We start from the raw sequence: 51,307 nt of genomic DNA, 5'->3' as shown, positions 1-51,307 counted from the left end.
TTCCAGTTCGACGGCGGCCCGATGCGCTCACTGCTCCGCCAGATGCAGCCCGACAACTTCGAGGACATCTCCGCCGTCTCGGCCCTCTACCGGCCGGGCCCGATGGGCATGAACTCCCACATCAACTACGCGGAGCGCAAGAACAAGCGCCAGGAGATCACCCCGATCCACCCCGAGCTGGAGGAGCCGCTCGAGGAGGTCCTGGCGGTCACCTACGGCCTGATCGTCTACCAGGAGCAGGTGCAGAAGGCCGCGCAGATCATCGCCGGCTACTCGCTCGGCGAGGCCGACATCCTGCGCCGCGTGATGGGCAAGAAGAAGCCCGACGAACTGGCGAAGAACTTCACCATCTTCCAGGCCGGCGCCCAGAAGAACGGCTACAGCCCCGAGGCGATCAAGGCGCTGTGGGACGTGCTGGTCCCGTTCGCCGGCTACGCGTTCAACAAGGCGCACTCCGCCGCGTACGGGCTGGTCTCCTACTGGACCGCCTACCTGAAGGCGAACTACCCCGCCGAGTACATGGCCGCGCTGCTCACCTCGGTCAAGGACGACAAGGACAAGTCGGCGATCTACCTCAACGAGTGCCGGCGCATGCGCATCAAGGTCCTCCCGCCGAACGTCAACGAGTCCGAGCAGAACTTCGCCGCGCAGGGCGACGACGTGATCCTCTTCGGCCTCTCGGCCGTCCGCAACGTCGGGACGAACGTGGTCGAGTCGATCATCCGCAGCCGCAAGGCCAAGGGGAAGTACGGCTCGTTCCCGGACTACCTCGACAAGGTCGAGGCGGTCGCCTGCAACAAGCGCACCACGGAATCCCTCATCAAGGCGGGCGCCTTCGACACGATGGGGCACACCCGCAAGGGCCTCACCGCGCACTTCGAGCCGATGATCGACAACGTGGTGCAGGTCAAGCGCAAGGAGGCCGAGGGCCAGTTCGACCTCTTCGGCGGCATGGGCGAGGAGGACAGCAGCGAGCCCGGCTTCGGACTCGACGTGGAGTTCACCACCGACGAGTGGGACAAGGCGTACCTGCTCGCCCAGGAGCGGGAGATGCTCGGCCTGTACGTGTCCGACCACCCGCTCTTCGGCCTGGAGCACGTGCTGTCCGACAAGGCCGACGCGGGCATCGCCCAGCTCACCGGCGGCGAGCACGGGGACGGCGCGGTCGTCACCATCGGCGGCATCATCTCCGGTCTCCAGCGCAAGATGACCAAGCAGGGCAACGCGTGGGCGATCGCCACCGTCGAGGACCTCGCCGGCTCCATCGAGTGCATGTTCTTCCCCGCGACCTACCAGCTGGTGTCGACGCAACTCGTCGAGGACGCCGTGGTGTTCGTCAAGGGCCGCCTCGACAAGCGCGAGGACGTCCCCCGTCTCGTCGCGATGGAGCTGCAGGTCCCGGACCTGTCGAACGCGGGCACCAACGCGCCCGTGATCCTCACCATCCCCGCCCTGAAGATCACCCCGCCCATGGTCAGCAGGCTCGGCGAGATCCTCAGCCACCACCGGGGCGAGAGCGAGGTGCGGATCAGGCTCCAGGGCCCGAGCAAGACCACGGTCCTGCGGCTCGACCGGCACCGGGTGAAACCGGATCCCGCGCTCTTCGGCGACCTGAAGGTACTGCTGGGCCCGGCCTGCCTGGCCACCACCGGCTGACGGCTTCCCGGAACTGCGGCTCCCAGGAACTGCGCCGGGCCGGACCGGCGCGAGGGGCGCACCCGTGCACGGGTGCGCCCCTCGGCGTATGCCTGGGCCCGAACGGCCCGTGCGCCCGGCTCAGTTGTGGCCGAAACGCTTCTGGTGCTTACGGGCGACATCGGCCGGGCTGCCCTGGATCTGCGACACCGGCGACTGCTGCGCCTGTGCCGAGGACCGCTCGGACTGCTCCTGCGCCCGCTCGGGCTGCGACGAACGCTCCTGTTCGCCGCCCTGCTTGCGGTTCCTGTTCTTGGCCATGGTGCTGCCTCCTAGGGGAGATTCGGGGCCAGGGCCGGACTCAGACTCACATAGGCTGAGGAGGTACGCATGTCGGAGAATTACCGTGTGTGACAAGGGCTGTGGGAGCGCCGTGACCCGATCCGCCACGCCGAAGATCGAGTTCCGGCCGTTAACCTCCGCGTGGTCGGGCAGACTCGAAGCAAGCCCGAAGCAAACCTCCCGGAAAGAGGGTGGATCGCGTGGACCGCTGCATCGTCCTGGTGGACGCCGGTTACCTGCTCGGGGCCGCTGCCAGTCTCCTCGCCGGGGAACCCTCGCGATCCCGGATCACCGTTGACCACGCCGCCCTCATCCAAGGGCTGCGCGAGCGCGCCGAGTCCGAGACGGAACGGCCCCTGCTGCGCATCTACTGGTTCGACGGGGCCCCCGACCGGGTACCGCAGCCGGAGCACCGCCGACTGCGCGTGATGCCCCGGGTCACGGTGCGCCTGGGCGCGCTGACCCGCAGCGACGGGCGGTGGGCGCAGAAGGGTGTGGACGCCGCCATGCACGCCGAGCTCACGGAACTGGCGCGCAACCGCGCCTGCTCCGACGTCGTGCTCGTCACCGGGGACGGGGACCTGCTGCCGGGCATGATGGCGGCGAAGGAACACGGGGTCGCCGTGCACCTGTGGGCCGTGCAGGCCGCGGACGGCGACTACAACCAGTCCGAGGACCTGGTGGCCGAGGCCGACGAGCGGCGCGTACTCGACCGCATCTGGATCACCAAGGCCGTCCGGGCCAAGGATCTCGGCGGGGTCTGCGCGCCGCCGCCCGTGCCGCGGCCCGAGATCGCCGCGATCCTCTCCGCGCCGCTGCCCGAGTCCGCGCTGAGCTCCGCGCTCGGCTCGACGGCGGAGCGGCCCGCGGAGGAGGCCGAGCACGCGCAGGCCGCGCCCGGTGAGAACGGCACGGAGGCGCGGGTGCCGGCCGCCGCGAAGGGCGTTCCCACGCCGAAGGATCTGGCCGCGCTGCGGGCGCCGGTGGCGCCCGGCGGGCCCGGGGCGCAGCCGGCGGCCCAGCATCCCGCCAACGCGACGCTCCGGTGGTCGTCCGACAAGGGCTGGGTCGACCGGGACCGGCCCGGCAGCGCCGCCGAGAGCGCGGAGGCGGCGCTGCTGCCGACGCTCGCGCAGCTCACCTCGGCGGAACAGCGGTGGGCCGACCGGGAGGAGGACATCACCACGGTGGGGGGTGACCCGTTCGAGGTCGGGCAGGTGTTCGCGCGGCGGTGGATGGGGCGGTTGTCCGACCAGACGCAGCTGCCCAAGCTGTCCATGATGTATCCGCGGGTGCCGCACCGGATCGACGGGGAGTTGCTGCGGTATGCGGCGCGGTTCGGGTTGCTCGCGCACAAGGACGACCAGATCGACGAGCATGACCGGTATGCGATTCGGGCGGGGTTCTGGCGGGAGATCGATGTGCGGACCTCGACGGAGCATGCGGCTGCGGGGGAGTAGGGGTTTGTCGGTTGTTTTTCGGCCGCGGGTCGGTGGGGGCTGGTCGCGCAGTTCCCCGCGCCCCTGAAAGATTGCGCCGTTCCTCGCGCCCCCAGAGGGTTGCGACGTTCCCCGTGCCCCTGGGTCCCTGCGTTCCTGGGGGCAGAGGAACGGGTGATATCGGGTGTATGCCCGCCCCGGGCGTTGTCCGGGGGGTGGGACCCCGTAGTCTCGGGTCTCGTGAGTACGCGCGCCGCACAGGGAGTCCGGGACGGGCACGGTGGGGATGTCGTGTGCGCGGTGCGGGATCTCACCAAGACCTATCCGGCGGTGCGCGGCCGGCGCGGGGCACCCGGTACGCCCGAGGTGCGGGCCACCGACGGGGTGCGGCTCGACATCCGGCGCGGCGAGATCTTCGGTCTGCTCGGGCCGAACGGCGCCGGCAAGACCACCCTCGTACGCCAGCTGACCGGGCTGATGCGCCCCGACCGCGGCAGCGTCGAGATCCTCGGGCACGACATCGTGCGCCATCCCGAGCGGGCGGCGCGGATCCTCGCGTACCTCGGTCAGGAGTCCACCGCGCTGGACGAGCTGACCGTGTCGCTCGCCGCGGAGACCACCGGACGGCTGCGCGGCCTGGACGTGCGCACCGCCCGGGCCGAGCGCGACGCGGTCCTGGAGGAGCTGGGACTCACCGCCCTCGCCTCGCGGCCCCTCAAGAAGCTCTCCGGCGGTCAGCGGCGGCTCGCCTGCTTCGCCACCGCCCTCGTCGGCGAGCGGCCCTTCCTGGTCCTCGACGAGCCGACCACCGGCATGGACCCCGTGGCGCGCCGCGCCGTCTGGGGCGCCGTCGACCGGCGCCGCGCCGAGCACGCCACGACGGTCCTCCTGGTCACCCACAACGTCATCGAGGCGGAGACGGTCCTCGACCGGGTCGCCGTGCTCGACAGGGGCCGCGTCATCGCCTGTGACACCCCCTCGGGGCTGAAGGAGCAGGTCGCCGGCGAGGTGCGCCTGGAACTGGTCTGGCGCGAGCGCGCCCCGCTCGACGTGCCCGAGGTCGCGGCCCTGCGCGACCGCGCCGTAGAGTCGGGCCGTCGCTGGTCGCTGCGGCTCTCCCCGGAGGAGGCCCGTGCCGCCGTCGCGGCGGTGACCGGCGGCGCCGCCTTCGCCGCCCTGGACGACTTCACGCTCGCCACTCCGAGCCTGGAGGACGTGTACCTGGCACTGGGCGGCAGTGCCGGAAGCGTACGGGGGTTGGTCAAGGCATGAGCACGACGGCCTTCGCAGCCGTACGGAACAGGTACAGGACGACAGCCGAAGCGAACAGGAGCCGCTCGACGTGAGTGTCGTACCCGCCGAGGTCCTGCCCGGCGCAGCCCGCGCGGACGGGAACCGGGTCGTGGACACCCTCGGCACCGAGGGCGGTGCCCGTGCCGTGGCCACGCTCGGTCCGCGCGCGCGGATGTGGCCGGCGCTGGCCGCCGTCTACCGCGCGCAGCTCTCCCGGGCCAGGGTGGCGCGGATCCCCCTGCTGTTCGTGGCGACCTTCCAGTCCGTCGGGATCATGGTCCTGATGCGCGGGGTCGTGGACGGCGGCGGCGAGGCGCGGGCCGTGGTCGCCGGTTCGTCGGTCCTCGTGGTCGCGTTCGTCGCGCTCAACCTGCTCGCCCAGTACTTCGGCCAGCTGCGCGCCAGTGGCGGTCTCGACCACTACGCGACGCTGCCCGTGCCGCCCGCCGCCGTCGTGCTCGGCGCGGCCGCCGCGTACGCCTCCTTCACCGTGCCGGGAACGCTGGTGACCGCCGTCGTCGGCAGCGTGCTCTTCCAGCTGCCGCTGACGCACCTGTGGATCCTGGTCGCCGTCATCCCGCTCGCGGGCGCGGCCCTCGCCGGACTCGGCGCGGCGCTCGGGCTGCTCGCGCCGCGTCCCGAGCTGGCCACGCTGCTCGGCCAGCTCGGCATGTCCGCCGCGCTGCTGCTCGGCGTGCTGCCGCCGGACCGGCTGCCGACGTACATCCAGTGGGCGCGTGACCTGCTGCCCTCCACCTACGGGGTGGAGGCACTCGCGCTGACCTTCGGGCCGGACCCGGACTGGGGGGTCGTCCTGCTCGACCTCGCCGTGTGCGCGGGCGTCGGCGTCGCCTCGCTGGCGGTCGCGACCTGGGCCTACCGCCGGGCGGCCGTCCGGTGACGCGGCCGACGGGCGGGCCTGGCACGATGTCGGTGTGACCGCACCGCTGACTCCGCCTCCGCCGCCGAACCACCAGCCGCAGCACGACGCCTGGCAGGCGCCGCCCGCCGGGTACGGGCTCGGCCATGAGGAGGACGGCCCGGGGATGAGGACAGAGCTGCGCGAGGCCGCGGTCGTCGCGGTCGCGATGGCGGTCGGCGGGGCGCTGCTCGGCTTCCTGTGGTGGTGGCTCGCCCCGCACGTGCCGCTCGTCTCGGACAGCACCACGGTCTACCTCAAGGACACGGAGGGCGAGCAGGCGGTCGCCGTGGACGGCACTTTCACCCTGCTGGCGCTCGCGTTCGGACTGGTCAGCGCGCTGGCTGTGTTCCTCCTGCGGCGCCGGGGCGGGATCGCGCTCGTCGTCGCGCTCACCGTCGGCGGCCTGCTCGGCTCCCTGCTCGCCTGGCGTCTCGGCATATGGCTCGGACCCAGCCAGGACGTGGTCGGGCGCGCCAAGGAGGCGGGCGTGGGCGTCACCTTCGACGCCCCTCTGGAGCTCGGCGCCAAGGGTGCCCTGCTCGCCTGGTCCGTCTCGGCCCTGCTGGCCCATCTGGGCCTGACGGCCCTCTTCGCCCCGAGGGACCCGGACCCCTTCCCGGACCCGTACCACCCGCAGGCCCCCAAGATGTGACAACCTCACCGGCCCGCGGGCGGCTCACCGATCCGGCGGAGCGTTCACGCGGGCCGGCGCCCGTGGTTCGCCCGCCCCTTACGGACCCGCCACTTCCGCTTGCGCGTCTTCTTCGACATGCCCTCGGTACTTAACCGAGAACCCCGCTCCCGTCGAGGGGTCACGCACGCCCGACGGGAGCAACCACCGCGTCCGTGAGCTTCACGAGGTCGTCCGGAGCCAGCTCGACTTCAAGCCCTCGCCGCCCCGCCGACACACAGATGGTCGTGTGCCCGCGCGCGGACTCGTCCAGCACCGTACGCAGCCGCTTGCGCTGCCCGAGCGGCGAGATGCCCCCGCGGACATAGCCCGTGGTGCGCTCCGCGGCCGCCGGATCGGCCATCGCGGCGCGTTTGCCGCCCACCGCCGCCGCCAGCGCCTTCAGGTCGAGGGAGCCCGCCACGGGGACGACGGCGACCGTCAGGTCCCCGTCGACGTCCGCGACCAGCGTCTTGAAGACCCGGTCGGGAGACACCCCCATCGCCTCGGCCGCCTCCTCGCCGTACGAGGGGTGCGCCGGGTCGTGCTCGTAGGCGTGCACCGTGAACGCGGTGCCCGCCGCGGTGAGCGCCACGGTCGCCGGCGTTCCGCCCGGCTGCTGCTTCTTCGGCTTCTTCGCCAAGGGGTCCTCCCCACCAAGGGACCTGCGGTCCGGGCTCGGGTCAGTTGAGGCTCGTCGGTCCGCGCGTCAGCTCGGAGGCGGGCAGCGACGGCAGGTTGCGGATGATCGCGGTCTCCGCCCGCAGCAGCGTCAGCTCCTCGCGCAGCCGGGACGCCGTGTCCGGTGCCTGGAGCAGCCGCTGCTTCGCCGGGACGTCGAGCATCGCCGCCGCCGCGACCAGGTACGAGACCACGGCCGGCTCGTCCGGCAGGTCGGCCCCGGTCGACAGGGACCGCTCCCGCGCCCCCGCCAGCCGTTTCTGGTACTGCCGGAAGGCCCGCAGCACCCCTTCGGCCAGCGCGCCCGCCTCCTCGCCGGGCTCCTCCGCCAGCTCCTCCAGCTCGGCCGTCAGATAGGGCCCGGAGGCGTCCACGGAGAGCAGCCGGACGCGGATCGTCCCGGTGGCCAGCACCTCGAAGCTGCCGTCGGCGCGTTCGCGGACGGTCGCGGCGTCGGCGATGCACCCCACCGCGTGGAACGCCTTCAGGGGCTCGTCGCCGAAGCCCGCCGAGGGGCCGCGCTGCAGCAGGGCCGTCTGGTCGGGCATGCCGGGCGAGGTGGCCGCGACCTCGTGGCCGTCGCGGATGGCGACGACGGCGAACCGGCGCGGTGCGTCCTCGGGGGTCTTCAGGAGATCGCGCATCATCGCGCGATAGCGCTCCTCGAAGATGTTCAGGGGGAGGACGAGCCCGGGGAACAGCACCGAGTTCAGGGGGAAGAGGGGAAGCCGGACGGTGGTCACGACGCGAAATCCTAGTGGTCACCCGAGGGTGCGGGGTCTGCGTGCTCACTCCGTGGATACGGGAGATCCCTGTTCCGTGTCCGCAGGGGCCTGTCCGCGGCCACCTGGAGCCGGATCCCGTCGCGCAGTTCGAGGAACTGGCCGAGCGGATCGTCACAGACGCGGTCCCAGGGGAAGGAGGTGGCGTACGGGCCGATCCGCCGCAGCTGTTCCAGCGCGTCCTCCCAGCGGCCGAGCCGGATCAGTACATAGGTGAGCAGGTTGCGGACCTCCGCGGGCCAGGGGTCGGCGTCCGCGTACCGGGCGGACAGGGCGATCGCCAGGTCGGCCGCCGAGTCGAGGCGCCGGCGGGGCACGGCGGCCTCGCCGTCCTGGAGCAGACAGGAGAAGGCGGCCCGCACGGGCAGCGCCTGGACGAGGGAGCCGGGCAGGGCGTCCTGCGCGGCCCGCTCGGCGAAGTCGAAGCATTCGCGGTGCGAGCCGTACCAGGCGGCGGACAGGTACTCCAGAGCGGCCACGTGGCAGCCGTAGTGGTGCGGGGAACGGCGTACGGCCTGCGCCCACAGCTGTTCGAACTCGGTGTGCGGGGCGTTCGTGCCCCGGGCGTGGTCCAGCGCGATCCGCCACGGCACCGGATCGCCGGGCTCGCCCTCTGCGGCGGCGGAGATCAGCGGCGCGACCTGCCGCAGCAGTTCGGCACGGGCCGGTGACCGCCAGCTCCGGCACACCGCGAGCTCGGCCCTGATCAGCGCCGCGTCCGGGTCGCGCGGAGCGGCGGAGCGCCAGTCGTCGAACCACTCGCCGCGGGAGAGGGCGAAGGCGGCGAGGCGGGTCGCGTACCGGTCCCGGTTCTCCCACTCGGCGGCCTCGCGGGTGGTGGACAGCAGTTTGCCCGCGGTGCCGTACTCCCCGCGGCCCGCCGCGACCAGGGCCGGACCGAGCCGCTCGTCCGGGGCGTCGAGCAGTACCTCGTCGTCGTCGGGCAGACCGGCGGCGAGACTCGAAGTGTTCCGCGCCATCCGGACCGTACGGAGGAGCGCTCGCAGCAGTGCCATGGTGCCGTCCATTGAATTCCGCAGGTCGGACGTGTGCCAGAGGGTGTGCGGTGACGCTTTCGTAACCGTGTTTCGGTTGCCCGGGCGAGGGTCAAGAGCGGGTAAAAGGTGACTGCCTCTCAGGTGCCGGGCGCCTGTCCGGCGGCCCCGCGAGGGCGGACCGCTCAGTTCCTGCGGAGCGTGCGGGTCGCGCCCGCCGCCACCGTCGTGGCCAGGATCCAGCCGAGCAGGATCACCGCCGCGGCCAGCCACTGCCAGCCGCCGCGCAGCTGCCAGAAGCCGACCTGGCCCAGGTCGATGACCGGCAGCAGCAGGTCCAGGGCGAACAGGGACGGGTTCCACGTCGGATGCTCACCGCGCTTGAGCGGCGGATGGTCGGCGTGCGCGAGGGCGATCGAGGTCGCCGCCCACAGCACGGCCATCCACACGGCCGCCCGCCCCGGCCGGTACCCGTAGGCGACCGTCCAGTCCTGCGCGTACCCCCACAGCTTGGCCGCGATCGGCAGGTTCTCGCGGCGGTGACGCTGCTTGGCGAGCAGCACCTCCCGCGCGTCCTCGTCCTCGCCGCCGTTGCGCAGCACCGTGGCGAGGCGCTCGTACGGCTCCGGGTTGTACTCCGGAGTGGCCGCGGCCACCCACTGCAGGCGCCCGGCCAGCGGGAACGGGCCGCGTGGCACCAGGTACTCGTACTGGAAGCCGGCCATCTGCAGCTGGCCGGCGCCCGGCCAGCTCGCCGCCTGGTCGATGAGGGTGACCACCCGGGCTCCGTTCAGCACGATCCGTCCGCGCTGCGGCCGGCGGCCGAGGAAGCGCAGCTCGGGCACCTGGACGCGGCGCAGCGAGATCTCCTGGTCGTCGCGGAGGGTGAGGCGGGCCTGCTCGAAGTCCACCGCGTCGCCGAACCGGCCGTCGTCGAGCCGGATCCCGCCCTCGCACTCGAAGTGCTGCACCCGGGTGCCGCGCGCCGGGGTCCGGCCGCTGGTCTGCACGGGGTCGAGGAGGCCCGCGGGGGTGAGGTACATGGTGCGCTCGACGGTCAGCTGGGGCGCGTTCAGTGCCCGGCGCCCGTAGGGATTGGTCAGCCGGCTGCCGCGCAGGCTGAGCGAGACGCCCACCTTCGCGCCGCGCAGGCTCAGCTCGCCGTGCGACTCCATCATCTCGGCCTGCAGGTCCTGTCCGACGGTCAGCCCGTCGCCGACCAGGGAGTTGCCGCGCCGGTCCCGGTCGATCACCGACTGGTTGAGCAGCAGGTCCGTGCCGATCTGCGCGTCGGTGAGGCGTATCCCGCGGTGGAAGCGGCAGCGCGGCAGGTGCAGATCGCCCTCGGTGTGCAGCCGGGCCGCCTCCAGCCGCGGTATCGCGCAGTCCACCAGCCGGACCGTCGTGAACCGGGACTCGGGCAGCAGGACCTCCCGGTCGAAGCGGCAGCCCTTCAGTTCGAGGTACGGCTCGACGGTGCCGCCCGCCAGGTCGAGGGCGTCGGCGATCCGCACCCCCGTCAGTTTGAGGGAGGCCACCCGGCCGTCGAGCGCGGGCGGCCCGTCCAGCAGCAGCCAGCACACGATCCGCGCCCGCACGGTGCGCTCGGGGCCCCAGGGGAGGCCGCCGTGCGGATCGTCCACCACGGCGTCCCCGGCTCGCAGGTCGTACACACTGCCGTTGCGGAACGCCTGCCACATGCCGGCCTCGGCACCGCTCAGGTCGTCGGGCAGCTCTCCGGCGCTGCGGCCGGCCCCGTCGGTCACGGTCTCCTCTTTCTCCCCTGCTACTCGCGGGTTTCGTACAGTCGTTCCTGTGATGCCCGCTGGGTGACCCGTTGAAAACTGAGAGTGACGATCGTCGCTCTGTGTGACCGTGAGCGGCGAAATCGGGCCATCCGCCGACCGGGGACCACGGCGCGTATCAGCGATTGATACAGCCGTCCGGGGCCCGGCGGCCGTCTGAGAGAATTGACCATGTGATCTCTCGAATCGATCTGCGCGGCGACGCCCTCCCCGAGGGTTCCGCCCTGCGCGACCTGCTGCCCCGAGCCGACTTCGACGTCTCGGCCGCCCTGGAGAAGGTGCGTCCGATCTGCGAGGCCGTGCATCATCGGGGCGACGCGGCGCTGATCGACTACGCGGAGCGCTTCGACGGCGTACGCCTCACGTCCGTACGGGTCCCCGCGCAGGCCCTCACCGACGCGCTCGACCAGCTCGACCCGGCTGTCCGCGCGGCTCTCGAGGAGTCCATCCGCCGCGCGCGCATCGTCCACCGCGAGCAGCGCCGCACCACGCACACCACCCAGGTCGTCCCCGGCGGCTCGGTCACCGAGAAGTGGGTGCCGGTCGGGCGCGTCGGGCTGTACGCACCCGGCGGCCGGTCCGTCTACCCCTCGTCCGTGATCATGAACGTGGTCCCGGCGCAGGAGGCCGGCGTCGGGTCGATCGCGCTCGCCTCGCCGGCTCAGTCCGACTTCGGCGGCCTGCCGCACCCGACGATCCTGGCCGCCTGCGCGCTGCTCGGGATCGACGAGGTGTACGCGGCCGGCGGCGCGACCGCCGTGGCGATGTTCGCGTACGGCACCGAGTCCTGCGCCTCCGCCGACATGGTCACCGGACCCGGCAACATCTGGGTCGCCGCCGCCAAGCGCTACTTCGCGGGCCGCATCGGCATCGACGCCGAGGCCGGTCCGACCGAGATCGCGATCCTCGCCGACGACACCGCCGACCCGGTGCACGTCGCCTCCGACCTGATCAGCCAGGCCGAGCACGACCCGCTCGCGGCCGCCGTCCTCGTCACCGACTCGGCCGCGCTCGCCGACGCCGTCGCCAAGGAGCTGGAGCCGCAGGTCGCCGCCACCAAGCACGTCGACGACCGGATCGTCCCGGCGCTGAACGGCAGGCAGTCCGCGATCGTGCTGGTCGACGGAGTGGAAGAGGGCCTGCGGGTCGTCGACGCGTACGGCGCCGAGCACCTGGAGATCCAGACCGCCGACGCGCCCGCGGTCGCCGACCGGGTCAGGAACGCCGGCGCGATCTTCGTCGGCCCCTGGGCGCCCGTCTCCCTCGGCGACTACGCGGCCGGCTCCAACCACGTGCTGCCAACCGGCGGCTGCGCGTGCCACTCCTCGGGTCTGTCGGTCCAGTCCTTCCTGCGCGGCATCCACATCGTGGACTACACGCGCGACGCGCTCGCCGAGGTCGCCCACCACGTGGTGACGCTCGCGGAGGCGGAGGACCTGCCCGCCCACGGGGCGGCGATCAAGGCCCGGTTCGGCTGGAAGGTGCCCGGCAAGTGAGCTCCTCCGCCGATGTCCCCGAGTCCCGCCGGGACGGCCTTCCCGTCCGTGACGAGCTGCGCGGGAAGTCCCCGTACGGCGCGCCCCAGCTCGACGTCCCCGTACGGCTCAACACCAACGAGAACCCGTACCCGCTGCCCGAACCGCTCGTCGAGCGGATCACCGAGCGGGTGCGCGAGGCCGCCCGCACCCTCAACCGCTACCCCGACCGGGACGCGGTCGAGCTGCGCACCGAACTGGCCGCCTATCTGACCAAGACGGGCAAGTACGTGCTCGGCGTTGAGAACGTCTGGGCGGCGAACGGCTCGAACGAAGTCATCCAGCAGCTGCTGCAGACCTTCGCCGGTCCCGGCCGCACCGCGATCGGCTTCGAACCCTCGTACTCGATGCACGGCCTGATCTCGCGCGGCACCGGCACGGGCTGGATCTCCGGACCCCGCAACGAGGACTTCACGATCGACCTCGCCGCCGCCGTCGAGGCGATCGCCGAGCACCGGCCCCACGTCGTGTTCGTCACGACCCCCAACAACCCCACGGGCAACGCGGTCCCGCCCGCCACGGTCCGCGCGCTGTACGAGGCGGCGCAGACGGCCAGGGCCGCGACGGGCGGGGCGATGGTCGTCGTCGACGAGGCGTACGTCGAGTTCAGCCATGGCGACTCACTGCTGCCGCTGCTCGAAGGCCGGCCGCACCTCGTCGTCTCGCGCACGATGTCCAAGGCGTTCGGCGCGGCCGGGCTGCGCCTCGGCTACCTCGCCGCCCACCCGGCGGTCGTCGACGCCGTCCAGCTCGTCCGGCTGCCGTACCACCTGTCGGCCGTCACCCAGGCCACCGCGCTGGCCGCCCTGGAACACACCGACACGCTGCTCGGCTATGTCGAACAGCTGAAGTCCGAGCGGGACCGGCTGGTCACCGAACTGCGCGCACTCGGCTTCGAGGTGACCGAGTCCGACGCCAACTTCGTCCAGTTCGGGCGCTTCGACGGCGCCGCTGGATCGCACGAGGCATGGCGGCGGATCCTCGACCGGGGCGTCCTGGTCCGGGACAACGGCGTACCGGGATGGCTGCGGGTCACCGCCGGCACCCCGGCCGAGAACGACGCGTTCCTCGACGCGGTCCGTGAGTTGCCGAAACCCCTGGCGGCCACCTCCACACCCCCGAAGGAGCAGAACGCATGAGCCGCACAGGCCGTGTCGAACGGAACACCAAGGAGACCTCCGTCGTCGTCGAGATCGACCTCGACGGCAGCGGGAAGGTCGATGTGTCGACAGGCGTCGGCTTCTACGACCACATGCTCGACCAGCTCGGCCGGCACGGTCTGTTCGACCTCACCGTGAAGACCGAGGGCGACCTGCACATCGACTCGCACCACACCATCGAGGACACCGCCCTCGCACTGGGCGGCGCCTTCAAGCAGGCGCTCGGCGACAAGGTCGGCATCTACCGCTTCGGCAACTGCACCGTCCCGCTGGACGAGTCGCTCGCCCAGGTCACCGTCGACCTCTCGGGGCGCCCCTACCTCGTGCACACCGAGCCCGAGAAGATGGCGCCGATGATCGGCGAGTACGACACGACGATGACCCGGCACATCCTGGAGTCCTTCGTCGCCCAGGCGCAGATCGCCCTGCACGTGCACGTGCCGTACGGGCGCAACGCCCACCACATCGTGGAGTGCCAGTTCAAGGCGCTCGCCCGGGCCCTGCGGTACGCCTCCGAGCGCGACCCGCGCGCGGCGGGCATCCTTCCCTCCACGAAGGGTGCGCTGTAAAGCCATGAGCGGCCTCTCCACCGTACTGATCGTCGTCGGGCTCTTCCTGCTCGGCGGGGTCTACTCCTTCGTCAAGCAACAGATGCCCAAGAGCCTGATCGTCCTGCTGTCGATCGGCGCGGCGATGTGTCTCGTGGCGGGCATCCTCCGACTGGAGGTGTGGAATTGAGTACGTCCTCCACCCCTTCGAAGCGCGTGGTCGTCTTCGACTACGGCTTCGGGAACGTCAGGTCCGCCGAACGCGCCCTCGCGCGCGCGGGCGCCGACGTCGAGATCACCCGCGACTTCGACCAGGCCATGAACGCGGACGGGCTGCTGGTGCCGGGCGTCGGCGCCTTCGCCGCCTGCATGGGCGGCCTCAGGGAGGCACGCGGCGACTGGATCGTGGGCCGCCGCCTCGCCGGCGGCCGCCCGGTCATGGGCATCTGCGTCGGCATGCAGATCCTCTTCGAGCGCGGCATCGAGCACGGTGTCGAGACCGAGGGCCTCGACGAGTGGCCCGGCTCGGTCGAGCCGCTCCAGGCCGACGTCGTGCCCCACATGGGCTGGAACACCGTCGAGGCACCGGCCGGCAGCGAGCTCTTCGCCGGCCTCGACGCGGACGCGCGCTTCTACTTCGTGCACTCCTACGCCGTCCACGACTGGGCCCTGGAGACCGCGAACCCCGCGATGCGCGCACCGCTCGTCACCTGGTCCACGCACGGCAAGCCCTTCGTGGCGGCCGTCGAGAACGGCGCCCTGTGGGCCACCCAGTTCCACCCCGAGAAGTCCGGCGACGCCGGAGCCCAGCTGCTCACCAACTGGATCGGAACCCTGTAGACCATGGCCAAGCTCGAACTCCTCCCCGCCGTCGACGTCCGTGACGGCCAGGCCGTCCGGCTCGTGCACGGCGAGTCCGGCACGGAGACCTCGTACGGTTCCCCGCTCGAAGCGGCCCTCGCGTGGCAGCGGTCGGGCGCCGAGTGGCTGCACCTGGTGGACCTGGACGCCGCGTTCGGCACGGGCGACAACCGCGCGCTGATCGCCGAGGTCGCCGGCGCCATGGACATCAAGGTGGAGCTGTCCGGCGGCATCCGCGACGACGACACCCTCGCCGCGGCCCTCGCCACCGGCTGCACCCGCGTCAACCTCGGCACCGCGGCCCTGGAGACCCCCGAGTGGGTCGCCGAGGTCATCGCCGAGCACGGCGACAAGATCGCGGTGGGCCTCGACGTACGCGGCACCACGCTGCGCGGCCGCGGCTGGACCCGCGACGGCGGCGACCTCTACGAGACGCTGGAGCGCCTCGACAAGGAGGGCTGCGCACGGTACGTCGTCACCGACATCGCCAAGGACGGCACCCTCCAGGGCCCGAACCTGGACCTCCTGAAGAACGTGTGCGCGGCGACGGACCGTCCCGTGGTCGCCTCCGGGGGCGTGTCCTCGCTGGACGACCTCCGCGCCATCGCCGAGCTCGTCCCCCTCGGTGTGGAGGGCTCGATCGTCGGAAAGGCCCTGTACGCCAAGGCGTTCACCCTGGAAGAGGCACTCGCGGCGGTGTCCGCATGAGCGCCGTACGACGCGTCACGACCGGCGCGCCCTGGGAGGAAGCCTTCGGCTACTCCCGCGCGGTGGAGCTGCCGAACGGGCTGGTGCTGGTCTCCGGCTGCACCTCCGTGGTGGACGGCCAGATCGCCGGCGGCGACCCGTACGAGCAGGCCGTCAACTCGTTCAACGTCGCGCTGGCCGCCCTGAAGCAGCTCGGCCTCGGCCGCGAGCACGTCGTCCGCACCCGGATGTACCTCACGCACGCCCGGGACGTGGAGGACATCGGCCGCGCCCACAAGGAGCTGTTCGACGAGGTCCGGCCCGCCTCGTCGCTGGTCATCGTCTCCGGTTTCGTGGACCCCGGTCTGGTGGTCGAGGTCGAGGTGGAGGCGTACCGGGAGGCTCCCGCGTCATGACCCTCGCCGTACGCGTCATCCCCTGCCTGGACGTCGACAACGGCCGGGTCGTCAAGGGCGTCAACTTCCAGAACCTGCGTGACGCGGGCGACCCCGTCGAGATGGCCAAGGTGTACGACGCCGAGGGCGCCGACGAGCTGACGTTCCTGGACATCACCGCGTCCTCCGGCAACCGCGAGACCACCTACGACGTGGTGCGCCGCACTGCCGAGCAGGTGTTCATCCCGCTCACCGTGGGCGGCGGTGTACGCACCGGCGAGGACGTGGACAAGCTGCTGCGGGCCGGCGCGGACAAGGTCGGTGTGAACACCGCCGCCATCGCCCGCCCCGACCTGATCCGGGAGATCGCGGAGCGGTTCGGACGGCAGGTGCTCGTCCTGTCGGTGGACGCCCGCCGGACGGACACCGGGTCCTTCGAGGTGACCACCCACGGCGGCCGCAAGGGCACCGGCATCGACGCCGTCGAGTGGGCGCACCGGGCGGCCGAACTGGGCGCGGGCGAGATCCTGCTCAACTCGATGGACGCCGACGGCACCAAGGACGGCTACGACCTGGAGATGATCCGGGCCGTACGCAAGCACGTCACGGTGCCGGTCATCGCGTCCGGCGGAGCGGGCAGCCTCGCCGACTTCCCACCGGCCGTCGACGCGGGGGCGGACGCCGTGCTGGCCGCGTCCGTCTTCCACTTCGGAGACCTGCGGATCGGCCAGGTGAAGCAGGGACTACGGGAGGCGGGCCATCCCGTGCGGTGACACGGTCCGGTACGGCAGAAAGGTGATCGAGAAAGAAAAGTTGCGCAGTTTTTATTGCGCAACTTTGGGCTTCGTCGAACCGCTGAATGGGCTGGGTACTGCCGGATTCGGGGCCGGTGCTGTCGTCGGGGATCGCGGGCGGGGCCGTCGCGATCGGGGCGCTCGCCCACGTGCCGACGGTCGCCGCCGCCGCCGTCGGGGTGGCAACCGCCGTCGGACTGCCTCGGGCTCGCCCCGCTCACGTTCCCGGTGACCGGTGCGGCCATCGCGCTGTGGGGCACCGGGCCCGTCTTCGTCGCGAGCGCGGCCGTGTGCGTGCTCGGCGGGCTGCTCGGCCTGGCCTCCCCGGCGCTGCGCCACGCGGAGCTTCCCGGCCAGGGCCGGGTGTGACCGCTCCGCGCACGACGGGGGGCGGGCCCGCCTTCAGGGGTGCGGGCCCGCGTGCGAGCAGGGTCCTAGAGACCCAGCTGCTTGCTCTCCTGGAGTTTGACGATCGCGTTCTTGTCGCCCTCCACCTCCACATCGGCCGCGCTCTGACGGCCATGGGCGAAGAGCACCAGCTCGGAGGGCTCGCCCGTCACCGTCACCACGGGAGTGCCCCGGTGTGCGACGGCCGTCTGCCCGTCCGGGCGCCGCAGGACCAGACCGGTGGGCGCGCCACGCCCCATCAGCCGGGCCGCGCGTTCGAGACGGGACCACAGGGCGTCCTGGAACACCGGGTCGAGCACGCGCGGGACCCAGTCGGGCCGGGCGCGGCGCACGTCCTCGGTGTGGACGTAGAACTCGACCGCGTTCGACGCCTCGTCCACCTGCTTGAGGGAGAACGGCGAGAACCGCGGCGGTCCCGTACGGATGAGCTGGATCAGCTCCTCGTACGGCTTCGCGGTGAACTCCGCCATCACCCGCTCCAGGCGCGGCGCGAGCTGTTTGATCAGGATGCCGCCGGCGGCGTCGGGGCGGCGCTCGCGCACCACGACGTGGGCGGCCAGATCACGGGTGTTCCAGCCCTCGCACAGAGTGGGGGCGTCCGGTCCCTCGGCCTCCAACAGATCGGCGAGGAGAAGTCGTTCACGCTTCGCATGGGTCGACATGTCTGCCAGCCTACGACCGCACCGGCCGTCCGCCCACTTCTCCCGGCCACCCATCTCGGTGCGGGCCCCGTCGCCCCTCTCGGCCGGTGGGCCCCGCCGCCTCTCTCAGCCAGTGGACGCCGTCCGGGTGCGGGCGGCCGGCGCGGCACAATGGTCGGCATGACCAGCACGCCCACGCCCGGCACACCCAGCGGCCTGGACCCCGAGATCGCCGCCCGCCTCAGGCGCGGCGCCGACGGGCTCGTACCCGCCATCGCCCAGCAGTACGACACCGGTGAGGTGCTGATGCTCGGCTGGATGGACGACGAGGCGCTGCACCGCACCCTGACGACCGGCCGGTGCACCTACTGGTCGCGCAGCCGCCAGGAGTACTGGGTCAAGGGCGACACCTCCGGCCACTTCCAGTGGGTCAGGTCCGTCGCCCTGGACTGCGACGCCGACACCGTGCTGGTCAAGGTCGACCAGGTCGGCGCAGCCTGCCACACCGGGGACCGCACCTGCTTCGACGCCGACGTGCTCCTGAAGGACGCCGGGGACGCGCGGGACACGGGGGGCGCCGGGGACGCGGGGGGCGCCGGTTCCGGCGTACCGGCCGTGGATCAGTAGGGTCAGCGGCCATGGACCTCGAGACCTTCCGCAAGCTGGCCACCGACCGGCGTGTCATCCCCGTCAGCCGCAAGCTCCTCGCGGACGGCGACACGCCCGTCGCGCTCTACCGCAAACTCGCCGCCGAGCGCCCCGGCACCTTCCTCCTGGAGTCCGCGGAGAACGGCCGCACCTGGTCGCGCTACTCCTTCGTGGGCGTCCGCTCGGCCGCCACCCTCACCGAGCGCGACGGCCGGGCGCACTGGCTGGGCACCCCGCCCGTCGGCGTCCCGGTCGACGGCGACCCCCTCGCGGCCCTGCGCGCCACCATCGAGGCCCTGCACACCCCGCACGACCTCACCCACGGCTCCGACGCGACCGCGTTCCCCCCGTTCACCGGCGGCATGGTCGGCTACCTCGGATACGACATCGTGCGCCGCCTGGAGAAGATCGGCCCCGGCGAGCGCGACGACCTGAAACTGCCCGAGCTCACCATGCTGCTCACCAGCGACCTCGCGGTCCTGGACCACTGGGACGGCTCGGTCCTGCTGATCGCCAACGCGATCAACCACAACGACCTCGACACGGGCGTCGACGAGGCTCACCACGACGCCGTGGCCCGCCTCGACGCCATGGAGGCGGACCTCTCGCGCTCCGTCTCGCAGCCGCCGGCCGCGCTCCCGCCCTCCGAACTCCCCGAGTTCACCGCGCTGTGGGGCGGCCCCGACTACCAGCTCGCCGTCGAGGACATCAAGGAACGCATCCGGGCCGGCGAGGCGTTCCAGGTCGTCCCCTCCCAGCGGTTCGAGACGCCGTGCACGGCGAGCGCGCTCGACGTCTACCGGGTCCTGCGGGCGACCAACCCCTCCCCGTACATGTACCTCTTCCGCTTCGACGGTTTCGACGTCGTCGGTTCCTCGCCGGAGGCCCTGGTCAAGGTCGAGGACGGGCAGGCGATGGTCCACCCCATCGCGGGCACCCGGCCGCGCGGCGCCACGGTCCAGGAGGACCAGGCCCTCGCCGACGAGCTGATCGGCGACCCCAAGGAGCGCGCCGAGCACCTGATGCTCGTCGACCTGGGCCGCAACGACCTGGGGCGGGTCTGCGAACCCGGCTCCGTGGAGGTCGTCGACTTCATGTCCATCGAGCGCTACTCGCACGTCATGCACATCGTGTCGACGGTCACCGGCAAGGTCGCGCAGGGGCGTACGGCCTTCGACGTACTCACCGCCTGCTTCCCCGCGGGCACCCTCTCCGGTGCCCCCAAGCCCCGCGCGATGCAGATCATCGACGAGCTGGAGCCCTCGCGGCGCGGCCTGTACGGCGGCTGCGTCGGCTACCTCGACTTCGCGGGCGACTCCGACACGGCCATCGCCATCCGTACGGCCCTGCTGCGCGACGGCACGGCGTACGTACAGGCGGGCGCCGGGGTCGTCGCCGACTCGGACCCCGTCGCCGAGGACACCGAGTGCCGCAACAAGGCCGCCGCGGTCCTGCGGGCCGTCCACACGGCCAACCGGCTCGGAAAGCAGGCCCGCCCGGACGCGCACCCGGACAGGTGACGATTCAGGGGGTGTAAACCGGGCATACCGGCCCGGTGCGACGTGGCTCACGTGCGTCCGGGTGACGGTTCGCCCGGAGTTCAGGCAATAGTGGGGTACGTGACTGCTGTTCCGCACCCCCGATCCGAAGCCTCCGGACCCGCCCGGGCCGGCCGTCGAAGCCTCGCCCTCGCCCTGCTGTCGGGAGCACTCGGCGCGGCCGTGGTGCTGCTCGCCACCCGGCGCGGCTGGTCGGACGGCACCGCGACCGTGGCCGGCGGCGACTTTCCGCTGAGCGCCACGGGCAGTGACGTCACGGGCGTCCCCGCCGCGCTGGCGATAGTGGGCCTCGCCTCGCTCGTCGCCGTCTTCGCCGTCAAGCGGGCCGGGCGGTGGATCGTCGCCGGGCTCCTCGCGCTCTCCGGCGCGGGCATCGTCGTCTCGGCGCTCCTCGGTGCCTCCGACAGCTCAGCGCTCGACGAGAAGGCCGCGGCGGCCACCGGTGACACGTCCGCGACGGTGGACGCCATGACGCACACCGCATGGCCGTACGTGGCCGCGGCCGGGGGTGCGCTGTTGCTGCTCGCCGGGCTGCTCGCGCTGCGGTACGGGAGGTCGTGGCCGACGATGTCGGGGCGGTACGAGCGGGAGGGGGCGCCGCGTCCTCGCCGGAGCCGGGCTCCGGTGGACCCCGAGCGGCCCGAGGAGATCTGGAAGGCCCTTGACCGGGGCGAGGATCCCACCAGCGCGTAGGCGTTCCACCGGGGGGCGGGTTGTCGGCCGCGGGCGGTTTCCCGGGTGCGGGCGGGCGAGGGCCGGCCGCGCCGTTCCCCGCGCCCCTTCGGGGGCACCCCGGGCCGGGGCACCGGTGGGGGTGCGGGACAATGGGAGTGAGCGTCCGGCTCATCCACACACAGCAACGAGGAGCAAGTCATGGCGGGCAGCAGCCACGGTCACACCCCGGCCGCCTGGACCGGTGTCACCATCGCCTTCATCGGTTTCTGCGTCTCCGGTGCCTTCATGGTGATGGCCAGCCCGCTGGGCTTCTGGGCCGGCATGGTCATCGTCGCCCTCGGTGGCGTGGTCGGCATGGCGATGCGCGCGGCGGGCCTCGGCCAGCCCAAGGGCACGCACCCGACCCACGACGTGGCGTCGGCCGAGAGCTGACCCAGGCCCGACCGGAGGCGGGCCAGGCTCTTCGAGCGCCGGGCCCGCCTCCGTCATGTGCGGCACAATGCGAGAGGTGAATGCCGACTCCCAGCGGGTGACGCCGGCCCCCGGCTCCGTGGCACGACGCCTCGCCGTGCCCGGCGGGCTCCTCGTGGCCGTCGCCGGCGCCTTCGCGTACGTGGGAACCGTCGACCCCAACGAACCGGGCCACTACCCCGCCTGCCCGCTGTTCCGGTACACGGGCCTGTACTGCCCGGGCTGCGGCGGACTCCGCAGCGCGTACGCCGTCGCGCACGGGGACCTCGGGACGGCGCTGGGAGCCAACGCGGTCGCCGTGTTCGGCTATCTGGTCCTCGCCGCCGTGTGGACCGTCTGGGTGGTCCGCTCGGTCCAGGGACGGCCGCTGCGCGTCGAACCTAGGCCGCCCCTGCTGTGGGCGCTGGGCGCGTTGCTGCTGGTCTTCACGGTTGTCCGGAACCTGCCGTTCGGTGGCTGGCTCCACCCTTGATCAATTGATGAACGTCCAGGTAGTGGGACCGGCGTCAACCGGATGTGAGGGCCGAGCCCTCCTGCGGATACCATCGCAGTGACCACTTGTCCCGTCCGGAGCGACGGAACCGGGGCACCCGAAGAACCGCTTCACCTCGGTACCGCTCCACCGCAGAACCGCTTCAACCGTTCACCGTCAGGGAAGGGGGCCGCTCGCGTGAGTGTGCTCGACGAGATCATCGACGGAGTCCGTGCCGACCTCGCGGAGCGGCAGGCGCGCGTCAGCCTCGACGAGCTCAAGGAGCGCGCCGCGAAGGCTCAGCCCGCCAAGGACGGTGTCGCGGCCCTGCGCGGCGACGGCGTCAAGGTCATCTGCGAGGTCAAGCGCTCCAGCCCGTCCAAGGGCGCCCTCGCCGCGATCGCCGACCCCGCCGCCCTCGCCGCGGACTACGAGGCGGGCGGTGCGGCCGTCATCTCCGTGCTCACCGAGCAGCGCCGCTTCGGCGGCTCGCTGGCCGACCTGGAGGCCGTCCGCGCCCGGGTCGACATCCCGGTGCTGCGCAAGGACTTCATCGTCACGTCGTACCAGCTGTGGGAGGCCCGCGCGTACGGCGCCGACCTCGCGCTGCTCATCGTGGCCGCCCTCGACCAGCCCGCCCTGGAGTCCCTCATCGAGCGCGCCGAGTCCATCGGGCTCACGCCGCTCGTCGAGGTGCACGACGAGGACGAGGTCGACCGGGCGGTGGACGCCGGCGCGAAGGTCATCGGCGTCAACGCACGCAACCTCAAGGACCTCAAGGTCGACCGCGGCACCTTCGAGCGCGTCGCCCCCGAGATCCCCGCGCACATCGTGAAGATCGCCGAGTCCGGGGTCCGCGGCCCGCACGACCTCATCGCCTACGCCAACGCCGGCGCCGACGCCGTCCTGGTCGGCGAGTCCCTGGTGACCGGCCGGGACCCCAGGACCGCCGTCTCCGACCTGGTCGCCGCGGGCGCACACCCCGCGCTGCGGCACGGACGGGGCTGACCCCAGCGATGCCCGCCGACCGCTGCGCCGCCGCGACCACCCGCCGGGGCTCCCGCCCCGACGGCGGTCCGGCGTGCGTGCGGTCCGCCGCCGAGAGCCCCTCGGCTGCCCGCGACCCCTACGCCGGGCTCGCCCGCGGCTGCCGTCCGCGCGGCTGCCGGGCGCCCGCGCGGCGCGTCCACGGGCGCCGCGTGCGGTACGTCATCGGGGACGAGCCCGGCCAGGTGAACGGCATGCGATGGCGCCGGCGCGTGTCACCTGCGGTGAGCTGAGCCGCGTCCGGGCGTTCCGCCGGATGCCCGTGGTGAACCCGCGGGCCGGTGGGGGCCTGTCGCGCCCCGCGGCGGAGCCGCGTACGTCACGGCCCCGCGCCCCTGAAGGGGCGCTGCCTCACCGAAGGTGACATGCGATCCACGTGATCCCATTCCTCCCCATCCCGAGGCCGACGCCCCTGCGAGGTAACCGTATGTCCAGCGAGTTCTTCATTCCCGACCCGGAGGGTCACGTCCCGAACGCCGAGGGGTACTTCGGCGCGTTCGGCGGCAAGTTCATCCCGGAGGCGCTGGTCGCCGCCGTGGACGAGGTCGCCGTCGAGTACGACAAGGCGAAGTCCGACCCGGAGTTCGCCCGCGAACTGGACGACCTGCTCGTCCACTACACCGGCCGGCCCAGCTCCCTCACCGAGGTCCCGCGCTTCGCCGAACACGCCGGGGGCGCCCGGGTGTTCCTGAAGCGGGAGGACCTCAACCACACCGGCTCCCACAAGATCAACAACGTGCTCGGCCAGGCGCTGCTCACCCGGCGCATGGGCAAGACGCGCGTCATCGCCGAGACCGGCGCGGGCCAGCACGGCGTCGCCACCGCCACCGCCTGCGCCCTGTTCGGCCTCGAATGCACCATCTACATGGGCGAGATCGACACCGAGCGCCAGGCCCTGAACGTGGCCCGGATGCGGATGCTCGGCGCCGAGGTCATCGCCGTGAAGTCCGGCAGCCGCACCCTCAAGGACGCCATCAACGAGGCGTTCCGCGACTGGGTCGCCAACGTCGACCGCACCCACTACCTGTTCGGCACGGTCGCCGGCCCGCACCCCTTCCCGGCGATGGTCCGCGACTTCCACCGCGTCATCGGCGTCGAGGCCCGCCGCCAGATCCTGGAGCGCGCGGGCCGCCTCCCCGACGCGGCCGTGGCCTGCGTCGGCGGCGGCTCGAACGCCATCGGCCTCTTCCACGCCTTCATCCCGGACGCGGACGTCCGCCTCATCGGCTGCGAGCCCGCCGGACACGGCATCGAGACCGGCGAGCACGCGGCGACCCTGACCGCGGGCGAGCCCGGCATCCTGCACGGCTCCCGCTCGTACGTCCTCCAGGACGACGAGGGCCAGATCACCGAGCCCTACTCGATCTCCGCCGGACTCGACTACCCGGGCATCGGCCCCGAGCACGCCCACCTCAAGGACAGCGGGCGCGGCGAGTACCGAGCCGTCACCGACGACGCGGCCATGCAGGCCCTGCGGCTGCTCTCCCGCACCGAGGGCATCATCCCGGCCATCGAGAGCGCCCACGCGCTCGCCGGCGCCCTGGAGGTCGGCAGGGAACTCGGCCCGGACGGGCTGATCGTCGTCAACCTCTCCGGCCGGGGGGACAAGGACATGGACACGGCCGCCCGCTACTTCGGCCTGTACGACACCGGGGCGGACGCCGTCGTCGAGGCGGACGCCGGCAGCGACACCGCCGAGATCGAGGGGGACGCCAAGTGAGCGGCAACGTACACCTGCTGAACGAGACGCTCGCCGGGGCGAAGGCCGAGGGGCGGTCCGCCCTGATCGCGTACCTTCCCGCGGGCTTCCCGACCGTCGACGGCGGGATCGCGGCCGTCAAGGCCGTCTTCGAGGGCGGCGCGGACGTCGTCGAGGTGGGGCTGCCGCACAGCGACCCCGTCCTCGACGGGCCGGTCATCCAGACCGCCGACGACATCGCCCTGCGCGGCGGCGTCCGGATCGCGGACGTGATGCGCACGGTCCGCGAGGCGTACGAGGCGACCGGCAAGCCCGTCCTCGTGATGACGTACTGGAACCCGATCGACCGCTACGGCGTCGAGCGCTTCACCGCCGAGCTGGCCGAGGCGGGCGGCGCCGGGTGCATCCTGCCGGACCTCCCCGTGCAGGAGTCCGCGCTGTGGCGCGAGCACGCCGAGAAGCACGGCCTCGCGACCGTCTTCGTCGTCGCGCCCAGCAGCAAGGACGCCCGGCTCGCCGACATCACCGCGGCGGGCTCCGGCTTCGTCTACGCGGCCTCGCTGATGGGCGTCACCGGCACCCGCGAGTCCGTGGGCAACCAGGCGCAGGACCTCGTCCGGCGCACCAAGGCCACCACCGACCTCCCGGTCTGCGTCGGCCTCGGCGTCTCGAACGCCGGACAGGCGCGCGAGGTCGCCGGCTTCGCCGACGGCGTCATCGTCGGTTCGGCCTTCGTGAAGCTGATGCTGGACGCCCCCGACGAGGCCGCCGGCCTGGACGCCGTACGCGCACTCGCCGCCGACCTCGCCAAGGGCGTGCGCGACACGGTGTGACGGACGGTTCGCTCACTCGAACGGGTGGACCTGGGGCCGGGGAGGCGCGGTGCGCCTCCCCGGTTCGTTCTGCGGGATGTGAGCGAGAAGAACCGTGAGGGAAAGCGCACCGCCCGCGAGCGGCTGGCGGAAGAGCGAGACAGACAGAAGACGTCGGACAGGCGCCGCCGGGTGCTGGTCGTGAGCGGGGCGGTCGTCGGCGTGCTGGCCCTGGCCGCCGTGATCGGCGTCCTGGCCGCGAACTCGGGCGACGACAAGGGGGACACCGCGGGCCCGCTGACGGCACCCTCGGGAGCAGGCGGCGAGGACAGCCTCGCCATCCCCGTCGGCAAGGAGAGCGCGAAGTCGACCCTCACCGTGTGGGAGGACTTCCGCTGCCCGGCCTGCAAGAGCTTCGAGGACGGCTACCGCGCGACGATCCACGAACTGACGGACGCCGGACAGCTGAAGGTCGAGTACCACCTCGCGACCCTGATCGACGGGAACATGGGAGGCAGCGGCTCCCTGCGCGCCGCCAACGCCGCCGCGTGCGCCCAGGACGCCGGGAAGTTCCCCGCGTACCACGACGTGCTGTTCCAGAACCAGCCCGCCGAGACGGACGACGCGTACGCGAAGAACAGCAAGCTGATCGAGCTCGCCGGCAAGGTCGACGGACTCACCACCGCCGCCTTCGAGAAGTGCGTCGGCGACGGGACGCACGACAGCTGGGTCGCCAAGTCCCACAAGGCGTTCCAGGGCGGCGGCTTCAGCGGCACCCCGACGGTCCTGCTGAACGGCAAGAACATCTACGAGGACCGCACGATGACCCCGGCCAAGCTGAAGCAGATGGTGCAGCGGGCCGCCGAGGCGTGAGAGACGGGCCCGCCGGGTGCGGGTGCGGTGCCGACGGTGAATGCGGGGTGTCACGGGGGTCGCTCGTGACACCCCGGTGGTTCCGCCGGTCTCGTTATGGACCCGTAGCCCGAGCGGGTTGCCGTACGTGCCGCCCGGCAGGGTAGCGTCGACTCCGCCATGGAACTTGCCTATATCCCCAGCCCCTCGCGCGGTGTGCTGCACCTCGGCCCCATTCCGCTGCGTGGCTACGCGTTCTGCATCATCATCGGCGTCTTCGTAGCCGTCTGGCTCGGCAACAGGCGGTGGGTCGCGCGCGGCGGCCGGCCGGGCACCGTGGCGGACATCGCCGTGTGGGCCGTGCCGTTCGGTCTCGTCGGCGGGCGGCTGTACCACGTCGTCACCGACTACCAGCTGTACTTCAGCGAGGGTCAGGACTGGGTCGACGCCTTCAAGATCTGGGAGGGCGGACTCGGTATCTGGGGGGCCATCGCGGTCGGCGCGGTGGGCGCCTGGATCGGCTGCCGCCGCCGTGGCATCCCGCTGCCCGCGTGGGCCGACGCCCTCGCCCCGGGCATCGCCCTCGCGCAGGCCATCGGCCGCTGGGGCAACTGGTTCAACCAGGAGCTGTACGGGCGCGAGACCGACCTGCCGTGGGCGCTGCACATCACGTCCGTGACGGACGGCCGCGAGCCGGGCTACTACCACCCGACGTTCCTGTACGAGTCGCTGTGGTGCATCGGTGTCGCGGTCCTGGTCATCTGGGCCGACCGCCGCTTCACGCTCGGCCACGGGCGGGCCTTCGCGCTGTACGTCGCGGCGTACTGCGTAGGGCGCTTCTGGATCGAGTACATGCGTGTCGACGAGGCACACGAGATCCTCGGCCTGCGTCTGAACGGCTGGACCGCGATCGTGGTCTTCCTCCTCGCCGTGCTCTACATCGTGCTGTCGGCGCGGCGCAGGCCGGGCCGCGAGGAGGTCGTCGAACCGGGCGCCGCCGACGGGGACAGCGACGAGGCCACCGAGGGCGGTACCGACGAGGACGCCACCGCGGTGAAGCTGGACAAGAAGTCCGCGGACGACACAGCAACCGCCGACGCCGATTCCGACTCCGCCGAAGCGAAGGAAGCGAAGAAGGACGAGGCGAAGGAAGAGTCGAAGGCGGCGGCCGACGAGGACAAGGCCGAGGTCAAGGACGAGGCCGGGTCGGCCAAGAAGTCCTGATCCGCGCGGGTACGTGGCAGGGGGCGCCCCGAGCACTCGGGGCGCCCCCTGCCACGTACCGGCCCTCTCTACTCCCCACCGGCTAGGTGCGGCGGGCCAGTGCCAGGGTGCGGTGGGCCCCCGCCACCACCGCCGTGTCGATGAAGCGGCCGTCGGGCAGAGCCTGGGCGCCGGGACGGACGGCTGCCGCTTCGATGACCGACTCGGCCCTCTCGATCTCCTCCGGGGTCGGGAGGTAGGCGGCCTCGATCACGGGGAGCTGGCGCGGGTGGATGGCCGCGCGCCCGAAGAAGCCCAGGGCGCGGCCGCGGGCGCAGGACGCGGCCAGCCCGGCGAGGTCGCGCACGTCGGGATGGACGGACTGGGGCGGTGCGGCGAGACCGGCCGCCCGGGCGGCCAGGACCACTCGGGAGCGCGGCCAGTCGAGGCCCGCGTCCTCGCGTACGCCGAGGTCGGCGCGGAGGTCGGTCTCACCGAGGGCGATGCCGCGCAGGGCGGGATGGGCCGTGGCGATGGCGTAGGCGTGCTCGACGGCCAGGGCCGATTCCAGCAGGGCGTACAGGGGGAGGCGCGGCGCGTTGTGCGCGGTGCGGCGGACCTGCGCGGGTGAGCAGACCTTCGGCAGGCGCAGCCCCGCGAGGGCCGGGAGCGCGGCGAGGACATGGAGGTCGGCCGCGGACTCGGGGCCGTCCAGGGCGTTGACGCGGACGTGCACCGGGACCGGGGGCCGCTCGGAGAGGAGGTCGGCGGTGGCGGCGCGGGCGTACTCCTTGCGGTCGGGGGCGACGGCGTCCTCCAGGTCGACGACGACCACGTCGGCCCCCGCGGCCAGGGCCTTCGCCATCGTCCCGGGGCGGTCGCCGGGAACGTACAGCCAGGTCAGCGGGGCGGCTGTCGTCTCGTCGGGGTGGTCCGTGGGGTCGGGGGCCCGGGTCGTCACAGGGCTCCCTCCGCCCGGAGCTTGGCGATGTCGTCGTCCGTCAGGCCGAGTTCGGTGAGGACCGCGTCCGTGTCGGCGCCGTGCGGGCGGCCGGCCCAGCGGATCGCGCCGGGGGTCTCGGTGAGGCGGAAGAGGACGTTCTGCATGCGCAGCGGGCCCAGTTCGGGGTCGTCGACCGTGGTGATCGTGTCGAGGGCCGCGTACTGCGGGTCCGCCATGACGTCGCGTACGTCCTGGACGGGGGCGACGGCCGCCTCGGCCTTCTCGAAGGCGTCGATGACGTCGGTACGGGTGTGCCGGGCGATCCAGGTGCCGACCGCCTCGTCGAGGACGTCGTTGTGGCGGGCCCGGTCCGCGCCGGTGGCGAACCACGGTTCGGTGATCAGGTCGGGCCGGCCGACCAGCCGCATCACGCGTTCGGCGACCGACTGGGCGGAGGTCGAGACGGCGACCCACCCGCCGTCGGCGGTGCGGTAGGTGTTGCGCGGCGCGTTGTTCTGCGAGCGGTTCCCGGTGCGGGGCTGGACGTGGCCCAGCTGGTCGTACCAGAGCGGCTGCGGGCCGAGGACCGTCAGGATCGGCTCGATGATCGCCATGTCCACGACCTGCCCGCGGCCCGTGCGGTCGCGGGCCGCCAGTGCCGTCATCACCGCGTACGCCGTGGCGAGGCCCGCGATGGAGTCGGCGAGCCCGAAGGGCGGCAGGGTCGGCGGGGCGTCCGGTTCGCCGGTGATCGCGGCGAACCCGCTCATCGCCTCGGCGAGGGTGCCGAAACCGGGGCGGCGCGCGTACGGGCCGAACTGGCCGAAGCCGGTGACCCGGGCGAGCACCAGACGGGGGTTGGCGGCCGAGAGCTCCTCCCAGCCGAGGTCCCACTTCTCCAACGTGCCCGGCCGGAAGTTCTCGACGACCACGTCGGCGGAGGCGGCCAGGCGCAGCAGGGTGTCGCGGCCGCCGTACGTGGAGAGGTCCAGGGTCATCGTGCGCTTGTTGCGGCCGAGCAGTTTCCACCAGAGGCCGATGCCGTCCTTCGACGGGCCGTGGCCGCGGGACGGGTCCGGCCTGCGGGGGTGCTCGACCTTGACGACCTCGGCGCCGAAGTCGCCGAGCATCGTGGCGGCGAGGGGACCGGCGAAGAGGGTCGCCAGGTCGAGGACGCGGAGGCCGGCGAGGGGGGCCGGGGTACTGGAGGGTGGGGTGGTCGCGGTCATGGGTGGATGGCCTCCAGGGGGCGGGTGTCCGGCCGGGTGCGCGAGCGGGTGGCCAGGCGGGCCGTCAGATGGGCGAGGGTGTCGAAGCCGGTGCCGTTGAAGTCGCCGACGGACGTGGCCAGTCGGTTCTTCAGGGGGGTCGTCCAGCGGGGCGGGAGCGCCTCCGGGGCGCCCGCGAGCAGGCCCGCGACCGAGCCGGCCGTCGCGCCGTTCGAGTCGGTGTCCCAGCCGCCCGACACCGCACGGCAGATGGAGTCCGTGAAGTCGCCGTCCGCGTGGGTGAGGGCGGCGGCGAGCAGGGCCGTGTTCGGAACGGCGTGGACCCAGTGGTAGGAGGAGTGGGCGGCGTGCAGCTCGTCGACCACGTGGTCGAAGTCGCGGTGCTCATTCGCAAGTCGGATGCCGTGGCGGATCGCCCTGGCCAGCCGGGAGCCCGCGGGGACGACGGTGAGGCCCGTACGGAGACAGGTGTGGATGTCGCTCGTGCCGGTGGCCGCCTCGGCGATGACCGCCGCCGTGAACATCGCGGCGTAGACGCCGTTGGCGGTGTGGGTGAGGGTGGCGTCCCGGTGCGCCTGTTCCGCGGCGGCCGCGGGGGCGCCGGGGTTGGTCCAGCCGTGCACGTCCGCGCGGATCAGGGCGCCGATCCATTCGCGGAACGGATTGCGGTGGCGGGCCGTCTGCGGGGGTTCGATGCCGTCGAGGAGGTTGCGGTAGGCGACGCGTTCCGCGGTGAACGTGCGGCCCGCGGGGAGTTCGTCGAGCCAGAGGCGGGCCACGTCCGTGGTGGTGAAGTGCCTGCCGTGGCGCTGGAGCAACAGGAGGTTCAGCAGCGGGTAGTTGAGGTCGTCGTCCTCGGGCATGCCGTCGATGTTCTCGGCGAGGGAGGTGGGGGCGGAGCGACGGTTCCAGGGGTACGCGGCCGTCAGCTCGGCCGGGAGGCCCCGTGCCGTGAACCAGCTGGTGAGGGGCCAGTTGCCGGTGGCGCGGGCGAGCCGGCGGATGCCGTCCAGGGGGAGCTTCTCCACCGGTTTGCCCAGCAGGCAGCCGGCGGCCCTGCCCAGCCAGGCTGCTTCCAGGGCGGTCTCCTCCCCGCCCCCACCCCCTCCCGAAGGTGCGGGCTGCGCCCCCGCCGGCGTTCCCGGCGCGGCGGGCCAGGCCGGGCACAGGGACCGGATCGCCACCAGGTCCGTCGGCTCGCTGTCCGCCAGGCCGCTGGGCAGATCCGCCAGTTCGTCCAGGAGGTCCAGGGCCAGGGACCGCAGGTAGGGGGAGGCCGGCACGGGGGAGGCGCCCGCCCGGGGTGGGGCCTCGGGGCCGGCGGCCCTTCGCCAGCGGGCGGCGACGGACGACGGCTCGCGGCCGTCCTGGCCCGCCTGGCGGAGTTCGTGGCCCAGCAGGTCCTCCGGCTGGACCCAGGTCAGGCGCAGGGGTGTCATGACAGCTCCGCGTACGCCGTCTCGTGGGCGCGGCGGCGGGTGACGTCACGGGCGAAGATCTCGCGGGTCACCTCCGTGAGCGTCGTCGCGGGAGCCCGCAGGTCCAGGCGGCTGGCCTCCGCGACCGTCTTCGCCCAGTCCGGCGGGATCTCCGCGCCCAGGGCCCCCGCGAGGGCGCCGGACATGGTGGCGATGGAGTCGCAGTCGCGGCCGTAGTTCACCGAACCCAGCACGGTGTGCCGGTAGTCGCCACGCGCGACCAGCAACATACCGAGGGCGACGGGCAGTTCCTCGACGGCGTGGATGCGGGAGGGGCGGCGGGCGCCCAGGGACGGGCTGCGGTAGTCCGGGCCGACCGTGTCGTAGGGCGCGACCGCCGCGCGCAGGGGGCGCAGCGCCGACTCGAAGTCCGAGTACCGCGTGGCCGTGTCGCAGACCGTCTCGATCGCGGCCCGCGTGCCGTCCTTCGCCACGGCGAGGCATGCCTCGACCACCGAGTCCGGCGTGGCGCCCGGGGAGCAGGCCGCCGCCACGGCCGCCGCGAAGACACCGGCCGCCTCGCGCCCGTACGACGACTGGTGGGCGCCCGCGACGTCGAGGGCCTCGGCGTACGCGCCCGCCGGGTTCGCCGCGTTGACCAGGCCGACCGGGGCCATGTACATCGCGGCGCCGCAGTTGACGATGTTCCCGGTGCCGGCCTCGCGCGGGTCCACGTGCGCGTGGTGGATGCGGGTCACCAGCCACTTCTCGGCGAGGAAGACCCGGTGCAGGGGGAGGGCCTCCGCCTCCAGTTCCGGGATCCAGCGGGGTGTCGTCATCAGGTCGGGCACCAGGTGCCGGGCGACGGCGTACGCGTCCAGGTGGTCGCGGACGGTCGCGTAGACCCGTACCAGCGCGTGCGTCATCAAGGTGTCGTCGGTGACGTGTCCGTCGCCCTTGTGGTACGGGGCCAGCGGGCGGGCCGTGCGCCAGTCGTCGCCGTGCCAGGGGCCGACGATGCCGTGGACGCGGCCGCCGTGGCGTTCGAGGATCTGGTCGGGGGAGTAGCCCTCCACGGGGCCACCGAGCGCGTCGCCGACGGCGGCTCCGACGAGGGCTCCGGTGATCCGTTCGTCGAGGGTGCCCGTTTCCTGGATTCTGGCGGTTTGAGACTTCATGCCCGGATCATCCCTCCGGGAGGGCCAGTTCCGTGGCTTCCAGCAGATCGGCGAGTCCGATGAGGTCCGTACCGGTCAGGCGCGGCAGCGCGCAGCCCGAGAGGGTGCGGCAGGCGTCCCGCCAGGCGGCGGGGATCGCGGCGCCGCCGCCGAGCGCGCCGGTCAGGGCGCCGGCGAGGGCCGGGGCCGAGTCCGCGACCCGGGACAGGCAGGCCGCCGCGGGTACCGCCTCCGCGATCCGGCCGTGCGCGGCGACGGCGAGCGCGAGGGCGACCGGGACGGTCTCGGCGGCGGCGATGCCGTAGCTGTAGACGTGGTCGACGATCTGGTGTTCCAGGAGGGGGACGAGACCGAAGGCTCCCTCCCCCGTCGCCGTGGAGTCGCGGGCGAGCGCGAGGGCGTGGCGGGTGTTGCGGCCGATCTCCGTCGCCTCGGGGAGTTCGGCGAGGGCCGCGGCCACACAGGCGTGCACGTCGGCGCCGCCCAGGGCGAGCGCCACGGCCGCGGCCATCGCGCGGGCGCCGTGCACGCCGTCGCCGTCCTGGGTGTAGCGGGCGTCGAACTCGGCGAGTTCCGCGGCGGCGGCGGGCTCTCCCGCGTGGGCGACGGCCAGGACGCAGGCCCGTACGCAGGCCGCGTCGTCGAAGTAGTGGGGGTTGTCGTGGCCGGAGGCGGGCGGGCGCAGTCCGGTGGCGAGGTTGCCGAGACCGGCCCGTACGGAGATGCGGGCGCGCAGCGGGAGGACGGCCGACTCGACCTCGGGGGCGCGGTCCGCTGCCGCGGCGACCTCACTGGCCACGGCGTTCCAGGACAGGTCGATGGCTGCGCGCATCCGGCGGTCCCGGCTCAGGTCGCCCAGCGCGGCGGTGTCCGCGGCGCGCAGGACCGCCTCCGCCGCGAAGGCCGCCCACTCCGCGTCGTCCGAGGGGCCGAGTCTGAGGGGTTCGGGTGGCTGGTTCAGGGCGATGGGGACGGGGAGGGTGGTGGTCGCGTTCTGTTCGGCGAAGGTGTCCAGTTCGCGGGTCAGGCGTCTTGTCCATTCGGGCATGCGGGTGGCTCGGTGTCTGGCGGCCGGCCAGCCTGCGGCGTCGCCGGCCGCCAGGCCCAGGAGGAGGCCCTCGATGCGGCCCTTGACGCGGCGGGGGCGGGGGTCGGCGGGGTGAGTGGGGGAGTGCGGGTGCGTCGTGGCCGGTCGCGCAGTTCCCCGCGCCCCTGAAAGTGGTGGTGGAGGGTGGTGTGTCGTGTGCGGGTCGGTGGGGGCCGGTCGCGCAGTTCCCCGCGCCCCTGAAAGTGGTGGCGTGTGGGGGTCTGTCAGTTCAGGGGTCACCGTGGGTCCTCGTCCGGGGTCAGGAGGTCCGCCACGTCCAGGACGTGGTGGCCCTGCATGGAGGGGAGGCAGCTGCCCTTGGCGGGGCCGATCGCCGCCGCCCAGGCGGAGGGGATCGCGGCGGCGCCGCGCGTGGCGCCGGCCAAAGCGCCCGCCACCGCTGCTGTGGTGTCGGCGTCGCGGCCCATGTTCACGGCGGTGAGGACCGCCTGCTCGAAGTCGCCGTCGGCGGCCGCGTACGCGCCGAAGGCCAGGGCCACGGCTTCGGGGGCCAGGTCCGTCCAGGGGTAGCCGCCGATGACGACCGCCGAACGGACCGCGCGTTCGCCCCGGTGCGCGCAGGCCACGGCCCGCCGCAGGGAGCGGGCCGTCCAGGAGTCGTCGGGGACGACGGCGAGGGCGGAGGCGACGACCGCGATCGTGGGGGCGCCGGCCATCGCCGCGGCGACGCCCGCCGCGACGGCCTGGCCGCCGTAGATGCCCTCGCCGTCGTGGCTCACCGAACCGTCGATCGCCACCAGCCGGGCCGCCTCCGCGGGGCGGCCCGCCGCGAAGACCCCGAAGGGGGCCGCCCGCATGGCGAGCCCGTCGCTCCAGGCGTGCCGGTGCTGCGCCGAGATGGGAGCGGCGAGCCCCCGGCGCAGGTTCTCCAGCGTGCCCCGTTCGCTGAAGCCGGCGCCCCGGAACGGGCCCTCGTCCCGGTCCGCGATCCACTGGTGCCAGGCCGCCTCCACGTGCGCGACCGTGAGTGCGGAACCATGGCGGGCGAGCAGCAGCCCCGAGAAGATCGCGTACTCCGTGTCGTCCGTCCCGGCCGGGCTCTCGGCCACGTACCCCGTGATGCGGCCCCAGCGGGCGCGGATCTCGGACGGTTTCATGTTCTCGGCCGGCGCCCCCAGCGCGTCCCCCACGGCCAGGCCAAGGAGCGCGCCGCGCGCACGTGCGCGGCGGGCGGGCGCGTCCCCGGGCGCCGGTACGGGCGGAACGCAGGCGATCGAAGCCATGGCGGTGCCTCTCCTTCGCGGGGGCCCGGGCGATCGGGGGCCCCTTTGCGCATGTGTCCCCACGGAGCGGTTCACCGGAGCCTCAGGCGCCTCAGCGTCACCCGGTCGACATCTGGGCGCTCGTCGCCACGGATGAGCAGTGGCCGCCAAAAGCGCAGGTAAGTACGGCCTTCCTTGCTGGCGGACGCGGAATGCGCGGCGTACTTTAGACGTTGTCCAAAAGTAGAAGTACTCGACCGAGTATGTCGGTCGCACAGCACGGGAGATCCCTGGCATGGCCATCATCGAGACCGAGGCGGCGCTCCACGAGGCGCACCGTGACAACCACACCCACCGGGACGTCAACGGCGGGTGGCTGCGCCCGGCCGTCTTCGGCGCGATGGACGGCCTCGTCTCCAACCTGGCGCTGATGACCGGTGTGGCGGGCGGAGACGTTACCCACCGGACCGTCGTCATCACCGGACTCGCGGGACTGGCCGCAGGCGCCTTCTCCATGGCCGCCGGCGAATACACCTCCGTCGCCTCGCAACGCGAACTCGTCGAGGCCGAACTCGACGTCGAGCGACGGGAGTTGCGAAGGCACCCGCTGGACGAGGAGCGCGAGCTCGCCCAGCTCTACGAGGCTCGCGGCGTCGACAGCGACCTCGCCGGCGAAGTCGCCCGCCAGCTCTCCCGGGACCCCGAGCAGGCGCTCGAGATCCACGCGCGGGAAGAGCTGGGCATCGACCCCGGCGACCTGCCCTCACCGTCGGTCGCCGCCGTGTCGAGCTTCGGCGCGTTCGCCCTGGGCGCCCTGCTCCCCGTCCTCCCGTACCTGCTGGGAGCGACCACCCTCTGGCCCGCTGTGCTGCTCGCGCTCCTCGGGCTCTTCGCCTGCGGCGCGATCGTGGCCAGGGTGACAGCGAGGTCCTGGTGGTTCAGCGGGCTCCGGCAGCTCGCGCTGGGCGGCGCCGCCGCCGGTGTGACATACGCCCTGGGCAGCCTGTTCGGAACGGCCGTAGGATGACGCGCACCGCCGGAACGAGCACCTATGCGGGACCCCGTATAAGTAGCCGTTACTCGGCGGTTTCGATTCCATGACCACGGGGCATGACCCGTAAGCGCTGCGGGCAATGACGCCCGCGCCGCACCATCAAGCAGTGGGTGACGTTGCCCGCCGCGATCGGGCCGACGGTCATTGATCTGTCCGAAAAGGTCCCCTTCTCCAGCCGCCACGAGCGGCCCGCCGTCGCACCCCGCGGCGTCCGCATGGTGAAACGCGGTATCCGGTTCACGAGAACCGCTCCATCATGTAACCTGCACGAAATTTTGCACTCCTCGCTCAGGGCCAACGTCGTCCCTCTGCCATTGCATATGCCACGACGACGACGGGAGAGCCGATGCGTACGCCGCGCCAGCCGTCCCAGCACTCCGCGAATGGCCAGAAGTGGTCCTTCATGGATGCTCGCCCTGCCGCGCAGGGGATGTACGACCCGCGTAACGAGCACGACGCCTGCGGCGTCGGCTTCGTGGCGACCCTCACCGGCGAGGCGAGCCATGCGCTGGTCGAGCAGGCGCTGACCGTGCTCCGCAATCTGGAGCATCGCGGCGCGACCGGCTCGGAACCCGACTCCGGCGACGGCGCGGGCATCCTGTCCCAGGTACCCGACGCCTTCTTCCGCGAGGTGGCCGGATTCGAGCTGCCCGAGGCGGGCTCGTACGCGGTCGGCATCGCCTTCCTCCCGGAGGAGAGCCTCGACGAGGCCGTCTCACGGATCGAGACGATCGCCGCCGAGGAGGACCTCACGGTCCTCGGCTGGCGCGAGGTGCCGGTCGCCCCGGGACTCCTCGGCGTCACCGCCCGCTCGACGATGCCCCTCTTCCGCCAGGTCTTCGTCACCGACCGTTCCAGCCAGGGCATCGACCTCGACCGCAAGGCGTTCGTGCTGCGCAAGCGCGCCGAGCGCGAGGCCGGCGTGTACTTCCCGTCGCTCTCCGCCCGCACCATCGTCTACAAGGGCATGCTGACCACCGGCCAGCTGGAGCCCTTCTTCCCGGACCTGTCCGACCGCCGCTTCGCCTCCGCGATCGCGCTCGTGCACTCCCGGTTCTCCACGAACACCTTCCCGAGCTGGCCGCTCGCCCACCCGTACCGCTTCGTCGCGCACAACGGCGAGATCAACACGGTCAAGGGCAACCGCAACTGGATGGTCGCCCGCGAGTCCCAGCTCGTCTCGAACCTCTTCGGCGCCGACAAGGACCTGGAGAGGATCTTCCCGGTCTGTACGCCCGACGCGTCCGACTCCGCCTCCTTCGACGAGGTCCTGGAGCTGCTGCACCTCGGCGGCCGGTCCCTCCCGCACTCCGTGCTGATGATGATCCCGGAGGCGTGGGAGAACCACGACTCCATGGACCCCGCCCGCCGCGCCTTCTACCAGTTCCACTCCACGATGATGGAGCCCTGGGACGGCCCGGCCTGCGTCACCTTCACCGACGGCACCCAGGTCGGCGCGGTCCTCGACCGCAACGGCCTGCGCCCCGGCCGCTACTGGGTCACCGACGACGGCCTCGTCGTCCTCGGCTCCGAGGTCGGCGTCCTCGACATCGACCCCGCGAAGGTCGTCCGCAAGGGCCGCCTGCAGCCCGGCCGCATGTTCCTCGTGGACACCGCCGAGCACCGCATCATCGAGGACGACGAGATCAAGGCCGGCCTCGCCGCCGAGAACCCGTACGCCGACTGGCTCGAAGCCGGCGAGATCGAACTGTCCGACCTGCCCGAGCGCGAGCACATCGTGCACACCCACGCCTCGGTCACCCGCCGCCAGCAGACCTTCGGCTACACCGAGGAAGAGCTGCGCGTCATCCTCGCCCCGATGGCCAAGACCGGCGGCGAACCCCTCGGCTCCATGGGCACGGACTCGCCGATCGCGGCCCTGTCCGAGCGCCCGCGGCTGCTCTTCGACTACTTCACCCAGCTGTTCGCCCAGGTCACCAACCCGCCGCTGGACGCCATCCGCGAGGAGCTCGTCACCTCGCTGCGCTCCTCGCTCGGCCCCGCGGGCAACCTCCTGGAGCCGACCGCCGCGTCCTGTCGCAGCGTCACCCTGCCCTTCCCGGTGATCGACAACGACGAGCTGGCCAAGCTCATCCACATCAACGCCGACGGCGACATGCCGGGCATGAAGGCCGCGACGCTCTCCGGCCTGTACCGGGTCTCCGGCGGCGGCGACTCCCTCGCCGCCCGCATCGAGGAGATCTGCACCGAGGCCGACGCCGCCATCGAGAACGGCGCCCGGCTGATCGTCCTCTCCGACCGGCACTCCGACGCCGAGCACGCGCCGATCCCCTCGCTGCTGCTCACCGCGGCCGTCCACCACCACCTCATCCGCACCAAGCAGCGCACCCAGGTGGGACTGCTGGTCGAGGCCGGTGACGTCCGCGAGGTCCACCACGTGGCCCTCCTCATCGGCTTCGGCGCCGCGGCCGTCAACCCGTACCTGGCGATGGAGTCCGTGGAGGACCTGGTCAGGGCGGGCACGTTCCTGCCGGGCGTCGAGCCCGAGCAGGCCATCCGCAACCTCATATACGCCCTCGGCAAGGGCGTCCTTAAGGTCATGTCCAAGATGGGCATCTCGACCGTCGCCTCCTACCGCGGCGCCCAGGTCTTCGAGGCCGTCGGTCTCGACGCGGCCTTCGTACAGAAGTACTTCAGCGGCACCGCCACCAAGATCGGCGGCGTCGGCATCGACGTCATCGCCCAGGAGGTCGCCGCCCGCCACGCGAAGGCGTACCCGGCCAGCGGCATCGCGCCCGCGCACCGCGCCCTCGACATCGGCGGCGAGTACCAGTGGCGCCGCGAGGGCGAGCCGCACCTGTTCGACCCCGAGACGGTCTTCCGCCTCCAGCACTCGGCGCGCAGCAACCGCTACGACATCTTCAAGAAGTACACGGACCGCGTGAACGAGCAGTCCGAGCGCCTCATGACGCTGCGCGGCCTGTTCGGCTTCGCCTCGGGCCGCGAGCCGGTCCCGCTCGACGAGGTCGAGCCCGTCAGCGAGATCGTCAAGCGCTTCTCCACCGGCGCCATGTCCTACGGCTCCATCTCCAAGGAAGCCCACGAGACGCTCGCCATCGCCATGAACCAGCTGGGCGCCAAGTCCAACACCGGTGAGGGCGGCGAGGACCCGGACCGCCTCTACGACCCGGCGCGCCGCTCCTCGATCAAGCAGGTCGCCTCCGGCCGCTTCGGCGTCACCTCCGAGTACCTGGTCAACGCGGACGACATCCAGATCAAGATGGCCCAGGGCGCCAAGCCCGGCGAGGGCGGCCAGCTGCCCGGCCACAAGGTGTACCCCTGGGTCGCGAAGACCCGGCACAGCACCCCGGGCGTCGGCCTGATCTCCCCGCCGCCGCACCACGACATCTACTCCATCGAGGACCTCGCCCAGCTGATCCACGACCTGAAGAACGCGAACCCGCAGGCGCGGATCCACGTGAAGCTGGTCTCCGAGGTCGGCGTCGGCACGGTCGCCGCCGGTGTCTCCAAGGCGCACGCCGACGTCGTCCTGATCTCCGGCCACGACGGCGGTACGGGCGCCTCCCCGCTGACCTCGCTCAAGCACGCGGGCGGCCCCTGGGAGCTCGGCCTCGCCGAGACCCAGCAGACGCTGCTCCTGAACGGCCTGCGCGACCGCATCGTCGTCCAGACCGACGGCCAGCTGAAGACCGGCCGTGACGTCGTCATCGCCGCGCTCCTCGGCGCCGAGGAGTTCGGTTTCGCGACCGCGCCGCTCGTCGTCTCCGGCTGCGTCATGATGCGCGTCTGCCACCTGGACACCTGCCCGGTCGGCATCGCCACACAGAACCCGGTCCTGCGCGACCGGTTCACCGGCAAGGCCGAGTACATCGTGAACTTCTTCAAGTTCATCGCCGAAGAGGTCCGCGAGATCCTCGCCGAGCTGGGCTTCCGCTCCATCGAGGAGGCCGTCGGCCACGCCGAGGCGCTCGACGTCGCCCGTGCCGTCGACCACTGGAAGGCGCAGGGCCTGGACCTGTCCCCGCTCTTCTACGTGCCCGAGCTGCCCGAGGGCGCGGCCCTCCACCAGACCGTCGAGCAGGACCACGGCCTGGCGAAGGCGCTCGACAACGAGCTGATCAAGCTCGCCTCCGACGCCCTCGCCGCGTCCAGCGCCACCGAGGCCCAGCCGGTGCGCGCCCAGGTCGCGATCCGCAACATCAACCGCACGGTCGGCACCATGCTCGGCCACGAGGTGACGAAGAAGTTCGGCGGCGCGGGCCTGCCCGACGACACGATCGACATCACCTTCACGGGCTCCGCGGGCCAGTCCTTCGGCGCGTTCCTGCCGCGCGGTGTGACGCTGCGCCTGGAGGGCGACGCCAACGACTACGTCGGCAAGGGCCTCTCCGGCGGCCGTGTGGTCGTCCGCCCCGACCGGGGCGCCGACCACCTCGCCGAGTTCTCCACGATCGCGGGCAACACCATCGCCTACGGCGCGACGGGCGGCGAGCTGTTCCTGCGCGGCCGCACCGGTGAGCGGTTCTGCGTCCGCAACTCCGGCGCGACCGTGGTCGCCGAGGGCGTGGGCGACCACGGCTGCGAGTACATGACCGGCGGTCACGCCGTCGTGCTCGGCGAGACGGGCCGCAACTTCGCGGCCGGCATGTCGGGCGGCATCGCGTACGTCGTCGACCTGGACCGCGACAACGTCAACGCCGGCAACCTCGGCGCGATCGAGGCCCTCGACGACACCGACAAGCAGTGGCTGCACGACGTCGTGCGCCGCCACCAGGAGGAGACGGCCTCCACCGTCGCCGAGAAGCTCCTCGCCGAGTGGGACAGCCCCGATGGGGGTGCGGCCCGCTTCAGCAAGATCATCCCCAGTACGTACAAGGCAGTGCTCGCCGCCAAGGACGCCGCCGAGCGAGCCGGACTCGACGAGTCCGCGATCACCGAGAAGATGATGGAGGCGGCGACCAATGGCTGATCCCAAGGGCTTTCTCAACCACGGCCGCGAGGTCGCCAGGACCCGCCCCGTGCAGGAGCGCGTCAGGGACTGGAACGAGGTCTACGTCCCGGGCTCCCTCCTCCCGATCATCCCCACGCAGGCATCGCGCTGCATGGACTGCGGCATCCCGTTCTGTCACAACGGCTGTCCGCTCGGGAACCTCATCCCCGAGTGGAACGACTTCGCGTACCGCGAGGACTGGTCCGCCGCCTCCGACCGGCTGCACGCCACGAACAACTTCCCGGAGTTCACCGGGCGGCTGTGCCCCGCCCCCTGCGAGTCGGCGTGCGTGCTGGGCATCAACCAGCCGCCCGTGACCATCAAGAACGTCGAGGTCTCCATCATCGACAAGGCGTGGGACGGCGGGAACGTCGCTCCCCAGGCCCCCGAACGCCTGTCCGGCAAGACGGTCGCCGTCATCGGCTCGGGCCCCGCGGGCCTGGCCGCCGCCCAGCAGCTGACCCGGGCCGGCCACACGGTCGCGGTCTACGAGCGCGCCGACCGCGTCGGCGGCCTGCTGCGCTACGGCATCCCCGAGTTCAAGATGGAGAAGCGGCACATCAACCGCCGTATCGAGCAGATGCGCGCGGAGGGCACACGCTTCCGTACCGGCGTCGAGATCGGCCGCGACCTCAACGCGACCGACCTGCGCAAGCGGTACGACGCCGTCGTCATCGCGGCCGGCGCGACCGTCTCCCGCGACCTGCCCGTCCCCGGACGCGAACTGAACGGCATCCACTTCGCGATGGAGTACCTGCCGCTCGCCAACAAGGTGCAGGAGGGCGACTTCGTGGCGCCCCCCATCACCGCCGAGGGCAAGCACGTCGTCGTCATCGGCGGCGGCGACACCGGCGCCGACTGCGTGGGCACCGCCCACCGCCAGGGCGCGGCCTCCGTCACGCAGCTGGAGATCATGCCCCAGCCGGGCGAGGACCGGGCCCCGCACCAGCCCTGGCCGACGTTCCCCATGCTCTACAAGGTGACCTCCGCGCACGAGGAGGGCGGCGAGCGGGTCTACTCCGTCTCCACCACCCACTTCGAGGGCGACGAGGACGGCAACGTGCAGTGGCTGCACCTCGGCGAGGTCGAGTTCATCGACGGCAAGCTGACGCCCAAGCCGGGCACGGAGCGCAGGATCCCCGCCCAGCTGGTCACCCTCGCGATGGGCTTCACCGGCACCGACCAGGAGAACGGGCTGGTCTCCCAGTTCGCCCTCGAACTCGACGAGCGCGGCAACATCGCGCGCGACGGCGACTACGCGACCAACGTGCCCGGCGTGTTCGTCGCCGGTGACGCCGGGCGCGGGCAGTCCCTCATCGTGTGGGCCATCGCGGAGGGCCGCTCGGCCGCCCGCGGGGTCGACCGCTTCCTGACCGGGACCAGCGAGCTGCCGGCTCCGGTCCGCCCCACGGACCGTTCCCTGATGGTCTGACGCTCCACCCCCAAGACGTCCCGTACAACGGCGTACGGAACTGAGCGCGGCGCCTGCCCTTTGTCCCCGACCGGACACTGGTGGGCGCCGTGGTGCGTGTGGGGGTGCGTGTGCGTGCGTGTGCGTCTGCGGGCCGGTGGGGGCTGGTCGCGCAGTTCCCCGCGCCCCTGGGTACCTCAGGCGCCAGCTCAGTCGATCTCGTACGGCTGGCCGTAGACCTTCCATGTCAGGGGGAGGTGGAGGTCCAGGTTCCCGTCGTAGAGGAAACGCCGCTGGGCCGTGTCCACGCGGGACGTGTCCCGGCCCTCGTCCTTCATCGTCTGGCGCCGCGTGTCGAGGAAGATGTCGAGGTACGCCTCCTCCTCGCCCCCCTCCGCGGGAGTGTCCGCCTGGGCGACGGCCCGCTCACGGATGCCGTAAAAGCCGGGATCGGTACCGGGCCCGTGCATGACCATCGCGTCGTAGTAGATGAACTGCCCGAGCACACCGAGCCCGTCGCGCTTCGCGAGGCGGACCGCGGGGTCGAAGTACACCCGGTCACGCTCGGCGTCCTGGACCCGTCGGAACGCCGCCTTCCCGGCCTCCGCCCGCCACGCCGCCTCGAACCCTGCTCCCAGTCCGTCGTGCGACGCGGATCCGTCCACCTCGCGGAGAGCGGGCAGATAGCGCGCCAGCCGGTTGCCCGGACGGTCCTTCGTGTACCGCTCGACCAGGACGAGCAGATCGTGCGTACCGGTGGTGAAGCCGATGATGCCCGCGGTGTACCCGCGCCCGTCGCCGATGTCCTCGACGTAGTCGTACTGGGCGCGCCAGTCGAGACTGGAGTTCTCCGCGCTGGACACGATCTGCTGCGCCAGGTCCTTCTTGTCCGGCGCGTCCAGTCCCGCGGACGAGGCCGGAGCCGAGGTCCGGGCGTCCGGGCGCGCGCCGTCACCGCTGCCGTCGGGCCCGGCGAAGCACGCCGCCACCGCGACGAGAGGGACGGTGACGAACAGCAGACGGCCAGCGCGTTTCATGCGCAAAGAGTACGATCGGCCCAGGGTGCCGTGCCGCATCGGGTGGAGTATCGGTGAGCGTCGGGGGAGGACCTGTGAGCGCGGACGAACTGACGCTGCTGCGGGCGGAGTTGGGCGCTCCGCTGCCGGAGGGGTTCGCCTCGCTGGACAGCGCGCAGGCCCTGCTGCTGACCGACGCGCTGCACCGGGCCCGCGAGCGCCGGGCGTCCGGACTGAACGAGGCCGTCGAGGACGCCCTCACCCTCGTACCTGCCCTGACCAGGGAACCTGTCCGCCGGATGCTCTTCCGTCACGGATGACCCGCGTGGACACACTGCGCGGCAGAGCCGAGAGGCTGAAGCTCGCACGGCTGCTGGACGCCGAGCCACAGCACCTGGCGTTCCTCGACGAACTGCCCGTGGACGACGTACGCCTCTTCCGTGAGCGGACCGTCGCCGCGCTCTTCGACGACGACCCCGGGCTGCTCGACCGCATCGCCGCCGTGACGAGACTGCTGCCCGCCGGGGTCGCCGCGGGCATCGCGCAGAAGGCACTGGGCCCGCGCCTGGCCGCCGCGCTCGCCGGGCGCCTCGAACCGGCGCGCGCGGCCGACATCATCGACCGGCTCCCGGCCCCCTTCACGGCCCGCTGCTGCCACCACGTCGACCCCCGCCGCATCGCCGGGATCATGGGCCGGCTGGACGACGACATCGTCGTACGCATCGCCCTCGTCCTCGCCGAACGCGGCGACCATCTCACGATGGGCCGGTTCGTCGGCCACCTGCGGGACTCGGCGCTGAAGAGCGTTCTGCCGCAGCTCGCGGAAACGACTCTGCTGCGCACGGGCTTCGTCATCGACCATCCCGAACGGCTCGGGCACATCGTCGCCCTGCTGGACGACGAGCGGCTCTCCGCCGTCATCGGGGCCGCCGCCGACCACGACCTGTGGCCGGAGGCCATCGCCGTCGCGAGCATGGCGACCGCGGAACAGCGGGCCCGGATCGCGTCACTGACCGCCGCCCAGCCCGAGGCCCGGCTCGACTCCCTGATCCGCGTCACCGCCGAGCAGGACCTGTGGGAGTCACTGCTGCCCATCGTGTCCCTCCTGAGCGAGGACGAGTTGCGGACCGTCACCACGCTGCCCGCACTGCGCGACCCGGTCGTGCTCGACGGCCTCGTCCGGGGGGTGGTGGCCACCGGGCTGTGGGGCGACTTCCTGCCGATGGTGCGGGTGCTGCCGCCCACGGCCCGGCGGGTCGTGGCGAGGGCCGCTGGCGCGCTGGACGACGCCGGACTCGACGCGCTGGCGCGCGGCGTCGACAAGGAGGACCTGTGGGAACTGGTGCTCCCACTCGCCGAGTTCATGGACGACACAACCGCCCGACGCCTTCTGGAACGAGCCGCGTTCGCCACCGAGTCGGGGCGGCTACGCAGATTCCCCGCGCCCCGTCAGTAACCGACTGGGCCCCCGTCGTCGGGGATGCTGTCGTGACAGGCGCGCGGTGACTCCGGGCCGCGGCCGGACTTCCGGCGCGCCCCCGCCCCATCCACACCCCCAGGGGGCGAGGAACGGCGTGGCCGGTCCCCGCCGGCCGTCGGCCGGAGAGCCGCCGTGCACACCCCTTTGGCTTCGCAGTGCCCCGTGCCACTCTGAACTGAGCCTATGGGGAGGGCCGCACATGGACGGGCGGAGCAACGGACGGAGCAGCACACGCCCTGAACGGGCGGGCAACGGCGAGAAGCTGGCCGACTGGGCCGACGGCCGACTGGGCATCCACACCCTCGCCAAGAACCAGATGCGCAAGGTGTTCCCGGACCACTGGTCCTTCATGCTGGGCGAGGTCTGCCTCTACAGCTTCCTCATCCTCATCCTCACCGGCGTCTACCTCACCCTCTTCTTCGAACCGAGCGGCGTGGAAGTCGTCTACCACGGCTCGTACGAGCCCCTCAACGGCATCGTCATGACCAGGGCGTACGAGTCCACCCTCGACATCAGCTTCGACGTCCGCGGCGGACTGCTCATCCGCCAGATCCACCACTGGGCAGCCCTCGTCTTCGTCGCGGGCATGCTCGTGCACATGATGCGCGTGTTCTTCACGGGCGCGTTCCGCAAGCCGCGCGAGCTGAACTGGGTGTTCGGCTGGACGCTGCTGTTCCTCGGCATCCTCACCGGCCTGACCGGCTACTCGCTCCCCGACGACCTGCTCTCCGGCACCGGCATCCGCTTCGCCCAGGGCGCGATCCTGTCCGTGCCGGTCGTCGGCACGTACCTCTCGTTCTTCCTCTTCGGCGGGGAGTTCCCGGGCCACGACATCATCTCCCGGCTCTTCCCGATCCATGTCCTGCTGCTGCCCGGCATCATGCTCGGCCTGATCGTCGCCCACCTGATCCTGGTCTTCTACCACAAGCACACGCAGTACCCCGGCCCCGGCCGCGACCAGAAGTCCGTCGTCGGCATGCCGTTCATGCCGGTCTACATGGCCAAGGCGGGCGGCTTCTTCTTCCTGGTCTTCGGCGTGCTGTCGATGATGGGCGCCATCGCCACCGTCAACCCCGTATGGGCGTTCGGCCCCTACCGCCCGGACCTGGTCACCACCGGCGCCCAGCCGGACTGGTACCTCGGCTTCTCCGAGGGGCTGATCCGGGTGATGCCGGGATGGGAGATCAACGCCTGGGGCCACACCCTGGCGCTCGGCGTCTTCATCCCCTTCACCCTCTTCCCGCTGATCCTCCTGGCGATCGGCGTCTATCCGTTCGTCGAGGCGTGGATCACCGGGGACAGACGCGAGCACCACATCCTGGACCGCCCCCGCAACGTTCCCACGCGCACCGCGCTCGGCGTGGCCTGGCTGAGCCTGTACGGGGTACTCCTGATCGGCGGCGGCAACGACATCGTCGCGACCCACCTGCACCTGTCGATCAACGCGATCACCTGGTTCGTCCGGATCGCCTTCTTCGTGGTGCCGGTGCTCGCCTTCGTCGTCACCAGACGCGTCTGCCTCGGCCTCCAGCGCCGCGACCGGGACAAGGTGCTGCACGGCAGGGAGTCCGGCACCATCAAGCGGCTGGCGCACGGGGAGTACGTCGAGGTGCACGAACCCCTCTCCCAGGCCCAGCGGTTCACCCTCACCCAGCACGAACAGGCGCCGCCCTACGACGTGGGCCCGCTCGTCGACGCGAACGGCGTCGAACGGAAGGCCAGGACCTCGCAGCGCCTGCGGGCCCGCCTCGCCCGGGCCATGTACGGGCAGAACGCGCACATTCCCAAGCCGACCGCCGAGGAGTACCGCGAACTCACGAGCAGCGACGACCACCACTGAACGGGTCCGGGTGAGTGCCGAGCACCAGCGCCCGGCAGGCGGCGGGACCGCCCCAGGCGGACCGCAGCGCCCGCGCCTTGGTCAGCCACAGCGAGAGGTCGTACTCCGCGGTGTAGCCGATCGCGCCGTGCAACTGCAGGGCCGTGCGGGCGGTGGCGTACGCCGCCTCGCACGCCGCGACCTTCGCGGCGGCGATGTCCGCCGGGTCCATCGACAGCGCGGCGCCGAACAGCAGCGGGCGGGCGAACTCCAGCGCGATCTTCGCGTCGGCCAGCCGGTGCCTGACCGCCTGGAAGGAACCGACGGGCACGCCGAACTGGTGGCGCCGCTTGACGTGGGCCACGGTCCGGTCGAGCAGGGCGAGACCCACCCCTAGGGCCTGGGCGGCGGTCGCCAGACGCGCCCGGAGCAGAGCGTCGGCTGCGCCCGCGGCGACCCGCGGCCCGGCGGCCAGCAGCTCACCTCCCGGGCGCGGGAGACAGAGACGGCGAGCGGGATCCAGAGACCGGCGGACCCCAGCCCCGTCCCCGCCACGGAACGACCCCGCCCGCGCCACCCACAACTCGGGAACCCCGCCCCCGCCCACGTCCCCGGCCCCTGCCGCGGATGCCGCATCTGCGGACACCCCGCCCCCGGCCGGCTCCGCCTCCGGCACGGTCACGACCAGCTGCACATCCGCCACGTCCCCGTCCAGGACGTACGGCCCCCCGCCCGGCAGCGCCACCGTGGCGACCGTCTCGCCGCGGGCCAGCCCCGGCAGGAACCTCTTCGCGGGACCCGGCCCGGAGAGCAGCGCGGCCGCCGCCACCGTCTCCACCAGCGGCCCCGGCACCGCATGCCGCCCCAACTCGACGAACGCCACCACGAGTTCGACGGGCCGCGGGCCGAGTCCCTCGTACGCCTCGGGGACCGCCAGCGCGAACACCCCCGCGTCGGCGAGACGCGACCACAGCGCACGCCCGGCCGCGGGGTCCCCGGCACTCCAGGACCGTACGACCGCGGGCGTGTCCGCCGCCGTCAGGAGCGCGTCCAGGGAACGGGCGAAGGCGGTCTGTTCGTCGTCCAGGAGGAAGCGCATCACCGGCGCCCCCCCGGCAGCCGCGGCAGACCGAGGAGCCGCTCGGCGACGATGTTCCGCTGGATCTCGTTCGTGCCCGCGTAGACGGGTCCCGCGAGCGAGAAGACGTACCCCTCGGACCAGCCCCCTCCGCCCTCGTCCGCCATCTCCCCGTCGGCGCCGAGGAGATCGAGCGCCGTCTCGTGCAGGGCGATGTCGTACTCGGACCAGAAGACCTTGTTCAGGCTGGACTCCGGCCCGAAGGGCTCGCCGTCGAGGAAGCGGGACGCGGCCGCGTACGTGAACAACTGGTACGCGCGGGCGCCGATCACCGCGTCGGCCACCCGGTCGCGGGTGACCGGATCCCGGCCGCGCTCGTGCCAGAGCGCGGCCAGCCGGGCGGCCGACGCCAGGAAGCGGCCCGGCGGACGGAGCGTCAGACCGCGCTCGTTGCCCGCCGTGGACATCGCCACCCGCCAGCCCTGGCCGGGCTCCCCGATCACGTCCTCGTCCGGCACGAACACCTCGTCGAGGAAGATCTCGGCGAAGGCCGGCTTCCCGTCCAGCCGGCCGATCGGACGGACGGTCACCCCCGGCGCCCGCAGGTCGAACATCAGGTAGGTGAGGCCCTGATGCGGCTTCGGCAGGTCCGGCTCGCTGCGGAACAGGCCGAACGCGCGATCGGCGAACGCGGCCCGCGACGACCACGTCTTCTGCCCGCTCAGCAGCCAGCCGCCGTCCGTACGCACCGCCCTGGACCTGAGCGAGGCGAGGTCGGACCCGGCCTCCGGCTCGGACCACGCCTGCGCCCAGACGACCTCGCCCCGGGACATCGGCGGCAGGATCCGCGCACGCTGCTCCTCGGTGCCGTGGTCGAAGAGGGTCGGCGCGAGGAGGCTGACGCCGTTCTGGCCGACCCGGCCCGGGGCGCCCGCCGCGTAGTACTCCTCCTCGAAGACCAGCCACCGGACGAGCCCCGAGTCCCGGCCCCCGTACGCGGCCGGCCAGGACACCACCGACCAGCGGTCCGCCGCGAGTTCGGCCTCCCAGCCGCGGTGGGCCGCGAAGCCCTCCTCGGTCTCCAGGGAGGGCAGCGGCACCGCCGGCACGTGCGCGTCGAGCCAGGTCCGGGCCTGCGCGCGGAACGCCTCGTCGGCGGGGGAGTGTGTGAGATCCACGGGCGCCGGCCTTCCTCGGAGCAGCCTTCCCTAACAAGTGTTTGGTAGGTTAGCGTGGGCCCATGACAGACGTCGAGGGCCCGGTGTACGAGCCCGGGCACGGGCTGCTGAAGGGACGCACCGCCGTCGTCACGGCCGCCGCGGGCGCCGGCATCGGCGGTGCCACGGCCCGGCGCTTCCTGGAGGAGGGCGCGCGCGTACTGATCAGCGACGCGCACGAGCGCCGGCTGAAGGAGTACGAGGCGCGGCTGGCCGGGGAGTTCGCGGGCGTCGCGGCGCTCACCTGCGACGTCACCGACGAGACCCAGGTGCGGGCGCTCTTCGGGGCGGCCCTGCGGATGCACGGGCGACTCGACATCGTGGTCAACAACGCCGGTCTCGGCGGGACGTCGGACCTGGTCGACATGACCGACGAGCAGTGGTCGAAGGTGCTCGACGTGACACTGAACGGCACCTTCCGCTGCACCCGCGCGGCCCTGCGGGCCTTCCGGGCGGGCGGCCACGGCGGTGTGATCGTCAACAACGCCTCCGTCGTCGGCTGGCGGGCCCAGGCCGGCCAGGCGCACTACGCGGCCGCGAAGGCGGGCGTGATGGCGCTGACGCGCTGCGCGGCGATGGAGGCGGCCGGGTACGGGGTGCGGGTGAACGCCGTCGCGCCGAGCCTCGCCATGCACCCGCACCTGGTGAAGGTGACGACTCCCGAACTGCTGGCGGAGCTGACGGCACGCGAAGCCTTCGGGCGGTATGCCGAGCCGTGGGAGGTGGCCAATGTGATCGTGTTCCTGGCTTCGGGTTACTCGTCGTATCTGACGGGTGAGGTGGTCTCCGTCAGCAGCCAACATGCGTGAGCGCTCCGCTGGTTGGGCGTGGTGGGTTGGTCTGGGCGGGGTGGGCTGAGTGAGCGGAGGGGGTGGGGAAGTGGGGAGGTGGGGAGGTGTCTGCGGGAGCGTCGTAGCTGGGCGCGCAGTTCCCCGCGCCCCTTCGGCGCCTTCGGCGGCCTCGGGGTTTGAGGGCTTGGGCGGGAGAATGGGGTCGTGACCAGTCAGAAGAAGTCCCAGGTGACTGCCTCGCCCGTGCGGCGGCGGGAGATTCTCGGCACCGCTGCCGAGGTGTTCGCCGAGCAGGGCTACAACGCCACCACCGTACGTAAGATCGCGGACCACGCCGGCATGCTCGCGGGCAGCCTCTACTACCACTTCGACTCCAAGGAATCGATGCTGGAAGAGGTCCTGCGGACCTTCCTGGACGAGCTCTGGGACGGGTACGACACCGTCCTGGAGGCCGGACTCGGCCCCCGCGAGACGCTGGAGGCCCTGGTCACCGAGTCGTTCCGGGAGATCGACCGGCACCGCGCGGCCGTCGCCATCTACCAGAAGGAGTCCCGGCAGCTCGCCGTGCAGGAGCGCTTCGCGTTCCTCGCCGAGTCGCAGCGCAAGTTCGAGAAGGCGTGGCTGTCCACGCTGGAGCGGGGCGTGGCCGCCGAGGTCTTCCGGGACGACCTCGACATCCGGCTCACCTACCGGTTCGTGCGCGACACCGTGTGGGTCGCCGCGTCCTGGTACCGGCCCGGCGGACAGCACAGCCCGGACGAGATCGCCCGCCAGTACCTGTCGATGGTGCTGGACGGGATCGCCGTACGGGACCAGTGACGAGAGCTGTCGATCCCAGGGAGTCACCATGGCCGAGGCATACATCGTCGAAGCGGTCCGTACGCCCGTGGGGCGTCGCGGAGGACGCCTGGGCGGGGTCCATCCGGCCGACCTGGGCGCCCATGTGCTGAAGGCCCTGGTCGCGCGCTCCGGAGTCGACCCGGCCGCCGTCGAGGACGTCGTCCTCGGGTGCCTGGACACCGTGGGGCCGCAGGCCGGCGACATCGCGCGGACGTCGTGGCTGGCGGCCGGGCTGCCCCAGGAGGTGCCCGGGGTGACGATCGACCGGCAGTGCGGCTCCTCGCAGCAGGCCGTGCACTTCGCCGCTCAGGGCGTGCTCTCCGGCACACAGGACCTCGTGGTCGCGGGCGGCGTCCAGAACATGACGCAGATCCCCATCGCCTTCGCCTCCCGCCGCGCGGCCGAGCCGCTCGGGCTCACGCAGGGACCGTTCGCGGGCAGCGAGGGGTGGCGGGCGCGGTACGGCGACGAGCCCGTCAACCAGTTCCACGGCGCCGAACTGATCGCGGCGAAGTGGGGCATCAGCCGGCGGGACCAGGAGGAGTTCGCCCTGCGGTCCCACCGGCGGGCGCTGCGCGCGATCGACGAGGGACGCTTCCGGCGGGAGATCGAGCCGCTCGGGGACGCCGCGGTCGACGAGGGGCCGCGACGCGACACGTCCCTGGAGAAGATGGCGGGTCTGCGACCGGTGGTGGAGGGCGGCACCATCACCGCCGCGTGCTCCTCGCAGGTGTCCGACGGTGCCGCCGCGATGCTGCTCGCCTCCGAGCGGGCCGTCCGTGAGCACGGGCTCACCCCCCGGGCGCGCGTGCACCACCTCTCCGTACGCGGGGAGGACCCGATACGGATGCTGTCGGCGCCGATCCCCGCCACCGCGTACGCCCTGAAGAAGGCCGGGATGTCGATCGGCGAGATCGATCTCGTCGAGATCAACGAGGCGTTCGCGCCCGTCGTGCTGGCCTGGCTGAAGGAGACCGGGGCGGATCCCGAGCGGGTCAACGTCAACGGGGGCGCGATCGCTCTCGGGCATCCGCTGGGCGCCACGGGCGTGAAGCTGATGACGACCCTGCTCCACGAACTGGAGCGGAGCGGGGGGCGGTTCGGGCTGCAGACGATGTGTGAGGGGGGCGGGCAGGCGAACGTGACCATCATCGAGCGGCTCTAGGCGGGTGTCGCGTTGTCGCAGGCGGGTGCGGGTGCGGGTGCGGGTGCGGGTGGGGGTGGGGGGCTTGTCGCGCCGTTCCCCGCGCCCCTAAGAGGGCGGGCCGGGGGCCGGAAGCGTGCGCAGCGTGTGCTCCGCCTCCGCCATCACCCTGTCCACCAGCGCCGCGCACGACGGCAGGTCCTCGATCACGCCCGCCACCTGGCCCGACGCCATCACCCCCAGGTCCGCGCGGCCCTCGACCATCGACGCGCGCAGCAGCATCGGGGTGTTGGCGGCCAACAGGACCTGGCTCCACGTCAGGTCCCTGCCGTGCCGCATCGCCAGGCCGTCGCGGACCATCCGGGACCAGGTGAGA

At 72.4% G+C, this 51,307-nt stretch carries 50 protein-coding genes (1 of these 50 running past the window's edge); 34 read left to right on the top strand and 16 right to left on the bottom strand.

What is annotated here, in order from left to right; translation table 11 throughout:
- The coding region (dnaE, locus tag ACFYXC_RS23615; RefSeq protein WP_389553940.1) for a DNA polymerase III subunit alpha at positions 1-1,656 on the top strand (1,656 nt) is incomplete at its 5' end.
- A gap of 120 nt (positions 1,657-1,776) precedes the next feature.
- Here the strand turns inward: dnaE and ACFYXC_RS23610 are convergent.
- Positions 1,777-1,956, bottom strand: coding sequence for a hypothetical protein (locus ACFYXC_RS23610; RefSeq protein WP_388919716.1), 180 nt, complete (start codon positions 1,954-1,956; stop codon positions 1,777-1,779).
- 221 nt (positions 1,957-2,177) lie between these two features.
- Between ACFYXC_RS23610 and ACFYXC_RS23605 the strand changes: the two genes are divergently transcribed.
- From ACFYXC_RS23605 to ACFYXC_RS23590, 4 genes are all read left to right on the top strand, one after another.
- Positions 2,178-3,437: an NYN domain-containing protein gene (locus ACFYXC_RS23605; protein ID WP_389553939.1), complete on the top strand. Its 1,260-nt coding sequence runs from the start codon at positions 2,178-2,180 to the stop codon at positions 3,435-3,437.
- Positions 3,438-3,707: 270 nt separating this feature from the next.
- A complete protein-coding gene (locus ACFYXC_RS23600) occupies positions 3,708-4,688 on the top strand; it encodes an ABC transporter ATP-binding protein (protein WP_388919920.1) in 981 nt (326 codons plus the stop codon).
- A gap of 70 nt (positions 4,689-4,758) precedes the next feature.
- Complete coding sequence (locus tag ACFYXC_RS23595) at positions 4,759-5,610, top strand: ABC transporter permease (protein WP_389553938.1); 852 nt, start codon at positions 4,759-4,761, stop codon at positions 5,608-5,610.
- 34 nt (positions 5,611-5,644) lie between these two features.
- Positions 5,645-6,283, top strand: a complete 639-nt coding sequence (locus tag ACFYXC_RS23590; protein ID WP_389553937.1) for an AAA family ATPase — start codon at positions 5,645-5,647, stop codon at positions 6,281-6,283.
- Between the two features lie 160 nt (positions 6,284-6,443).
- Here ACFYXC_RS23590 and ybaK read toward each other — a convergent pair whose 3' ends face one another.
- From ybaK to ACFYXC_RS23570, 4 genes are all read right to left on the bottom strand, one after another.
- Positions 6,444-6,944, bottom strand: coding sequence for a Cys-tRNA(Pro) deacylase (gene ybaK, locus ACFYXC_RS23585; protein ID WP_389553936.1), 501 nt, complete (start codon positions 6,942-6,944; stop codon positions 6,444-6,446).
- A 40-nt stretch (positions 6,945-6,984) separates the two neighbouring features.
- Positions 6,985-7,725: an LON peptidase substrate-binding domain-containing protein gene (locus ACFYXC_RS23580; protein ID WP_388919731.1), complete on the bottom strand. Its 741-nt coding sequence runs from the start codon at positions 7,723-7,725 to the stop codon at positions 6,985-6,987.
- An 11-nt stretch (positions 7,726-7,736) separates the two neighbouring features.
- Positions 7,737-8,780 (bottom strand): hypothetical protein, encoded by a 1,044-nt coding sequence (locus ACFYXC_RS23575; protein WP_388919734.1) that lies wholly within the window; start codon positions 8,778-8,780, stop codon positions 7,737-7,739.
- Positions 8,781-8,944: 164 nt separating this feature from the next.
- The gene (locus ACFYXC_RS23570) at positions 8,945-10,525 is read right to left on the bottom strand and encodes an oxidoreductase (RefSeq protein WP_388919737.1); all 1,581 of its coding nucleotides are present in this window, start codon (positions 10,523-10,525) and stop codon (positions 8,945-8,947) included.
- A 212-nt stretch (positions 10,526-10,737) separates the two neighbouring features.
- Between ACFYXC_RS23570 and hisD the strand changes: the two genes are divergently transcribed.
- The 9 genes from hisD (at position 10,738) to ACFYXC_RS23525 (ending at position 16,913) form a co-directional block, all read left to right on the top strand.
- Positions 10,738-12,060, top strand: a complete 1,323-nt coding sequence (gene hisD / locus ACFYXC_RS23565) for a histidinol dehydrogenase (RefSeq protein WP_389553935.1) — start codon at positions 10,738-10,740, stop codon at positions 12,058-12,060.
- Positions 12,057-13,238 (top strand): histidinol-phosphate transaminase, encoded by a 1,182-nt coding sequence (locus ACFYXC_RS23560; protein ID WP_389553934.1) that lies wholly within the window; start codon positions 12,057-12,059, stop codon positions 13,236-13,238. Before hisD ends, ACFYXC_RS23560 begins: the two co-directional genes overlap by 4 nt.
- Positions 13,235-13,828 (top strand): imidazoleglycerol-phosphate dehydratase HisB, encoded by a 594-nt coding sequence (gene hisB, locus ACFYXC_RS23555; RefSeq protein ID WP_388919746.1) that lies wholly within the window; start codon positions 13,235-13,237, stop codon positions 13,826-13,828. Before ACFYXC_RS23560 ends, hisB begins: the two co-directional genes overlap by 4 nt.
- A gap of 4 nt (positions 13,829-13,832) precedes the next feature.
- The gene (locus ACFYXC_RS23550) at positions 13,833-13,997 is read left to right on the top strand and encodes a hypothetical protein (protein ID WP_388919749.1); all 165 of its coding nucleotides are present in this window, start codon (positions 13,833-13,835) and stop codon (positions 13,995-13,997) included.
- Positions 13,994-14,647 (top strand): imidazole glycerol phosphate synthase subunit HisH, encoded by a 654-nt coding sequence (hisH, locus tag ACFYXC_RS23545; RefSeq protein ID WP_389553933.1) that lies wholly within the window; start codon positions 13,994-13,996, stop codon positions 14,645-14,647. Before ACFYXC_RS23550 ends, hisH begins: the two co-directional genes overlap by 4 nt.
- A 3-nt stretch (positions 14,648-14,650) precedes the next feature.
- Positions 14,651-15,376, top strand: coding sequence for a bifunctional 1-(5-phosphoribosyl)-5-((5-phosphoribosylamino)methylideneamino)imidazole-4-carboxamide isomerase/phosphoribosylanthranilate isomerase PriA (gene priA, locus ACFYXC_RS23540; protein ID WP_389553932.1), 726 nt, complete (start codon positions 14,651-14,653; stop codon positions 15,374-15,376).
- Positions 15,373-15,771: a RidA family protein gene (locus ACFYXC_RS23535; protein ID WP_388919758.1), complete on the top strand. Its 399-nt coding sequence runs from the start codon at positions 15,373-15,375 to the stop codon at positions 15,769-15,771. The genes priA and ACFYXC_RS23535 overlap by 4 nt, the downstream gene beginning before the upstream one ends.
- On the top strand, positions 15,768-16,523 hold the full coding sequence (hisF, locus tag ACFYXC_RS23530) for an imidazole glycerol phosphate synthase subunit HisF (protein ID WP_388919762.1): 756 nt from the start codon (positions 15,768-15,770) through the stop codon (positions 16,521-16,523). Before ACFYXC_RS23535 ends, hisF begins: the two co-directional genes overlap by 4 nt.
- A gap of 249 nt (positions 16,524-16,772) precedes the next feature.
- The gene (locus tag ACFYXC_RS23525) at positions 16,773-16,913 is read left to right on the top strand and encodes a hypothetical protein (protein ID WP_389553931.1); all 141 of its coding nucleotides are present in this window, start codon (positions 16,773-16,775) and stop codon (positions 16,911-16,913) included.
- A 65-nt stretch (positions 16,914-16,978) separates the two neighbouring features.
- Here ACFYXC_RS23525 and ACFYXC_RS23520 read toward each other — a convergent pair whose 3' ends face one another.
- Positions 16,979-17,614 (bottom strand): TIGR03085 family metal-binding protein, encoded by a 636-nt coding sequence (locus tag ACFYXC_RS23520; RefSeq protein WP_388919765.1) that lies wholly within the window; start codon positions 17,612-17,614, stop codon positions 16,979-16,981.
- A 159-nt stretch (positions 17,615-17,773) separates the two neighbouring features.
- On the opposite strand from ACFYXC_RS23520, the gene hisI reads away from it, so the two are divergent.
- From hisI to lgt, 11 genes are all read left to right on the top strand, one after another.
- A complete protein-coding gene (hisI, locus tag ACFYXC_RS23515; RefSeq protein ID WP_389553930.1) occupies positions 17,774-18,220 on the top strand; it encodes a phosphoribosyl-AMP cyclohydrolase in 447 nt (148 codons plus the stop codon).
- Between the two features lie 11 nt (positions 18,221-18,231).
- Complete coding sequence (locus ACFYXC_RS23510; protein WP_389553929.1) at positions 18,232-19,761, top strand: anthranilate synthase component I; 1,530 nt, start codon at positions 18,232-18,234, stop codon at positions 19,759-19,761.
- 90 nt (positions 19,762-19,851) lie between these two features.
- Positions 19,852-20,493, top strand: a complete 642-nt coding sequence (locus ACFYXC_RS23505; protein WP_388919774.1) for a TIGR02234 family membrane protein — start codon at positions 19,852-19,854, stop codon at positions 20,491-20,493.
- Positions 20,494-20,673: 180 nt separating this feature from the next.
- The gene (locus ACFYXC_RS23500; protein WP_388919777.1) at positions 20,674-20,907 is read left to right on the top strand and encodes an HGxxPAAW family protein; all 234 of its coding nucleotides are present in this window, start codon (positions 20,674-20,676) and stop codon (positions 20,905-20,907) included.
- A gap of 67 nt (positions 20,908-20,974) precedes the next feature.
- The gene (locus tag ACFYXC_RS23495; RefSeq protein WP_389553928.1) at positions 20,975-21,418 is read left to right on the top strand and encodes a DUF2752 domain-containing protein; all 444 of its coding nucleotides are present in this window, start codon (positions 20,975-20,977) and stop codon (positions 21,416-21,418) included.
- 198 nt (positions 21,419-21,616) lie between these two features.
- Positions 21,617-22,426, top strand: a complete 810-nt coding sequence (gene trpC / locus ACFYXC_RS23490; RefSeq protein WP_388919783.1) for an indole-3-glycerol phosphate synthase TrpC — start codon at positions 21,617-21,619, stop codon at positions 22,424-22,426.
- Positions 22,427-22,434: 8 nt separating this feature from the next.
- Entirely contained in the window at positions 22,435-22,698 is a 264-nt protein-coding gene (trpM, locus tag ACFYXC_RS23485; RefSeq protein ID WP_389553927.1) for a tryptophan biosynthesis modulator TrpM, read from the top strand.
- Between the two features lie 194 nt (positions 22,699-22,892).
- The gene (gene trpB / locus ACFYXC_RS23480) at positions 22,893-24,185 is read left to right on the top strand and encodes a tryptophan synthase subunit beta (RefSeq protein ID WP_389553926.1); all 1,293 of its coding nucleotides are present in this window, start codon (positions 22,893-22,895) and stop codon (positions 24,183-24,185) included.
- Positions 24,182-24,997, top strand: coding sequence for a tryptophan synthase subunit alpha (gene trpA / locus ACFYXC_RS23475; RefSeq protein ID WP_389553925.1), 816 nt, complete (start codon positions 24,182-24,184; stop codon positions 24,995-24,997). Before trpB ends, trpA begins: the two co-directional genes overlap by 4 nt.
- Before the next feature lie 78 nt (positions 24,998-25,075).
- On the top strand, positions 25,076-25,849 hold the full coding sequence (locus ACFYXC_RS23470; protein ID WP_388919795.1) for a DsbA family protein: 774 nt from the start codon (positions 25,076-25,078) through the stop codon (positions 25,847-25,849).
- A 159-nt stretch (positions 25,850-26,008) separates the two neighbouring features.
- The gene (gene lgt, locus ACFYXC_RS23465; protein WP_389553924.1) at positions 26,009-27,052 is read left to right on the top strand and encodes a prolipoprotein diacylglyceryl transferase; all 1,044 of its coding nucleotides are present in this window, start codon (positions 26,009-26,011) and stop codon (positions 27,050-27,052) included.
- Between the two features lie 82 nt (positions 27,053-27,134).
- On the opposite strand, the gene ACFYXC_RS23460 is transcribed toward lgt, so the two are convergent.
- From ACFYXC_RS23460 to ACFYXC_RS23435, 6 genes are read right to left on the bottom strand one after another with little or no spacing between them, the layout of a single operon-like run.
- A complete protein-coding gene (locus ACFYXC_RS23460) occupies positions 27,135-27,992 on the bottom strand; it encodes an HpcH/HpaI aldolase/citrate lyase family protein (RefSeq protein ID WP_389553923.1) in 858 nt (285 codons plus the stop codon).
- The gene (locus tag ACFYXC_RS23455; RefSeq protein WP_389553922.1) at positions 27,989-29,203 is read right to left on the bottom strand and encodes a CaiB/BaiF CoA transferase family protein; all 1,215 of its coding nucleotides are present in this window, start codon (positions 29,201-29,203) and stop codon (positions 27,989-27,991) included. The genes ACFYXC_RS23460 and ACFYXC_RS23455 overlap by 4 nt, the downstream gene beginning before the upstream one ends.
- A complete protein-coding gene (locus ACFYXC_RS23450; RefSeq protein WP_389553921.1) occupies positions 29,200-30,642 on the bottom strand; it encodes an ADP-ribosylglycohydrolase family protein in 1,443 nt (480 codons plus the stop codon). The genes ACFYXC_RS23455 and ACFYXC_RS23450 overlap by 4 nt, the downstream gene beginning before the upstream one ends.
- A complete protein-coding gene (locus ACFYXC_RS23445) occupies positions 30,639-31,799 on the bottom strand; it encodes an ADP-ribosylglycohydrolase family protein (protein ID WP_389553920.1) in 1,161 nt (386 codons plus the stop codon). Before ACFYXC_RS23445 ends, ACFYXC_RS23450 begins: the two co-directional genes overlap by 4 nt.
- 7 nt (positions 31,800-31,806) lie before the next feature.
- On the bottom strand, positions 31,807-33,231 hold the full coding sequence (locus ACFYXC_RS23440) for an ADP-ribosylglycohydrolase family protein (protein ID WP_389553951.1): 1,425 nt from the start codon (positions 33,229-33,231) through the stop codon (positions 31,807-31,809).
- A complete protein-coding gene (locus ACFYXC_RS23435; protein ID WP_388919811.1) occupies positions 33,123-34,130 on the bottom strand; it encodes an ADP-ribosylglycohydrolase family protein in 1,008 nt (335 codons plus the stop codon). The genes ACFYXC_RS23440 and ACFYXC_RS23435 overlap by 109 nt, the downstream gene beginning before the upstream one ends.
- 274 nt (positions 34,131-34,404) lie before the next feature.
- On the opposite strand from ACFYXC_RS23435, the gene ACFYXC_RS23430 reads away from it, so the two are divergent.
- The 3 genes from ACFYXC_RS23430 to ACFYXC_RS23420 all read left to right on the top strand — a co-directional run bounded on the left by ACFYXC_RS23430 (position 34,405) and on the right by ACFYXC_RS23420 (position 41,567).
- On the top strand, positions 34,405-35,136 hold the full coding sequence (locus ACFYXC_RS23430; protein WP_389553919.1) for a VIT1/CCC1 transporter family protein: 732 nt from the start codon (positions 34,405-34,407) through the stop codon (positions 35,134-35,136).
- A gap of 373 nt (positions 35,137-35,509) precedes the next feature.
- Positions 35,510-40,114, top strand: coding sequence for a glutamate synthase large subunit (gltB, locus tag ACFYXC_RS23425; protein ID WP_388919817.1), 4,605 nt, complete (start codon positions 35,510-35,512; stop codon positions 40,112-40,114).
- Positions 40,107-41,567, top strand: coding sequence for a glutamate synthase subunit beta (locus ACFYXC_RS23420; protein WP_389553918.1), 1,461 nt, complete (start codon positions 40,107-40,109; stop codon positions 41,565-41,567). The genes gltB and ACFYXC_RS23420 overlap by 8 nt, the downstream gene beginning before the upstream one ends.
- A gap of 188 nt (positions 41,568-41,755) precedes the next feature.
- Here the strand turns inward: ACFYXC_RS23420 and ACFYXC_RS23415 are convergent, their stop codons facing one another.
- Entirely contained in the window at positions 41,756-42,583 is an 828-nt protein-coding gene (locus ACFYXC_RS23415) for a chitosanase (protein WP_389553917.1), read from the bottom strand.
- A 74-nt stretch (positions 42,584-42,657) separates the two neighbouring features.
- On the opposite strand from ACFYXC_RS23415, the gene ACFYXC_RS23410 reads away from it, so the two are divergent.
- From ACFYXC_RS23410 to ACFYXC_RS23400, 3 genes are all read left to right on the top strand, one after another.
- Positions 42,658-42,882 (top strand): hypothetical protein, encoded by a 225-nt coding sequence (locus ACFYXC_RS23410; RefSeq protein ID WP_388919829.1) that lies wholly within the window; start codon positions 42,658-42,660, stop codon positions 42,880-42,882.
- Positions 42,883-42,887: 5 nt separating this feature from the next.
- A complete protein-coding gene (locus tag ACFYXC_RS23405; protein WP_389553916.1) occupies positions 42,888-44,018 on the top strand; it encodes a hypothetical protein in 1,131 nt (376 codons plus the stop codon).
- Positions 44,019-44,241: 223 nt separating this feature from the next.
- Complete coding sequence (locus ACFYXC_RS23400) at positions 44,242-45,882, top strand: cytochrome bc complex cytochrome b subunit (RefSeq protein WP_389553915.1); 1,641 nt, start codon at positions 44,242-44,244, stop codon at positions 45,880-45,882.
- On the opposite strand, the gene ACFYXC_RS23395 is transcribed toward ACFYXC_RS23400, so the two are convergent.
- Positions 45,857-46,960, bottom strand: a complete 1,104-nt coding sequence (locus tag ACFYXC_RS23395; protein WP_389553950.1) for an acyl-CoA dehydrogenase family protein — start codon at positions 46,958-46,960, stop codon at positions 45,857-45,859. The two genes, ACFYXC_RS23400 and ACFYXC_RS23395, sit on opposite strands and share 26 nt — an antisense overlap.
- Positions 46,960-48,117 (bottom strand): acyl-CoA dehydrogenase family protein, encoded by a 1,158-nt coding sequence (locus ACFYXC_RS23390; protein WP_389553914.1) that lies wholly within the window; start codon positions 48,115-48,117, stop codon positions 46,960-46,962. The genes ACFYXC_RS23395 and ACFYXC_RS23390 overlap by 1 nt, the downstream gene beginning before the upstream one ends.
- 62 nt (positions 48,118-48,179) lie before the next feature.
- On the opposite strand from ACFYXC_RS23390, the gene ACFYXC_RS23385 reads away from it, so the two are divergent.
- From ACFYXC_RS23385 to ACFYXC_RS23375, 3 genes are all read left to right on the top strand, one after another.
- Complete coding sequence (locus tag ACFYXC_RS23385; RefSeq protein ID WP_388919842.1) at positions 48,180-48,965, top strand: SDR family oxidoreductase; 786 nt, start codon at positions 48,180-48,182, stop codon at positions 48,963-48,965.
- 186 nt (positions 48,966-49,151) lie between these two features.
- Positions 49,152-49,766, top strand: coding sequence for a TetR/AcrR family transcriptional regulator (locus tag ACFYXC_RS23380; RefSeq protein WP_389553913.1), 615 nt, complete (start codon positions 49,152-49,154; stop codon positions 49,764-49,766).
- Positions 49,767-49,794: 28 nt separating this feature from the next.
- Positions 49,795-50,952, top strand: a complete 1,158-nt coding sequence (locus tag ACFYXC_RS23375) for an acetyl-CoA C-acetyltransferase (RefSeq protein WP_389553912.1) — start codon at positions 49,795-49,797, stop codon at positions 50,950-50,952.
- Positions 50,953-51,039: 87 nt separating this feature from the next.
- Here the strand turns inward: ACFYXC_RS23375 and ACFYXC_RS23370 are convergent, their stop codons facing one another.
- Positions 51,040-51,307: the end of an NAD(P)H-dependent flavin oxidoreductase gene (locus ACFYXC_RS23370; RefSeq protein ID WP_389553911.1), read on the bottom strand. The gene runs 791 nt beyond the window's last position; only the last 268 of its 1,059 coding nucleotides appear in the window; the start codon falls outside the window, past its right edge; its stop codon occupies positions 51,040-51,042.

The sequence above is a fragment of the Streptomyces sp. NPDC002701 genome (assembly GCF_042889045.1).
GTDB lineage: Bacteria > Actinomycetota > Actinomycetes > Streptomycetales > Streptomycetaceae > Streptomyces.
Note: the sequence above shows the minus strand (reverse complement) of the source record. Positions and strands in the feature narration are given on the sequence as shown.

Bases quoted from the DNA above. Each gene is read 5' to 3' on its own strand.
- ACFYXC_RS23610 (WP_388919716.1), bottom strand. From the start codon at position 1,956: ATGGCCAAGAACAGGAACCGCAAGCAGGGCGGCGAACAGGAGCGTTCG.
- ACFYXC_RS23575 (WP_388919734.1), bottom strand. From the start codon at position 8,780: ATGGCACTGCTGCGAGCGCTCCTCCGTACGGTCCGGATGGCGCGGAAC.
- hisB (WP_388919746.1), top strand. From the start codon at position 13,235: ATGAGCCGCACAGGCCGTGTCGAACGGAACACCAAGGAGACCTCCGTC.
- ACFYXC_RS23550 (WP_388919749.1), top strand. From the start codon at position 13,833: ATGAGCGGCCTCTCCACCGTACTGATCGTCGTCGGGCTCTTCCTGCTC.
- priA (WP_389553932.1), top strand. From the start codon at position 14,651: ATGGCCAAGCTCGAACTCCTCCCCGCCGTCGACGTCCGTGACGGCCAG.
- ACFYXC_RS23535 (WP_388919758.1), top strand. From the start codon at position 15,373: ATGAGCGCCGTACGACGCGTCACGACCGGCGCGCCCTGGGAGGAAGCC.
- hisF (WP_388919762.1), top strand. From the start codon at position 15,768: ATGACCCTCGCCGTACGCGTCATCCCCTGCCTGGACGTCGACAACGGC.
- ACFYXC_RS23520 (WP_388919765.1), bottom strand. From the start codon at position 17,614: ATGTCGACCCATGCGAAGCGTGAACGACTTCTCCTCGCCGATCTGTTG.
- hisI (WP_389553930.1), top strand. From the start codon at position 17,774: ATGACCAGCACGCCCACGCCCGGCACACCCAGCGGCCTGGACCCCGAG.
- ACFYXC_RS23510 (WP_389553929.1), top strand. From the start codon at position 18,232: ATGGACCTCGAGACCTTCCGCAAGCTGGCCACCGACCGGCGTGTCATC.
- ACFYXC_RS23500 (WP_388919777.1), top strand. From the start codon at position 20,674: ATGGCGGGCAGCAGCCACGGTCACACCCCGGCCGCCTGGACCGGTGTC.
- ACFYXC_RS23495 (WP_389553928.1), top strand. From the start codon at position 20,975: ATGCGAGAGGTGAATGCCGACTCCCAGCGGGTGACGCCGGCCCCCGGC.
- trpM (WP_389553927.1), top strand. From the start codon at position 22,435: ATGCCCGCCGACCGCTGCGCCGCCGCGACCACCCGCCGGGGCTCCCGC.
- trpB (WP_389553926.1), top strand. From the start codon at position 22,893: ATGTCCAGCGAGTTCTTCATTCCCGACCCGGAGGGTCACGTCCCGAAC.
- lgt (WP_389553924.1), top strand. From the start codon at position 26,009: ATGGAACTTGCCTATATCCCCAGCCCCTCGCGCGGTGTGCTGCACCTC.
- ACFYXC_RS23455 (WP_389553922.1), bottom strand. From the start codon at position 29,203: ATGACCGCGACCACCCCACCCTCCAGTACCCCGGCCCCCCTCGCCGGC.
- ACFYXC_RS23450 (WP_389553921.1), bottom strand. From the start codon at position 30,642: ATGACACCCCTGCGCCTGACCTGGGTCCAGCCGGAGGACCTGCTGGGC.
- ACFYXC_RS23445 (WP_389553920.1), bottom strand. From the start codon at position 31,799: ATGAAGTCTCAAACCGCCAGAATCCAGGAAACGGGCACCCTCGACGAA.
- ACFYXC_RS23435 (WP_388919811.1), bottom strand. From the start codon at position 34,130: ATGGCTTCGATCGCCTGCGTTCCGCCCGTACCGGCGCCCGGGGACGCG.
- ACFYXC_RS23430 (WP_389553919.1), top strand. From the start codon at position 34,405: ATGGCCATCATCGAGACCGAGGCGGCGCTCCACGAGGCGCACCGTGAC.
- gltB (WP_388919817.1), top strand. From the start codon at position 35,510: ATGCGTACGCCGCGCCAGCCGTCCCAGCACTCCGCGAATGGCCAGAAG.
- ACFYXC_RS23420 (WP_389553918.1), top strand. From the start codon at position 40,107: ATGGCTGATCCCAAGGGCTTTCTCAACCACGGCCGCGAGGTCGCCAGG.
- ACFYXC_RS23415 (WP_389553917.1), bottom strand. From the start codon at position 42,583: ATGAAACGCGCTGGCCGTCTGCTGTTCGTCACCGTCCCTCTCGTCGCG.
- ACFYXC_RS23400 (WP_389553915.1), top strand. From the start codon at position 44,242: ATGGACGGGCGGAGCAACGGACGGAGCAGCACACGCCCTGAACGGGCG.
- ACFYXC_RS23395 (WP_389553950.1), bottom strand. From the start codon at position 46,960: ATGCGCTTCCTCCTGGACGACGAACAGACCGCCTTCGCCCGTTCCCTG.
- ACFYXC_RS23385 (WP_388919842.1), top strand. From the start codon at position 48,180: ATGACAGACGTCGAGGGCCCGGTGTACGAGCCCGGGCACGGGCTGCTG.
- ACFYXC_RS23375 (WP_389553912.1), top strand. From the start codon at position 49,795: ATGGCCGAGGCATACATCGTCGAAGCGGTCCGTACGCCCGTGGGGCGT.